Consider the following 57,671-nt stretch of genomic DNA (forward strand, 5'->3'; position numbering starts at 1 on the left):
TAAGGAAATGACCAGCGCATTGGCAAGTGAGGCCGTGGAACCGACCGACAGGTCAAATCCGCCGACGGCAAGCGACACGGTAAGTCCGACTGCAATGATCGTGACGATGGAAATGGAACGCAAAATATTAATAATATTGCTCGTATTTAAAAAGTTGTCGTTAAGGATGCCAAACACCGCGATCAGCACGACTACCGTAATGATCGTGCCGTATTTGTATAAAAAATCAAACGCGCTGCGCGCCGGCTTTTCCTGCAGTGCTCTTGCTGTGTTCATATTAACCCGCCTCCTGTACAGTACAACAATATCTCCTCTTCATTACTTTCTCGTGTCTCCAGCTCCTTCATGATGCTGCCGTCATACATGACGTAGACCCTGTCGGTAATTCCGATGATCTCTGACAACTCGCTGGATGCATATAGTACACATTTGCCTCGGCCAGCCAGGTCCTCTACCAGTTCAAAAATATCCCGCTTTGCTCCGACGTCGACTCCCTTGGTCGGTTCGTCAAAAATGTACACATCCGCGTCCACCAGCAGCCACTTGCCTATGGCAATCTTTTGCTGATTACCGCCGGACAGGCTGCTTACCTTCGTTCGTTCATTAGGTGTTTTGATACCTAAGTTATCTATAATCATGGCAGAAGTACTCTTTTCTTTCGCTGGACTGAGCCACGAACCCCATCTGCAAAATTGAGACAACACCACTGCTGTCAAATTGACGGAAACCGATTCATCCACGAACACACCCTCACGACGCCGCTCCTCTGGGACGAGTACAATGCCCTGCCGAACAGCATCGTAAGGTGATGAAATACGCAATTTCCTGCCATGAAGTCTTAGCTCCCCTGAAGAGGTCTTGGAAGCTCCGAATATCGCGCGGCATAGCTCCGTCTTTCCGGCTCCGACCAAACCTGCGAGACCCACAATTTCGCCTTGGCGAATATGTAAACTCACATCATGAACCTTGCCCCGGTCATGAATACCGTGTGCCTCGAACCATAGCTCTCCAATGGTACGCTTCTTATGAGGAAACTGCTGCTCCATTCTGGCGTCCAACATATGCTCCACGACCTCAGACTGATCCAGATTGGCTATTCTGTCACTCACAATCCGCTTGCCGTCACGCAAAATGGTTATTTCATCACAAATCTCATACAGCTCTGGAAGCCGGTGAGATATGAAAATAACGCCGACTCCTTCCGATTTCAATTTCCTCACAAGCGAGAATAGACGATTTGTTTCATTATGGCTAAGAGGAGCCGTCGGCTCGTCCAGCACAAGAATACGGCACTGCTTCGTAATGGAACGTGCAATGAGCACCATCTGTTTCTCTGCCAGGGTCAGTTCTTGAACCAGCTTGTGTGTAGAGATCCGGATGTTCATCCGGTCCAAAATGGCTTTTGCCTCCTGATGCAGCCCTTTCCAGTTAATTACATGACGCTTGCCCATATCGTGAACCATACGGTCGAGCATAATGTTCTCTGCTACGGTCAGATTATGAATAAGGGCCGTATCTACCTCTTGATACACGACCTGAACGCCGAGTTCCTTGGCGTCTTTGGGAGAAGATATCTTGGCCTTTTGCCCTTCAATCCAGATCTCGCCATCGTAGTGATCATAAGCTCCGGCAAGAATTTTCATCAGGGTGGATTTGCCTGCTCCATTGGCTCCAATAAGCGCGTGTGCCGTTCCTGCCTTCAGCTTAAAATCAACCTCCGTTAAAGCTTTCACACCCGGAAAAGTGATCGTAATCTGTTTCATCTGCAGCAATGGTGCAGAGAGATCTGCTATTACTGAGGGGTCTACCTTCACTGAAGTGTCAGCTGTAATTGAACTTGACAATGTGGATCACCTTCCTTCTAGAAAAAAATAGGGCGCCCTTATCAATGGACGATAAGAGCGCCTGCGGCATATTATTTACCGTTCGCCTGCTTCAAGGCTTTCATCCAATCCTCTTCAAAGTCGTCACTTGCGCCCCAGCCCGGAATAATATTGCTGAGATTGACCATGTTCACCGCTTCGCTCGATTTCTCAAGACTTGCGCGGTCAATGAGTGTCGCTTCTAGATTGTGCGTGGCAGGCGTTTTCTCACCCGCAATTTTCTTCGCCAACAGCCGTACATTGACCGCTCCGATCATCTTCGGATCTACTGCAGCGGTAGCCACCCAAGGGCTATCTGTCTTTTGCATAATTTCCAGATCCGAATTCGATACGTCGATACCGTAAATTTCAATCTCGGTACGTCCTGCTTCAATCAATGCTCTTGCAGCCCCGATAGCAAAGGCGTCCCAGCTGGCGTAGATTGCATCAATTTCACCTTTCGGATGTTTCGTGAGCATAGCAGCCACCGCATTTTGGGTATCGACCGAGGTGTCAGCACTGGCTACGCCGAAACGCTCTACCTCCTTAATGCCTGGGTTGTTCTTAAGCGTTTCCTGATACACCTTGTTACGACGCACCATCGGCGGGAATCCGTCTACCCACAAATAAACGATGTTCGCTTCGGCTCCCTGCTCCTTAATCATCTTGTCTAGCGCAAACTTGGCAAGCGCCTCATCATCCTGCGATGTCAGGGTTACACCCTTGATGTCCGCAAGCTCCGGTACAGAGTCAAAAGCGACAACAGGAATGCCTTTCTCGCTCAGCTTCTTGACGTCTTCTACAGTGGCTGGATCATCACCATGCGACAGAAGAATTCCGTCATATCCGTTATCAGCTGCCTGAGCGATTGCATCGTGGAATTTTGCCGAGTCATTATTTGCAGAGAACGTATCTACTTTAAAGCCCATGGCTTCACCCTCTTGCTTGGCTCCTGCTAGGAATTGCGCGGTATGATCATCGCCTCCGATTTTACGGATTGCCATCAATTTAATTCCCTCTTTATCAGCTATACCTGCTGGCAGGTTCTCTACTTTAGCTACTGGCTTTGGTGCACTTCCGCTTTCTTTACCGGACTGGGCGCAGCCTGCTGTCAAAATAACAATAGATAACAGTAGGCTGGTCAGCTTGTACCACGACTTACTCCCCTTCATTTCTCTCTCCCCCTAGTTATGTAATATCACAAATTTATTACAAGTAATCCTATCGGATTTAAAAGAGGGAGTCAATACATTTTTCATATACCGAGATATAGCGGTGATGGACGAATTGTTGCATGAAATACAATAATAGGGATCGGGAATCATCTATTTACCTCTTTTCAGTAGGGATTGGTGTAGAATCTACAACAATATCAGCAGGTTCAGAAATTCTACTCGCCCAATCGGTCAGGCCCCCGAATATTGGACACTTTGTAAAGGAACTTGTAGTGAACGCACTATACCGCGATTTTAAACGCGTTCACTTCATTTTTCTTAAGTTTTTCAGCGAATTCGACAGGCGAGTACCCATACAAGCTCATATGGATTCTTCGATTATTGTAGAAGTCCATGAATCGGTCCAGCACCATAAATGCTTCTTGAAAGTCCGTAAAAATATGGCGCTTAAAACACTCCCGTTCTAAGATGCTGTGAAACGACTCAATGAACGCGTTCTTGTTTGGGCTGCGATTCGGTGTACGTTCATGAATAATAAATTCTTTGTGTGTCTCGAAGAACTTTCCAAATTTGTGACTCTTAAACTGAGGGCCATTATCCGTTCGGATTACTAACTCTTTCTCTTGAGAGAAGATATTTCGTTTGATTAATGCTTTATAAAGCGTATCAACAAGACTTTTTGTAAGGCACTCCTTGCCGCGATACTGCCCCACTACGTTGCGGTCGTATACATCGATAATACTTGCCGTATAGAAGTAACGCTGTAGGCCAGCAATATAGCCGTATTTAACGTCCATCTGCCACAACTGGTTCGGACCGGTTACTTCCATATTGTTAGCTAGACGGCGTGGATAGGCCGCTTTCTGCTCTTTAGGTTTGCCTAGAATATCGAGTTCTTTACAAAGTCGGTATACCTTTTTCTTGTTGATCTTAATAGCGTGCCGTCTACGTAACACAAGAGTGATTTTTCGATATCCGTAAGCAGATTCTTCACCTTCAAGAAGTTTTAAGATTATCTGTTTAATTCGTCCATCACTTACTTTTTTGCCGTTAAACGTGACGGAATAACCTGGCTTTGGGCGCCCAGATTTATTTGATTGTTTTGAATTGGTAGTGGTCTTACGTTGATAATAGTAAGTAGACCGAGGCACATTACACAGCTTCAGGATCTTGCTTACCGGATAACCTTTTAGGATCCATTGCCGGGCCACTTCCATTGGATGTGTGGATGAGTTTTTTTTACAAGGTCTCGGAGGATGGCTATCTCCAGTTCTTTTTCCCCAATTAACTTGGTGGCTTGTTCATACTTTTCTTTCCAATCACCTGTAGTTTGAGGTTGAACTTCAAGTCTGTCCATGTTCTTCTTTCTACTCATCGTCATCTCCACCTCATCTCGATATTGTTTAACCCATTTATATAATGAGTAAGGGGAGAGGCCATGTTTTCGTGCTGTTAGTGCTACATTCCCCCGTTCAAGTGCTTCTTCGACGACCTGTATCCGCAGCTCGTCGAACTTACTATGTTGTACTCTCATAGTGACTGCCTCCAGATAAATTAATTGTATATTATTTATTCTGAAAGTGTCCAAGTTGATTAGGGGGCTTTATAGCAATGTTGTATAACATACAAAATTACTATAAAGCCCCCCCAATATTCGGGGCCTGCCGACTTCTTAATGAAAAAGAGCCCCGACAGGATTCATCCTTGTCGGAGCTCTTATGAACTTAAGTTTCATTTCCCGCAGACTTCAACGTTCCTAGGAATATACAACCTGATATTCCTTCGTTCTGAAGGGCCAGGTATAAATACTTCCGTGTACATTTTTCACACCAATGTTTTACTTTAAGCCTAGACCCATCGTTTCCATCCAGGCTCGGGCAATCAGCGAGTGACCAGCCGGAGACGGATGCACACCGTCCGGCGCCCAATAAGCCGGTTCACGACGCGCAGCAGCTGCAGCAAACAGTCCGTCCAGTGGAACGAGTAGCGCATCAAATTCAGCTGCAAGCTCCCTTACCGCCGTAATCTTCGGATCGAGATCTTCGCGCCACGCCTTGCGGTCTTCAGGATATGGCAGCACGAATGGCTCCAGAAGGATCAGCTTGGCATTAAGCGTTTCCTTCGTCTGCTTCAGCAACTCACGATAGCCTTGCTGAAAATCTTCCAGACTCGTAGGATCTTGGGAATCGTAACGACGCCAGCAATCATTAATGCCGATGTATACAGATACCCATGTCGGCTTCAGATCGAGACAATCCTCCTGCCATCTTGCTTGCAGATCTTTAACCCGGTTACCGCTAATCCCCCGGTTCAAAAAGGTAATATTCAGCTCCGGATGGCTCATGCCTACCAGACCTGCCGTCATCAACGGATAGCCCTTACCCAGATCAGCCGGATTATTCCGGTCTCTACCGGCATCGGTAATGCTATCGCCTTGAAAAAGTATAATATCATCCTTCTGCAATCGATTCATTTCTCTTCCTCCTAAGTAGGTCCGGCTTACTCGCCGTATTATTGGATATAGTTTTATTGGCTACTTTCATACCATACTCCTTCTTCATCGGTAAGAAGGTCGATCTCCGCACAAAAAAAAAAGGAGTCCTCTCCCCAAGTATCGAATGGACCTGGTAGAAAACTTCCTTTGTTTATTTATATTATGCTGAAGTGCTGATCGGCTGTGCGACCCAGTGCCCTTTAGACACCTCAACCAGCTCGGAATGCTCCAGATTATATTGATCCGCCCCGGTACGTTCCTCCATCAAGACCCGCTTTTTCTTCGACTCTACTTTCGGATCCGGAATCGGAATAGCTGACAATAATGATTTGGTATAGTCATGCTGTGGGTTGGAATACAGCTCTTCACTTTCCGCCAGTTCAACGATCTTCCCCATGTACATCACGGCTACACGATCACTGATATGCTTGACCATCGAAAGGTCATGGGCAATGAACAGATACGTGAGTCCAAGCTGCTGCTGCAGCTCTTCGAGCAGCTTCACAATCTGTGATTGGATGGACACGTCTAGCGCAGACAGCGGTTCGTCACATACGATGAACTTCGGCTCCACTGCTAGCGCGCGAGCAATGCCGATCCGCTGCCGCTGCCCGCCGGAGAATTCATGCGGGTACCGGTTGGCAAAAGCCGGATTCAAGCCGACCATGTCGAGCAGCTCCTCGACCCGCTTTCTGCGCTCCTGCTTGCTTCCCGACAGCTTATGAACGTCCAGTGCTTCGCCGATAATATCGACGATCTTAAGCCGCGGGTTCAGCGATGCATACGGGTCCTGGAAGATCATCTGCATGTAACGGCGCATCGTCTTCATCTCCGAGCCGGTCAAGCGGTTCACTGCCATGCCCTGGTACAGCACCTCGCCGCCTGTCGGCTGATGCAGCCGGAGAATAGCCCGTCCGGTCGTCGATTTACCGCTACCGGATTCCCCTACGAGACCAAGCGTTTCACCGGCTTGAATATGAAAGCTGATATCGTTCACTGCCTTCAGTACATTGCCTTTCCCCATATCGAAGTGCTGCTTGAGCCCGCGTACTTCGAGCAGAGGACGCTCGCGGTCCTTGTCAGTCAGAATGAGAGGTGTCGGCTTCGGTTTTTTCTTCTCGTGCAGCCGTGGAAGGGCATTAAGCAGCTTGAGTGTGTAGGGGTGCTGAGGGTTATCGAAGATTTCCTCTGTCGTTCCGGTCTCCACGATAACCCCATCCTTCATCACGGCAACGCGATCACACATTCCGGCGACAACGCCAAGGTCATGGGTGATCAGGATGATCGACGTGCCGAAACGTTCCTGCATATCTTTCATCAAGTTCAAAATTTGCGCCTGAATCGTAACGTCGAGCGCAGTTGTCGGCTCGTCCGCTATGAGCAGCGACGGACGGCAGGCCAGTGCAATAGCAATCATGACACGCTGACGCATACCTCCGGAAAATTCGTGCGGATATTGATTGTATCGCGTCTCGCTGTTCGATATGCCGACCAGCTTCAGCATGTCCAGAGCTTGTTTTTTCGCTTCTTTCTGTGACAGCTTTTGGTGCTTGATCAGGCTTTCGGCAATCTGTTCGCCGATTTTGATCGTTGGATTCAGGGATGTCATCGGATCTTGAAAGATCATCCCCATATCACGGCCCCGAATGCTCTCCATTTCCTTCTCGGTTTTGTCCGCAAGGTTATCGCCTAGGAAGAGGATCTCCCCTTCCTTCATAAATGAAGGAGGCGAAGGCAGCAAACGCATGATTGAACGTGCCGTAACACTCTTGCCGCTTCCGGATTCGCCGACAATGCCGAGTGTTTCTCCTTTATTCAGTTCAAAACTGACACCCCGTACGGCGTGAAATTCCGAATCACGGGATTGAAAGGATACGCTCAAGTTTTTCACCTGTAGTATCGGTTCCATATAAATTCGCCTGCCTTATTTGTGTCTATCATGAGATGAACTCACTTAATCTATTGACTTTTAAATAGCGCTAAAATAAAATATACTATATCACTCGGAATAATGCAATTTCAATGAAGGAGGCACGACACCTTATGGGGGTGACGGAAGCAGCAGGCCATCGCCAGCTTATCAGTAACATCAGCATCACGTACCGTAAAATCCTTCTTAATCCTTCATATAAATATTTACTTCTATTATTGGGAGCACCGGTCAATCTGGTGGTCTTCCTTATTTATATGTTTCAGAGCAAGAAGGACGCATACACTTCGTTAAGGTCCAAGGTTCAGACCGAGCTGATCTCCACCGGTTTCCGGGACAAGCTGAGGACAGAGCAGTTGGAACAGCTTAAACGGAAACATGAGTTTTTCGGACAGAAGGTCAGTGAGGAAAAATTTAACCGAGAGCTTGAAACCTTAACGGAATCACGGTTCCAGGAAACTGTGGAGGAACGTACACGCAAGCAGTTGGAACTCACCGGGAAGAAACGCCTGACTTTTGCGGACACTTTTGAATCACTCATTGCTAATCCCGTCTTTTTCGCAGTGTCATGGATCCCGGGACTGCTCATGTACATACTTCTTTTTTTGTACAGCAGACCATATCTGAAGTTTATTTTTGAAAGACTTATCATGAGCGTGTTTGTCATTTTTGGTGTAGCCGTTCTCGTCTTTACGATCTTGCACCTGTCTCCGTTCAATCCGGCAGCGAACATACTGGGGGAAACAGCGACCAAAGAACAGATTGCGGCATTCAACCATCTTCACGGACTGGATCAGCCTTACTGGACCCAGTTGTGGAATAACATTAAGGGAATATTCACTTTTAATCTTGGTAAATCCTTCTCGGGCAGTGAAGAAATTACGAACAGCATCGCAAGAAAGTTTCCGGTGACGCTGACGCTGACTGTAATTTCACTACTGTTCGCCATGATCATTGCCATTCCAGTCGGAATTATCTCGGCAACGCGGAAAAATTCGTTCTTCGATTATACGTTTATGTTCATCGCGCTGCTGGGCTTGTCCATACCGAACTTTTGGCAGGGATTGATTTTCATCCTTAATTTCTCGATCAAGCTGCAATGGCTGCCAGCCACCTATAATCCGCAGAACTGGCTCTCGATGATCATGCCGGTCATTGTGCTGGGAACGGGGCTCACCGCAGCAGTTGCAAGAATGACGCGTTCCTCCACACTGGAGGTTATTAATGAAGATTATATTTTGACCGCCAAAGCCAAAGGGCTGGGAAAGCGGCAGGTGCTTCGAAAGCACGCTGTGCGCAATGCCCTCATCCCGATCATTACCGTCATCGGACTACAGTTCGGAGGTATGCTCGGCGGTTCGGCAGTTACGGAAAAAGTGTTTAACATTAGCGGTATCGGCAGCTACATCGTGGATAAGCAGTTCATTCCCGATATTCCGGCCATTATGGGCGGGGTCGTGTACACGGCCATCACCATTTCACTGGTCAACGTCATTATTGACATTATGTATGCCTTTTTCGATCCGCGTATCCGTTCCAAGATGAAACAATACTAGTGCGAGTCAAGTAGAAACCAGTCCGTCGTCCTTCTCAAAGGACGATAGCGTTTCTGCGAGAAATATAAGCCAAGTATAAATGAAATCTTATACTTTCTTATATTTTTAAAAAGTCAGATTTTCAGCACTTTGAAGCATCCTCTACTAAAGCAGGTGTACTCATGATCAAGAAGCTTTTCAACCATCGCCAAACCCAGTACCAGCTGAAGTCCTCACAGGAGTACAGCCAATCCGGGTTCACGTGGGTCGTCTCTTTAACCTTAACGATAATCCTGCTGCTGAACAGCTACAGTTTCGGGAGCGGAAGTTTAAGACCGTATGTATTTGCCGCTTTTGCCGTTTACGCTTTGTTTACGCTACTGCAGGTGATCATCACGGCCCTGATCCGGAGGGATCTGCTTCGTGACGGAGAGATCAGGCGCTCAACCCGCGCACTCGGCTATATCCAGCTGCTGAGTATTTTTACAGGCAATGTGTTTGTAACAACCTTTGGTTTTAATCTCATAAAAAAACAAAAAAGTCCCGAATATTCAATCGCCGTTTATATGCTGTTGACGCAAATATTCGTAATCGCCTTATCGGCCTTGAATATGTTCAAGCCTTACGTAGCTGAAACATTTCTACCAGGAATGGCAGCGCTGGTGCTGGTGACAATATTCCATCTGGTCGCCCTGCTGCTCGTTGCAAAATACGTAAACAACCACTACGCGCACCCACGGCTGAAGTGGTTTGCACTGCCGCTCATCCTGACGGCGGTGACGGGCAATATCTTTGCCCTCGTGCTCGGCTTCAACTTGTTGTCCAAGATCCGCAAAAATAGCAATCCGGCATCCACTCGCTGGGCGGACGTCTGGGTGCGAATCACTGGCAATACTACGGCTATGCTGGGACTGTTCTTTATCATCTTCCTGTTTACCGTATCTGTATGCAGCCTGTTTACGTTTGAATACAGCTTCGCGGTAGACAATAACTATTCGGCAATTCTGCAGCAGCCAAGTCTGGCATACCCGCTTGGAACCGATGATTTCGGCCGCTGCCTATATTCAAGAATCGTGTTCGGCGCCCGTATCTCACTCATCGTCGGGTTTATGTCCACAGTTATTCCGCTCGTAATCGGAGGCATTCTCGGCGCGATATCCGGATATTATGGACGCCATACGGACAATATTATCATGCGTCTACTTGATATTTTGTACGCAATTCCCGGTATTCTCCTTGCGATCGCGATTATCGCCGCTTTCGGAGCCAATACGGTCAACCTAATCATCGCACTCAGCGTTGGAGCTATTCCGACCTATGCAAGAACGATGAGAGCAAACGTGCTGCTCGTGTCCACCTACGAATACGTGGATGCGGCTCGTGCATTCGGCTCAAGCAATCTATCGATTATTTTTAAGCATATCGTTCCGAATTCCCTTGCTCCGATGATCGTTAAATCGACCTTGACCATTGGGGGAGCGGTTATCTCTACAAGCAGCTTAAGCTACCTCGGACTTGGGGTTGAGCCTCATATCCCAGAATGGGGAAACATTCTCAAGATCGGCAGTACGTATCTCGAAACCAACTCGTATCTGGCTATATACCCGGGGCTCGCCATTATCGCTCTAGTATTGTCCTTTAACTTCTTGGGTGACGGATTGCGGGACGCGCTGGATCCCAAGCTCGATTAATTATAGTTTATTACTTTTTTCAACATATATATATATAAGATCAGGAGGAAATCATCATGAAAAAAAGAACACTTTTACTGCTGCTGCTTACGTTAGTACTGGTAATCAGCGGCTGCACCGTAAAAACCAAAGACGAATCATCGCAGCAGCCATCTGAGCCGGCAGGCGAGAAACCGGCAAACCCGTCGGCAGAAACGATTGAACTGCTCGCTATGAGCTCACAAGAATCGGATGTGAACATCATCCGTGACCAACTCACCAAAAACGGCTTCAATGTAAAGCTCAATCTTCAGCCCGACTACGGTAGCTATAAAGCTCAGCAGGATGCTGGTAACTATGATGTTATCCTCTCTAGTTGGACAACCGTAACCGGTAACCCTGACTATGCTGTACGTTCCCTGTTTAAGACCGGCGGTGACTACAGTATCATGTCCGATGAAGAAGTTGACAAACTGGTTGACCAAGCAGCAACGCAAACATCAGAAGATGCCAAAGAAACCTATAAACAGCTGGAACAGCGTCTCGTCACTGATAAAGCCTACATTGCACCGCTGTACATCTCACTGAAGAGCCAAGCGTTAAACAAGGACATTCTCGACGAGAACTCCGTGCGCCTGTCCAAATCCCGTTCCCTTCCATGGGAAGCCGTTGATTTCAAAGACCAATCCAAGCGTGACAAAGAGCCGCTGGTTCTGGCCCAATCGACTTCAACACTGACATCACTTGACCCAATCAAAGGTAACGACGGATCGATCAACATTATTAACACGAACATGAACGCTCGCCTGATCAATCTGACCGATGACGACAAAATTACGTCCGAAGGTTCGCTGTCATACAATCACAGCATTGCCGAGGGCAACTCCGAATACTATTTCATCCTAAGAGATGACATCAACTTCGCCAAAGTGGATAACAAGCTGGCCGTAGATTCCGGCGAACGTGTCGGTGCTGACGACGTGGTGTTCGCCCTGAACCGTGCCAAGGATAAAGACTCCGTTCCGGATCACCGGACATATACGTTACATGAACACATTAAGGATGTAGAGGTTGTTAAAGACTTGAGCGCCCTGGATTCCGTCAAAGTATCCGGAAGTGACGAAACTGTAAGACAATCCCTGGAAAAAGGGCTGGAAACCAAAATTTCATCCCTCGTTACCGACAAAAATCAAGCAAGCACCAAGGACGGCAAATATCAGGTCATCAAGTTGACGACTACTGAGCCGTTCCCGCAAGTACTGAACTACCTGGCTCACCAATCGGCCGGTATCGTATCCAAGAAACAGGTTGAGAGCATCAACACGTATGACGTAGCCAAATTTGATGTGAACAAGGACATTCCGTACGGAGACCAGAACACGGTAACCGAAGGTGACAAGTACAACAACACCCTGTTTGCCAGCGGTCCTTACATTCTGTCTTCCAAAAATGATTACGAAGCTGTGTTCTACAAAAACCCTGGTTATATGAAAGGCACTGAGCATGAGCCTAAGATCAATCAGGTAAAAGTACGCTTCATCAAAGATGCCGACAGCACGTTGTCCGCATTGCGCAGTAACGAGATTCACCTGTACTATGGCGTTCCGGAAACGAAGTATGATGTTGTCAAAGGCGACAGCAAGCTGAAGCTCCAATCCATCGAGAGCAACGCCGTTTCTTACCTGCTCTTCAATACCAAGAACCGCGATATTGCGAAGAGTGAAGATCTGAGAAAAGCCGTACTGTACTCCATCAACCAGGATGAAATCCTGGCGTACTACAACAATAACAAGATCAAGGCCTTCTCCACCGTCAGCCCGATGATCAAAACCGGTAATGAGCTGAAAGCCGATCCGGCGAAGGTGAAAGAATTCCTGGCAAACTATCAAAACGCTTCAAAATAATAAATTACAGCAAGTAGAAACGACGCCGACGTCCCTTACAAGGACGACGGCGTTTCTGCGAGAAATATAAGAGACCTCTTACAGTCCATGGACTGCGAGAGGTCTCTTTGATATATGTACATATATGGTATAGCAAAGTACATTTACGAACAATTAAGCTTCAATGATAATTTTGTTTAGCTGCAGATTGACCGGATTATTGATCGTATCTCCTACAGGGCAGGTGCGTTCGATGAATTCCACAAACTCTTGAACCTGTTCTCTCGCTGCGTCAGTCTTAATATGAATGTTATATCTTATATCTGAATACCCGCGGCGGACATCGGATTTATTCATAAATCCGTCGGTATCCAGATCTCCTTCTACCTCTACCCAAAAGTCCTTCAAATCAATATTAAATTTACGGGCGTATACACTTGCTACGATCGACTGACAGGCACCGAGTGCACACAGTACCAGTTCCACCGGATTCATTCCTTCATCCGTACCGCCTAATGATTTCGGCTCATCAATCGTAATCTCAAAATTTCTTGATTTCGCTTTAACAACCATTCCCTGTTGCAGATGTGCAGTTGCTTTAAAAGTCTCTACAGGCATGACGATCCCTCTTCTCCATAAATTTAGATAATTATACCACATTTAACCGGTAGGAATAATAGTTTTTTCACTTTAATATTTAAAGGATCCTACCTCTAGGATAGACCATGTAGACATTCATTAATGTGAATATAACCACAAACTATTTAAGGGAAGATTTAATCTCACGCAGTGAACTAGGCTTCTCTTCAAGTACGCTAAAAAGAGGGTGTTTCTCAGCTTAAATCCTAGCTGCTCGAAACACACCTCCTTCTATGCATTATGCTCTTGTATATACCGACTGACCGCCTTTGATTGTCTGGCGCACGGTCAATTCTTTTCCCCGCATATCAAACAACACAAGATCCGCTGCCGCACCCGCAGCCAACTCACCGGCATGGGGACTGTCGACAAACCGTGCAGGCCGAATGGATGCCATATCCCAAGCATTCTTAAGATCCGTCAGCCCGCTGCTAACCAGCTTGCCGATACCCCATGTCAGCATTTGGGCCGATCCTGCCAGCAATTCCGGCTGCTCGGCAACGCACAGTCTCCCTTCCTCCGTCAGCTGCACTCTTCCCCCGATATGCATGTCGTAGGTTCCCGGCGGCATACCGCTTAATGACACCGCATCACTAACCAGCATCAACCGGTCCCCTTTGGCCCGGAGTGCAACCTTAATGAAGCTATCCGGCAGATGAAAGCCGTCCGCAATGATACAGGCGTACAGCGAATCCTCGGCCAGCTGTTCCCATATGTAATTCGGATGGCGCGGCAGCATTAAATGCGCTCCATTGCCAAGATGCGTAGATAACCGGGCGCCAGCCTTTACGGCTTCCTGAATCTGCTCCGGGGAGGCAGAGGTATGCCCAATAGATACAATTACTCCGTTATCTACACAGCGCTCAATAAACGTGGGCGCACTCTCCCATTCCGGTGAAATTGTCAGTATGGAGATCCTTCCGCCAGCCACCTCCTGCCAGCGCTGGAAAAGGTTCCAATCCGGGGCCTTTACGTACTGCCTGTCATGAGCACCGCGCGGTCCATCTTCTGGCGTAATGAACGGCCCTTCCAGGTGAATGCCGATAACACTGTGCTCCACGTTCGTATTTTGATCACAGGCTTTGGCTATCATTCGTGCAGCGTCTTCGATCTCCTGATCTCCGTTCGTAATGATTGTCGGACAGTACGCTGTCACCCCGGTTTGCCATAGCTGTTCCGTCACGGAAGAAACCATATCGACGGACAGCGGATGTGTATTGAAATCTCTTCCACCGTATCCGTTGATCTGAAGATCAACCAGTCCAGGTCCTATAAACGGCAAGTCCGAATGGTCTGCCGAATCGTCTGGGCTGACATTCACGATCTGTGTTCCCTGTATCTTTACTTGGACGGGTCTTCCTGTCCCATAATGAATGCCGCTAACAGTCCATGAATCTTCAAGTTTCATGATTCTGGCTCCCCGTAAGCTGCCGTATCCGTATACAGCGTGCAGTCCTCATGTTGACGCAGGATGGTGGACGGGCAAGCTGTCGACATTTCATCCTTCAATGTCCGCTGGACAGCATCTTTCTTCGTATTTCCGGGTACCATACAGAACAATCTTTTACCCCTCATCAGTGCAGGAATCGTTAGTGTTAACGCATGTGTGGGAACGAGATCCATCGACTCGAAGCAGCCGTCGTTTACCTGCTGCTGCCGGCATACTTCGTCCAGCTCCACCGTTTTCATGAGATCGGGATCGTTGAAATCGGCAACGGGTGGATCATTAAAGGCGATATGTCCATTCTCCCCGATCCCCATGCAGACAATATCAATCGGTTCCTCCGCGATAATCTCGCTATAACGTCGGCACTCCTCTTCCGGAGAATTCGAACTCTGGATCAGATATACTTCTGCAGGATGGACAAGGTCGAATAACCTCAGCTTCAGGAAAAGCCCGAACCTTTGCGGCGCATCTGAATCAAGTCCGATATATTCATCCATATGAAAAGCTGTCACGCGAGACCAGTCAATGTCCGGCACCTTCACAAGCGTCTCCAAAAACTCATTCTGTGAAGGAGCTGCTGCAAATATCATACGCACCTGTTCCTGCTTACCTAACAGTTCTCTCATATGTGCCGCGCAATCCAGTCCAGCCGCTCTTCCGAGCATGGAACGGTTCTCATACACCTTCACCTTTAGCCGATCAACGATCCTTTCCACCACAGTCGGCAAACTCATCTTTAACTCCTCCAATTGTTATATTTTATTCTTTCACTCGCTTCGTTAACAGCTCCACCAACAGCAGCATGTTCCGCAAAATATGATATGGATCCTTCACCGGCAGCGCGACGATTTTATCCAGAGGTTCATTATGCCGGTTCCGAATCTGAATCCACTCTCCCACATCCGGATCTGGATTCGGAAATACCTTAAACGTAAATTCGTGGATTTGTTCGTGCCAAATACGAAACGCCTCATCCCCGCTCATCTCATAAGCCAATAGCGTCGTATACAGCGACTCAGAATGCGGCCACCACAGCTTGGTGTCCCAGGAGCCGAGGATAAGACGTTCGTTCTCATCCCCGGTGAGAGTTCCCTTGGGCTGACCGCCTTTATAATCGACAAAGCGGAGCAAACCGCCATACTCGGTATCCCATCCGAGCTCCAGAGCATGTTTGGTGATGTCACACGCCTGTTTAATGACATCCTTTCGTCTGTGCCTCTCGGCCGTTTTCATGATAAACCACATGCATTCAATGGTATGACCCGGGTTTACATAGCGGCACAATAAGGTCTCTTTCTTGCCGTTAACACCCTGTTCATCCACCATTTCGAACAATGTGCCGTCCTCAGCTGCAAACCGGCCCACAATGGTCTCCATGAACCGGACGGAATCATCATCCACATCTTGAGCCCGGGCATGCCGGAATTGTCCAAGTACCTCTGCCAGCTCCTGCGAAACGTTCAGCATGATCATCGAGTAAGCATGCAGTTCAAGCCCTTCCGGAGCCGGATACGGCTCACTGCGGACATTGGCGCTGCCCAGGCGTCTCATAATAGAGTCGTACAGCTCAAGCGCTTGTAACAGCACATGGAGTTCTCCGCTGACCCGGGCATATTCGGTAAATCCCAGTACGACAAAACAATCGGCATAAAAGCTCGTATCATACTCGGCGCCCGGAATACTTTCTTTCCGTTCCCCCGTCTCGGTCAATAGAAAAGCAATACTGCCGCTTTCTAAAAATGCATGCTCCTGAATAAACTCCACGGCAGCCCGAGCCTGCTCCAATAGCGGCTCCGCCTCACCTTCCATCATTCCCTGCCTGCGCAGCCATACCAGACGGGACCAAATCCATATAAACCTTCCTTGAGACCATGTATATTTATCGCTGGATAATCTCTCGGTTCCCCGGTTATTAAAACAAGTAAACACGCCTCCATGCTCCCCATCGACGGCTCTCATCCAAAAGGGAAGCAGTATCTCATCCACATGACGACGGTAAACATTAAGCAGATCTGCAGTCATGAGTCACACTCCTTTCCGCTCTGATTCTCCATTGTCAGCTTGCATCGATGGCTGTTCCTGCAGGCGGCTTGCCTCGTACAGCATCTTCATCGTTATTCAGCGCATTTAGCAGCTCATCCACTTCCGGACGTACTTTTTTGTTCGGGTTCAGCCAGCCCATTCCCGCATAAATAACGAGCGATGTTAAGACAGGCGAAGCGACCACCGCAGCCGTGCTCAGATCCGGAATTACAAACTTAACCAGAATAAACACGATGATCCCTGCGCACCAGGACGTAATTGCAGCTGCCGAACCGCTCCGGCGGAACCAGGACAGCAAACCGAGCAGCATCGGAATGGAGATCGGCCCGACTAAGCCTCCAAACCATATAATGAGCAGGTCCAATACACCGCCGAATGATTTTGCGTTCATGGCGATCACAACGGTAATCAATATAAAGATGAGTACGGTTAGTCTTACGGCGAACAGAGAAGTTTTATTTTTGTTAAACCGTTTTGGGAACATGGCAGGTAAAATATCTCGCGTGACCACCGCCGTTATAGCATTAGCATCAGACGAAGTCATTGCAAGTGTCTGAGTGAACATCGCAATAAGCACCATCCCAACCAGTCCGCTTGGCAGCAGTTCCGTTGCCATAATCGAATACGATTTCGTCGGATCTTCCAAACCTGGAAACAAGATCGGAGCTGCCCACATCGGGTAAAAAATAAACAGCGGCCAGACAAGATACAGAACAGACGATAAAAGAGCAGCTTTTTGGGCGTCCTTTCCCCGCGGGGAGGCAATGAACCGTTGAGCTAGATTCCACGTCCCTCCGTTGTAACTGAACGTATATATGAGCAGGTAAGCCAGGACAAATCCTAACGTGTACGGCTCCCGCAGCGGCATAGAATTTTCGGCTGGCAAGCGGTCCCACATCGTTAGCAGCTCACCGAATCCTCCCAATTGCGTTGCTACGGCAACAATCATGGCAGCGGCCGCAATCAGCTGGACAATAAACTGTCCGAAATCATTCAGCGCATCTGCCCATAACCCTCCGATAGCCGTGTAGAACAGACCTATTGCCCCGGAAATGATAATACCGGTCACGAGATCCAGCCCTGTGAACACATTTAGAATCACGGCGATCGCAGCCCATTTTGCCCCTACGTCAAACACTTTTAGCAGCACCCCGCTCCAGGCCATCAGCTGTTGTGTAGGCACATTATACCGAATAGACAAATACTCCATCGGCGATTCGATGTTCAGCCGCAGCCTGAGTCTTGCCCAGCGCGGAGCGAACAAAATGGATCCCGCAAACACACCGATCGCAATCGGAACGGCCCACCAGACATACATCGTAAACCCATAGTTATAAGCTACGGCCGCGTAAGCGACGAATACCGCAGCACTATAGCCGGACATATGGTGAGAAACCCCCGATAACCACCAAGGCAGCTTGCCCCCCGCCGCAAAAAAATCGTTACTGTTCTTTACTTGCTTCAAAGACCAGTAAGTCGCACCTATGACAAGTACAATATACACACCGATGACAATCAGATCTGCTAATTTCACGATAAACTAACCTCCTCAATGAATGGCTTTGGCTAGCAACATGTATAGCTATAACTGTATTTAATCCAAGCTATCGATTTAATCAGTAAGCGTTTACAAATTTATATGCGAAAAAAGCCTCTGTCGGTGCATATCATTTCATACTTGTTATGATTTCGCCCCTCTCCTCATCGATTCGAATATTAATCCTTATATAGGACTAAATATTTTCTATAAAATACTATAAGGTCTTTGGAATGTCAATCCTTCACTGTTACAATAGTTGTAGTACTCTCCAACCAAAATTAATCAGAAGAGGTTATGAAATGACGAAAGGAACCGCAGTCTTACGGCAGCAAAATGAGAAACGTGTCTTGGCCTTTCTGAGGAAAGAACGCATCAGCTCACGCCTGGACATCGCCCGTCATCTTAAAATCAGTAAAAATACAGTATCTCTTATCGTAGAAAAATACATCAAACAGCACATCATTCAGGAAATCGGCATAAATGAGACATCCACTGCCGGACGGCCCAAAATCAAAATTAAGATCATCCCGAACTCTCTCAAATCGGTCGGAATTCTGATTCAGCACAATCAAGGTTTTCTCGTAGTAACCGATTATTACTCCCGGGTTATAGATTCGGAAATCTTCACCCTGAACACCTCCGAACCCGGTCGCTGTCTGGACGAGATCGGGCGCAGAACCGCTGCGCTACTCAGCAAACATCCGGAGACACTCGGTGTCGGAGTGGGCATGCCGGGTATCGTGAACCCGGACAAAGGGTTTGTGCATTACTCTTCGCATTTAGGCTGGAGTGATGTTGATGTGAGCAAGCTGCTCTCCCTCCATATTTCCCTGCCTTTACAGGTGATGAACAACGTTAAGGCAAGCGCTCTTGCCACACTGCAGCAGTTAGAAACAGAAACGGCTGATTCCACCTTTTATATACGTATTGACGAGGGGGTTGGCGGAGCCTTTCTGATCCGGGACAAGCTCCATTTCGGCGGATCATGGACGGCTGGTGAAGTAGGCCATTTAATGATTGATCCCACAGGTCCCCTCTGCCAATGTGGACGAAACGGATGCCTTGAAGCATTGATTCGTACCAAGGCGGTACGCCATCGCCTGCAGCAGTTGGAAGCAGAGCAATATACGGGAGCACACGCAATCTCTAATACGGAATCAGAGGCACATGTCTCCCCTTGGGGTAACACTGTAACTGACCGGAACACGGAAGACAAATCCGTTCTGATCGATGCTCCCTTGAATGCCTGGGAAGGGTTAACTCCGGAGGACCGCGTGTATACGGAAGTCGGCCAATACTTAAGCACGGCACTCACACACATTATCCATCTTTGCAATCCTAAACAGATCGTAATCGACAGCCCTTATGGTGATAGCGAGCACTTCAAGCAGATTACAATGAGGTTGACTCAAGGTAACACGCTGCGCTTTCCTTATGAACATACCGATATTCTATTTGTCCAGAACCGGGAAAATCCGGCGGTCGGCGCCGCACTATCCATCATCCAGAATTTTGAAAACTACGAGTAGACCGGAATGATAAAGAGCCATGAAGGGATTAATCCTTCCATGGCTCTTTTGTGAATCTACCTGTATTCTTGTTCGTTCTTTTCAACCGCAGCTCTATCAAACTCCTCCGGCAATTGGCCTGTGGTGCTGTGATCAATCGCTGTCATGCAAGCACCATACTGAGCTTTGAGAGCCTCTAGCAGTGAAACTGAAGCATCGACCGCTCTCCTGAAAATACTATCGTTGTTCTATTGCATTAAGGAGTAACGAGCAATGGCTCCCATTGCAGCCCTTCCCCAGCAATCTTCCTCCGAAGTTCGGATATTTCTTTCAACGTTTTCTCACGTTGAGATTCCAATGCCTGAATCGTCTGGTCATGCAGTTCATTCACTTTTTTCTTCGTGCTGTTGGCCATATCCGTAATGTCTTTTTTCCGCGCTGTATTGTATTTGGCAAGCGCCGTCGTCAATTCTTTAAACAATTTATCATATTGTTTTTTGGCTTGAGTCTTGCTTAATTTCCCTTTACTATATTTCCACATCGTGCTGTCAAAAGAAGAATCGCTCGAGAGTTTGCGAAGATGCCACATGTTGCTGTCAAAAGAGGTATCGCTCACGTTATTTTTCATTTTCCAGGCAGCGCTATCAAAATGTGCAGGGTTGATTGTTTTTCTGTAATTCCACATATAGCTATCAAAATGTGTGTCGTTTAGCGCTTTATCCAGCTTCCATAGCGTGCTGTTATAATGCGTTCGGTTAGCTGCTGTGGAGTACTTCCACATCGGGCTGTTATAAGTCCCCGGATTGATATAATTTCTATACCTTTTCAAATCATCAGCCATTTCACGGTTGTTTCCATATAGCTGATCAAACTGCTCATAGTCAGCTTCCAGCTTCTCAATCCAAACCTTCTGGTCTGAAAGGACTTTGCTCTCCAGTGCATCCAATACGGCATTACTGGAATCATTAAATTGTTTGAAATCCTTGTCGATCCGCTCTTGATATGCTTTATAAGCATCTACTGTCTTTTTGTTATAAGTTTCGTACTGGCTCCTTACCTGATTGATCCATTTTTTATCCGCAGCATCAACAGCGGAAGCAGGGAGTATGGCCGCGGAAGCAATCAAAAGCGCACACACCATAAGCATGAACTTATATAAGAACATTTTTTTCATTGAGCTATAACCTCCTGATCATGTTTTGCATAAGGAAACCAAGGAATATTTTACCTAATGGTAGTCTGTCTTCCAATAGTAAAAGGCCGAATTCATACTTTTGCACTAACAAAATAACTCCTAAGCTTCAATAATGTCATTTCCTGGGGAATAATCACGAACGTCTAGGACTACGTTTCCATTGGTTATCTAAATGATCAAAAGGTCTGCTGACCTAGGCCCCCGCTGTCTGTAATGAGACGCTATGCTTACAAAACATTCCTACAGTCGCTCTTCTCTGAAAATTCCTGAGTGAATTCATAACGAAGAAATTCGGGGACATATACACCGTAGACCACAAAAAAAGCAAGCTACCCAAGAATGAATCTCGGATGACCTGCTCTTGTTTTTTCTGAAAGATAATATGCACAAATCGTAGATCACCGTGCTGCTAAGGACTCCGAATGGATGCAATCCGCCATCGAAAATACCTTCACTGTTCCCGGGGACGCCGGAATGAATGCTGTCTCGCTAGAATGACGGGAGCTAAAGGAAATCTTCTTCGGCTTCCCAGGGATCAGGTCGAAGAAGTTATCGCTGAAAATGCCTTCTTGTTCTGAAGACAGCCATACCTGGCGTGCAAACACATTGCTCTCCACAATAACAACCGTACCGCCGTTACCCTGAACCTCTCTGACCGTGATGTCAGGGGTTTGCAGCAGAAGATGCTTGTCGGTTACAAAATAATGATCTTTGCTGTCCGCAACGTCCCCTTCCAGCTCTAACTCTACGCGGAGGACGACCGAGGAAGGATTGTGTCCGCTCAGGAGTTCATCAACCTGAGTCTGATACACTATTAAAGCCGCCTGCGCATTGACTTGCACGGGAAGAGATAATGCGTGCAGTTCTTTCCCTTCGAAACTGATCAGCTCAAGCCGCAGGATACCCTCAATAGGTGCAGACACATCGGAAATCAAATGAACTGAAACGATGCCCTCCTCCTGCTTCTGTTCTACGGCAAGACAGACATCACGGAAGCTGCGCTTAGCAACATACTGCAATGCCTTCCACCGGCCCAAATAATCCATGCCCGCCCAGGAAGCGACCGGCCAGCAGTCGTTCATCTGCCAATATAGCGTACCCATACAGTACGGCTTATTACGACGATGCGCTTCAATGGCTGTCTTCATCGCTTCCGCCTGCTGCATTTGGCTCATATACAGAAACGAAGTGAAATCCTTCGGCTCATGCATGTACTGGTCCATATAACTTTTGATCAAGTGGTTCCCCGCTCCGTTCTTCTGGTGTGCCAGCATAACCTTGGATTCCAGCTCCATATCGCTCTCACCAGCATACGTTCTTACCGTCTTGGGTTCTGGGAACGACTGAAAACCGTATTCACTCATGAAGCGTCCCACATATACGTTATAGTTATCAAACGGCTCGTTGTTGTGCCACACTCCCCAATAGTGGATATCGCCACTCGTGGTTTCGGGATTAGCATGCTGGTTCTTGTCCCTGCTGAGTGACACGAGCGGAGAAGACGGCCAATACTCAGCACCTGGTGCACATCTGCCGACGGCCTCTGGCAATATCTCGTGGAATATGGCTTCGTAATCTCTCCATAACTTCTCGCGAATGTCATTGCTGTACTGCTGCTTCCATCCCCAGCCCGCTTTCTCATCATAATGCGCCCATGCAGAGTCAATCTCATTATTTCCACACCAGAGCACAATGCTCGGGTGGTTGCGCAGACGCGTCACATTCTCCTCTGCTTCCAGCCGAACGCTATTCAGGAACGCTTCATCCCCGGGATACATACTGCAGGCAAACATAAAGTCCTGCCACACCATTAACCCATTTTCATCACACAGCTCATAGAAAATGTCCTCTTCGTAAATGCCTCCGCCCCAAACGCGAAGCATGTTCATATTGGATTCGGCAGCAGACGCAATCTCATGACGGTAACGTTCTGCCGTTACTTCAGTTAGGAAGCTGTCATTCGGAATATGATTCGCACCTTTGGCAAATACAGGTGTCCCGTTCAATTCGATGTAGAACGATGTGCCAGCTTGATCTGCCTCCTGAACGAGACGGACGCTGCGAAGTCCGGTCCGTACTGAAGCGTGTGACACCGTCCGCTGCTCTGCTTGGAGTTCCGCACGGAATTCATACAAATTCGGCTCTCCAAGACCCCGGCACCACCATAGCTTAGGCTCCTTGATTTCCATAGCAAGCTCTATCGTGTTACTGCCGCCGGTTAGCTGTGTCTTTCTTTCCCACTTCTGTCCTGCTGTTGTGACAATAAGAGTTCCATCAAAATCATCATTTACCTCAACCGTTACAACCGCCTTCATTCGGGCAACCGAAGCCGTCACCTGTTCCTGATGAATAAACACATCACGAATCACTGCCTCTGACCACGCCTCGATCCGGCACTCCCGCCAGATTCCGCTCGTCACAAACCGCGGGCCCCAGTCCCAACCGTAATGATATGGTGCTTTACGAGCGAAGATGCTAACCTTCTTCTCGCCCAGCCCTCCTACTTCAGATTGGTCATTATCTGCCGGGAGTGCATATCCGAGCTTCTCTAGCTTTGGCAGATCCTCCTGAATCGGGGAACGGAAGACGATACGGATATGATTGCTTCCTGGCACGAGCCGTTCCTTGACATCAATCTTCCAGGAGCGAAACATATTGTCCGCAGCCAGAACAGCCTTTCCGTTCACATACACATCCGCATAAGTGTCCAACCCGTCAAATACTAGCTCCAGACGGGACTCTGCCATCAGTTCATCGGAAACCTCAAAACTTGTTTCATATTCCCAATCCTGTTTATCAATCCACTGCAGGTCATGCTCATTCGTTCCATAGAATGGATCTTGAATTTTATCATTTCGAAGCAGATCGGTATGTACGCATCCCGGAACTCGGGCAGGCAACCATTCCTGTTCATCAGAAGCTTTAAACGTCCAGTTATCCAACAATTGTAGTTTCATATGAGCCTCCTCCATTCGCCCAAAATATAGCACCATATCTTTCTATCGTCAATAAAATTATCATAACGTTATTATAATTTTAATAACATTATCATATTACTTTTTAGTTTATAAAAATATTATCATATTACTCTTCCATAATCTGATTCTGTCCATACGCTAGAATAAGGAACAGGACAGGTCCAAAAGGCCCTGCCCTGTTAACTATACGTCCCTATTATGAAACAAAATGTTAGCAAAAAGGTTGTTCTTACGGGGATAGCCTGCTAATTCCACTTCATTAGGAAGTGAGAGCGCAGGAATCTCGTGGCTTTAGCTATGAGAGGTTCAATCCTCAGTAACCTTCACTGTAACACCAACTTCAAACATCCGGTTCCACGGCATGTACACATCTATAATTTTAACTCTTGTATTCTCTGTATCCACATGTTCATGAATGAACTGCTCCAGCTTTTCTCTAACCAGTGACGCGATCTGGCCGCGTCTTCCGTCAATCTCAAAATAAGAATATCCCATTTCTTGAACCTGACCTTGTGACAGTAATTTACGGACGGAAGCACAGTAACCGCAATCCTCCACATAGCGGAGGGCCAGAAAATCCAAGTGCCCTTCGGTTCTGCCGTAACGGGTAAAGAGCATCATCTGGGCAATGACAGTTCCAAGCGTGTTGGAGCTTGTGTTCCATCCGGCATACCCCGCAAGATCGAACAACATTCCCTTCTGGCGGAGCAGCTTTAATAACTGCAAATCCCCTCCATTAGCATAGGCCACATCCCCAACCGCTACAGGCTTGCGGAACCGCTTCATAATAAAGCTGCCGTATTCCACCAACTCCACAGCGTTACGCAGTACTTGATAGGAGGCCTCCGGTGAAGGCTGGTTGTTCGATTCGGTCATCTCAGCTCCAGGAGCATTTACGAGCAGAATCATATCTGCTTCTTGGGCACTCGCCGCCACTTGTCCACCAGCCGCTAAAATCTGATATTTCACACTTTCGAACAACGGCCTGTCTTCATATAGCGGCGTCACGAAAGGGGCCCCTACACCTGAAAAACGTGGATACACAAAAGGCATGTCGCCGTTCATTTCATTGATCATTCGGGCTATGAGCGTGCATCCCGCTTCATCCGCACCCGGATACATCAAGGAAGACAGTTCCACATTCCTCAGCGTCATTTCGTCTCTTAGGAGTTGCTGATCCTTGGCGGTCCAGCCATAAGTCGCCGAATCATCCTGCGGGATAATAAGGAAGTCGATAATACCTTCCTCAACATACCGAAGTACTGCCTGATTGGCAGCACGATTAAGAGCCCTACGCCCAAGATAGTCGGTTTCTACCTCTTCCGGCAGCACCTTCTCGATCCGCCGCAGCTCCTCAAGCTCATCTTCGGATGCCAAGCCAAGCTCATGGCGATGAGTAATATAGCCTTTCTGGAACAGCTCACGTCCATACAGCCCGTAATACTCTGGTTCTTCATCCGAGCTGGAATATTGAGGACAACGCATGATGAGATGCAGAGCAAACAGCTTAAGTTTAGGGTTCTGCCTCTTCAGTCCACGTAAACGATCTATACGTTTGCCTATTTCCTCTTCGTTCAGATCATGAAGTCGGGAAGGAACAATGCCACCGTACAGCAGCGTATCCAATGCAACGATAGCGCCGTCTGCATTCTTGCATTCCTCCTCCAACCAGACGCCGAGCCGGTCTGTATCACCTGGCTGCTTCTTCTGTCCCATAATCTCCAAATCCGGCCTAACCAAATTCACTCCGGTTCCGTTAATCAGTAAAGCAGGATACTCATAATTACATGGTCGTTCATCCAACGGCAGGTATACAATCTTTACGTTTTCCACAATTTAGCGCTCCTTTTTCCCAACAGGATAATCCGGTAAACCACAACCTCCCTCATCTTTCTACCTCAGCCTGACAAGAGGGAATAGCTTTCATGCAGGATTTCTCCAGCAGCGATTTACTTTAAACAGCACCTGGGATAACCCTCGCTTTTATAAAACGCTTTCAATTCTGATGATCATGGGATCAGTTTATCATAGAAAAACTAGCTAAGGGGAATATTTTTCCTTTTTATTTATATATTACGAACAATTTATTCTAAAATTCAGTATACAAAAAAATCGGCCGCAGCCGATTCTATGTATTGGTGAATCATTAGGTATTCGCCCTTGAAGAGCTTTAGTATAGATCAAACATATTCACTTCATAGCCCAGAGTTTTCAGGTAGTTAAACATCTGTGCCCGGTGGTGCTGTGTATGGGTAACAATCTCGATCAGCCATTTAGCTTGTACAGATCCGTGCTCCAGATAAAATGGCTTTGTTTTCTTATGCAAAAACTCCTTCTCCGAAAGTTTCTCCATGTAGTGTTTTACATCCACTGTGCCGGAGTTCATCCAGCCGATGAGCGTTTCTTTATCTGTTCCAGCAGCAATTTCCACTTCGAGTGCGCGGATTTCTGACTCGCTTTTTTCTTGAAGAATAAGCAGGTCTACAGCCGGTACCGACACAAGATGATGAACGAGTTCCTGAAGGTTTCTCATATTGTCGGCGGGTCTGTAATCCCAATGCTCGGGTGATATTTTGCGGATGAGATTGCAGGAGGTTCTAACGATATGCTCCAGCTCTTCAATCAATAAATGCTTTACTTCATTAGTCGTGTTCATGTGATTCACTCCATTTCCATAATATTCATCTTCATTTCGCCGTCTATGTTCTGGGCTTAGTACTTATTGTAGATTATAATAGTGACAACTATTGTCACTATTACGAAAAAAATTTAAAAACCTTAAAATAAATCGATGGAGTTATAGCTATGTCTAAATCCAAAAGACTCATAGAGTTAATGATGACCGTCAACCGGATGCGGAAGTTTACCGCGAAAGAGCTTGCCGACCAGTTCGAAGTGTCTCAGAGAACGATCCTAAGAGATCTGCAGGAGCTAAGTGAGCTAGGAGTGCCCCTCTATTCTGAAGTCGGGCCACATGGCGGATACCAGGTTCTCAATGAACGAATCCTACCTCCGATTGCGTTCAGCGAGGAAGAGGCAGTTGCCATGTTTTTTGCCAGTCATGCCCTGCGTCACTATCTATTTATGCCCTTTGAAGCTGAGTCTTCTTCAGCGCTGAACAAATTTTACTTTTATATGCCTGGAGATGTGCGTGACCGGATTGACCAGATCAAAAACCGTATGGACATTTTCACACCGACCCGGCAGCAAAAAGCAGAATATTTGTCGATCTTGTTAGATGGAGCTGTGCAGCAAAAGGTTATCACGATTCAGTATGAATCCAAAGGTGGTTATTCGCACCGAAATATCCAGCCGGTCGGCATCTATGCCAGCAATGGGTTTTGGTACTGTCCTGCTTACTGCTTTTTGCGTAAGGATTTCCGTCTGTTCCGCTGCGACCGAATTCAATCGGCGGAGTATGACACCAGCGGGATTTTACCTATGGATCACCGCCATATCCACCTTGGCAATTGGGATTCGTTAACGAGACAGACCCCTTCCTATATAAATATTGCCGTAGAGCTCAGTCGGGAAGGTGTTCAGCGATGTGAGAACGAGTTGCGGCCAGTGCCGACCATACACATCTACCAGGACGGTACAGGCCGGATAGAGCAAAATATCCCAGAAAGCGAAATTTTATATTTCGCCAAGTTCTTCATCGGACTGGGCAGAGAGGCGACTGTCAAAGAGCCTCCCGAACTGATCCGCTGCATGAAAGACATCTTGTCTGACATTATGGCAAAATATGAATGAGACAGATCGAATTCAACTGTTACACTAAAGACCCTTAGCCTGAGCATCACTACGAATGCGGATTATTCTTCCGTTGGAGACTTCTATTTCTTTAGTTCAATCTACTCTATTGTCGCTGATCTCTTATATAACCAAAAAAAGCGCCTGATTCTCTTCAAAAGAACCAGGCGCTTTCTCATTAACTATTCTCTTTTTTTCTTCCAATCAGGATAGAGAAATCGCAGCTGATTTCGCTTAGATCATGATTCAGAACTTGCCGAACCTGTTCTTCCGCTGCACCCCAGGATAACGGCGTCATGTAAATCAAATGCTCCAACTGTACCGGATCGAGGCTGACCTTATACTGGAGCCGTTCCTGATGCAGCAGCTCAAAGCCTCGGTTGAACAGTTCCACGGTCTGCTCATTGGAATATTCCCGGCGCTCACTTTCCCTGTACAGCAAGGTACGCAATTCCTTCAGGTATTCGCTGTCCGGTATAACCTTGATCAGTATCCCGTCATCCGTAAGCAATCTTTCAAATTCCGCATAATTGGAAGGCGATAATATATTCAAAATAACGTTAAACGACTTGTCAGCAAACGGGCATTTTGCCAAATCAGCAACACACCATATATTTAACCCGTCATCCCGCGCGGCTATTTGGACGCCCTCTTTCGAAATATCGATTCCAATCCCCAGAACTTCTTCTTTTACAAGAGAGCTTGTCTTCTTCCTTAATGCGGTCAGGTGAGATCCTTCTCCGCATCCTGCATCAAGAAGAACTATTTCCTTGTCCTGGACCGACTCCTGTCGCCGACTTATGATTTCACTCAACCGGACCAGCAGCGGCTCAAAAAAAGACGCCTCATTTATCATTTTTCGCGCATCAAACATCCGTCTGTCATATTTTGTCTTGGACGGGTTTGTCAGCATATTGACATAGCCCTGCTTGGCGAGATCAAACCGGTGAAGGTTTACACAGAGCAGGCTTTTCCCGTCGTCTACTCTCAGAGCACCTTGACATACCGGGCATCTGAACAACGCTTCATTCTGCTCCATAAGCCGGGCACTTGCTAACAACTTCCCGCTTCTGGTCATGTATAACACTCCATTCATTATCTGTAGGTCCAAATTCATCTGAAAGCTGGAAAATATCGCGGATCATCCGCTCCGGTTATCATAACACACTCCTCGTTCCATTTACGACAAATGCAGCAAGTGGCTAAGACAGGCCAGCGGTTTCTGCCCAGCGATTAACGATGTACTATCCGAGTAACCCTCTCCCCGGTCAGCCAACTAGGCTTGCGATCCCTCCCTCCCTGCGTCCTATTACGAAATAGTTCTTTACTTCCCCATCACTCCAGTGATGTTTAGTCCTTTAGTATGTTGGTTCCAGAATATTCCTAGTTAGAATTAACCATCTTTATATATCCGGTCCTGTATGTCTTGACCGCTCGAAATATCGACTTATACAATGTAATTTGTAGAAATTTAGCATATTAGATGGAGGACTGTAGATGTTGAAGCTAAGACTATTTGCCCCCCTGCTTTTGGTTATGTCATTATTTTTAGGATCAAGCCAAGTATTTGCGGGTGTAACTTTTCGCGATACTGACAACCACTGGGCGAAGGCGACTATTGAGTGGGGAGTCGAGAAAGGAATAGTGAATGGGTATGCGAATGGTACGTTTATGCCCAACCAAAATGTGACCGAAGCGGAGTTCATCCGTATGCTCGTGGTCGGCATCGCGGGCAAGGATTTAGAGGAGACTTACTTGACCGAATTCTGGTCGGATAAATATTATAACTTCCTTCATTTTAAAAATTATCCGGTCCGCGGTTTTGCAGACAAGAAGATTCGGAGTACCTATATTACACGCGCCCAAGTCGCAGAACTTGTGTCCAGTGCGGATGGAGTCAACTATTCAGGAGATCAGGCCATTCAATACGTGCTCGGCAAAAAGTATGCACTAGGACGGATTAAGGGCGAGAACACGATCCGGGGATATATGGGCCATGAGACCATCACCCGGGCAGAAGTGCTCCAGCTCATTAAAAATCTAACGAATCACGGTATGTCCAACCTGTACGACCGCCCAACCGAAAGCAGCCCTACGGCCAGCCTCCCAAAACTTCCGACAGAATGGGATGTATACCGGGATAACATGTACATAGTAATCCGTCAGAACGTGTTCACAAAATATAGCGGATATCGCATTTACGACGACGGCGACAGCCGTGTAGTCATGACCCGAACGAAGCAACAAGGTCAGGTCGATAATGCAGTTACTGTGCAGTTCGAACCTCAAATCTTGTCGTTCAGCAGCATATCTCTGTCCGACAGCAACGACAGCACACAGCGTAATATGCTTTCGGACGTACTGGATTTGTACGGCTTCAAGATCGATAAAAGCTATCTTCTGACCAAGATCGATTCAGCGGTCAAAAACAAAAAGGAAATTCAGCTGAAGGTTAGTGGAAAGACAATCGTCATTGATCCTCTTATCTCCAGCCCGGAAGGACAAATCAAGGTTTACTATAAATGGTGGGATGTTGCCCGCGCATAACCTTAGTGCTTACATTTCATGATGAGATAGCCATATAAACTCCTTGATCTCTGTTTCAGCACTACGATTGCGGATCATCCTTCCGATCCCTGTTATCCCCAGATTTTTCCAGAACGGATAGTATAGTATGGTTAAATCCGGGGATAAAGGGGACCACTTCGTTTCTCCAGCATGATTCCGCCTTCTCCGTTGAAGCTAGGTACTTCTTTAGTTCGATCCTCAATCACTCTTGCCCCCGAATTTCCTGAATTATTCCTACCAGCTCCTCATTAGAGCGGCTACGTCTCCGATTGCCTTGCGTCCTGCCGGGCTAATTCCGCCAAGCTGGAAAAAACCGTGATTTACCCCCAGATATCTCTGGCACTGGGCATTCACCCCCGCTTTCAACAGGCGGCGGTAAAGCTCCTCCCCTTCATCGACCAGTGGGTCAAACTCCGCCGTTAATATATATGTATCCGGGAGCCCGGCCAAGTCATCCCTATATAAGGGACTGGCTTCGGGATGTTCGGGAGTTGTATTTCCCTCAAAATACGCTTCAAATCCGCTGAGCAACATATCCCGTGTAACAATGTAGTCGTCGCCATATTGGTCATAGCTTTTACTGGAGCCATTCGCATCCAACATCGGATAGATCAAGATCAAACGCTGAATCCATGACAGTCCCTCCGATTTCAACCGCAGAGAAGCCACAAGGGCGATATGCCCTCCCGCGCTGTCTCCGGCTAGGGTCAGCTTGTCCGGGTTCCCGCCCCAAGCGGACGCCTGCTCCTTAACGATCCGTATCGCTTTCACGGCATCGTCATGGGCGGCAGGATAACGATGCTCCGGTGCGAGCCGATAATGTACGGCTACAACCAGGCAGCGACCCTGGTTAGCCAACTGCCGCATCTGACGGTCATGCGTTTCGAGATCGCCGCTCACAAAGCAGCCACCGTGGAAATAAATCATCACGGGAAGATTACTCTCATCCTGCGGCCTGTAAATCCGCAGCTGCACCTCGTCAAAGTTAAAGTCTTCGATCCTCCAGACAGGCTCCGCCTCTCCGGCAAGATCAATTGTCGCCAAATAACCCTGGCGGCGTTCCTCAAAGGTTTGAAGCCTGGCCGACGGGCGGCCGGCGCGAATAAATTGTTCTACCGATTCCCTTATTCCGGGTTCTAAACGATCGAGTTCAGTCATCTATGTATGTTCCTCCCTTTCTTTTGCAATGATTAATTCTATCTCTATCATACACGAACCTATGTTTCCGTCACACCCAAAAAAAACGAGCAATAAACTTATCTGACATAAAGAAAGCAGCCCTTCATTATAATCAGGGCTGCTTCTTCAACATCAAGCTCCAATACTGCCGCTTATTCTCTTGAACAATACCGGACGAATCCACCAAATATAATACAATCCGCATGCCAGAAGGGCTCCAGCCGTCGCCAAAAAAGGAAGCTGATAGTTTTGTACGGACAAAATCAAGCCGGAGACAAAAGTAGCTAACGACGATCCTAAACTTCGGAAAACCGATCTCATACCTGCGTATAAGTTTCGCTCTTCATCTTTAAATGCAGACATCAGCAGACTATCCAGAAGGTTAGACAGCATCGTCGCACCTCCGCCGCGCAGCAAGAACATAACCCCAAACAGCCATACCGGCATGATCATGTATAGAGATACACACAGCAAGATATTTACCACAAAAACGGAAATGATGGCTATGTTGTATCCGAATCGTTCCATAATATATGGAGTCAGTAACGAACAGATAAACAATACGATACCGTTGATTGCCAGTAGAAGTGATACCTGATCATCCATCCAGTCCAGACGGAACTTTACAATGACATTCAGAAAAGAGCCTGTCAGAGCGATAGAGCCTCCAAGCAAAGCCGTAAACACAGCAAACAGCCACAAGGTTCCGGACGATATTTTAGCCATTAATATGGAAAATCCTCCAGAGGGCGATTTTTCTATCGCTTCCTCCTGTGATCTCTTCCTTTCCGTTGGCAGCCAAAACGCTCTTATGACTCCATGCAGTACAAGCACCAAAGCGGTCAGCAAGAGAGTAACTTCATATCCCCTGCTCCCCTCAAAACCTTTCGCAATGTAACCGGCAGCTAAGGTACCTAAGCCCGTAAAGGCAGTAAAGACAGCAAACATTAGAGAATATGCGCGTGCCTCTTCTTTCCGGGACTTGCAATAATGGAAGAGCAACTGGATCTCTGTTGTCTCGACAAGCGTTAGACCGGCGGACACCAGAATTTGAGCAGCATAAAACCAAATCAATTCCTCACTGACCGCAAACAGAACATTTCCTGCCGCGATAAAGAATACTCCGGCTACAAGCAGCTTCTTTCTCCCTATCCTATTTGCTAGCATTGACACGGGTATGGCAAGAACCCCCATAATCAGAATCCCCGTGGACACCAACGCTCCGATCTCATCTTCCCTAAGACCTCTAAAAAGCAAGTGTAAATTTAGAACAAGTGTGTATAGACCAATACCTACACCGTAAAATGCTTCGCTAATGAGAAAACGGCGTACACCCGTAGACAGCTGAAGCAGGTCTTTGATGTAAAAGGACATGTCATTCCCCTTTTCCTGAAATCCGGTGCAACCTTATACGAATAACAATCTTATTCATATATTTTCGCTTCCGAACGCATTCGGTAGCTTAGTGCCCCCGGATCCGTGTCCTCCGCCGCATAGGCCTGTAAAAGAATACGGAACTGGAAAGGTTCCGGCTTGACGGTATACTCGGGGGATTGTGCAGGACCGCAGCTGTTGCTTCCAAGCCCGTTCTGGCGGTAATCCAAATTGAGTGTAATAAAATTGCTCGGAACAAGATCACTTATGTGCATGGCTGATTCCAGATTAATATCGGTGTACCTGCTTGCGCTAAAATTGAGAACAGGCACACCCGTGGCAAGAAGGCCCGTCCCAGCACCATCTGCAATAGAGATCCACCGGACATCCGTACGGTTACCGTTCTCCTGCGGATAAATATAAGGCGTAAACAAACCGTCTACCGTACTCCGGTATTCACCAAAGCGCCCTGCTTCCTTGCTGTCCGGGTAACTTTCACCCGGTCCTCTGCCGTACCACCGGACATTCTTCATATCTCCCGCGACCTTCAATTGAAGCCCGATTTTCGGGAGCATGGCGGGTGGTGTTCCTATCGGTTCTCCCTTCACGTCCATTATGATCAAACCACTGGAAGTAATCGTATATGATGTTTCACAGCGGAAACCCCAATCATAAACCGGTGGCGCGATGCGGGAATTCCACTGGATTTGAACACAATTATTATCAAGTCTCTTCCACTCAAAATGGTCAATCCGCTCCGTCAACCGGTCCAGATGCGCTTTACGCCAATCCGGTAGCACATACATATCGTTATCAATCGGCGGACGCCAAAAATTCAACCGCGGCCCACCAAGCGTGATATTCTTACCGTTCAAACGCAGGGACTCAAAACCGGGATGAAGTGAATCCAGGGAAAGCTGGAAACGATCGGTCTCGACAATAAGTCTTCGCTTCTCCTCAGTTAAGCGGAGCTCTTGTTGCCGTATCGGGTCCAATTTGAACTGAGAAACCGCTGGGGCTCGCAGCGTAAATTGAGACCAAGCTACCTCGTGCCCTCGCGCAGCCCAGCGGCAATCCGCAGCTATCGTAAAGGAAATTTCAAGCCACATTTCCGCATGCGGATCGACACCGGCCTCGATCTCGTCCGCGTTCAACGGAATTAAGATCTCTTCACCCTTTCCGGGTTCAATACGGGGAATCGGCATTACTCCACTATGAACAAGTCGGCCTTCCGCCAGAATCCGATAATGGGCCTGAAGATGACCCAGCGTAATAAAATCATATCGGTTCATAACGAGAAGGCGTCTGTTATCGAGCATTTCGACACGGATCGGTTCAATGACCTTCTTGTATTCCAGAAGTCCAGGGGAGGGTGTACGGTCGGGACGCACTAAACCGTCGATTACGAAATTGCCGTTATTCGGCACATCCCCGTAATCCCCACCATAAGCATAATCCTCCTTGCCGTCCGCTGTCTTTCTGCTTAGCCCGTGATCGATCCACTCCCATACGAAGCCACCCTGCAGACGTCGATGCGCTTCGAAGGTATCGAAATAAGGTCGCAGTCCGCCCGGGCCGTTGCCCATCGCATGGGCAAACTCGCACAAAATATGTGGCTTGGGATGATCCGTCATTTTACCGAAAGCATCCATCTTCTCGACAGATGAGTACATGGTGCTTACCACGTCACATACCTCGGCTTCCCGGTCTTCCTCATAATGAATCAGCCTCGTTTGATCGTTCTCCCTGCACCACTGAGCCATCGCACGGAAATTGCACCCAAACCCGGATTCATTGCCAAGTGACCAGAACAGAACGGACGGGTGATTTTTGTCCCGCTCCACCATTCGGCGGACCCGGTCGACGTAGGCCTCCTTCCAATCCGGATCGTCGCTTAAGCGTGAAATATTGCCAAGCAGCTCGAATCCATGTGTCTCCAGATCCGTTTCCTCCATAACATACAATCCATATTCATCACACAGATCGTAGAACCGAGGATCATTCGGATAATGAGCCGTCCGCACAGCGTTAATATTGTGCTGCTTCATTAAAAGGATGTCTTCTTGCATCGTGGACAATGTAACGGTTCTTCCCGTATCTGGATGATGATCGTGGCGGTTTACTCCCTTGAGTAAAATGGCCTTTCCATTCACCAGGAACTGGCCGTCCCTCACTTCTATGCAGCGGAATCCGACGCGCTGTGCGATGGTCTCCAAGAGTTGGCCCTGTGAATCCATCAAAGTGATGACCAGATGGTATAAGGTCGGGGATTCGGCACTCCACAAGGCCGGTTCCTCCACTGCCAGTTCAAACTCCTCCATAGAGGAATGAGCAATGATCCTTTCAGCAGCTGCAACCTGTTCACCAGTACGGTTGAGCAGCTGCAACTTTACGTTTCCTGCGGATTCAGTTCCCTCCAGATCCATCCGGACGTTCAGATTGGCGTTTCGGTACTCGGCATCCAGCTCTGTGATAACGCGAAAATCAGCAATGCGGAGGGCAGCAGGTTCAGCAATCAGATAAACGTCCCTGAAAATGCCGCTTAACCACCACATATCCTGATCCTCCAAATAGCTTCCGTCGGACCACTGGTATACCCGGACCGCCATCTTGTTGATTCCAGGTTTAAGATAAGGCGTTAGATCGAATTCAGAGGTTAGCCGGCTCCCCTGACTGTAGCCGATAAATGAACCGTTCAGCCATACATGAAACGCACTGTCCACGCCGTCGAATTTGACGCAGATCTTTCTACCGTCCCAATAATCCGGAAGCTGGAATTCACGCACATAACTGCCTGTCGGATTCTCAGTTGGCACATGCGGCGGATCCACCGGAAACGGGTAATACAAGTCCGTGTAGTGCGGACTTCCATAGCCCTGCAGCTGCCAGTGTCCTGGAACAGGAATATTCTCCCACTCAGACACGTCGAAATCCTCTTGATAAAAAGCTTCCGGAGCAGCTTCAGGCTCCTCCGCATAATGAAATTTCCACATCCCATTCAGCGATTTATACCAATCTGATCTGCCTCTGTCATAACTTAAAGCTCCTGCCGTGTCTGCGAACGGGATAAAATAAGCACGGCTCTTAGAACGATTTCGCTCCAGAACGCCGAGTTGTTCCCAGTCCCGGCCTAAACGATTGTCCTTCATTTATGTCTCCATCCTTTCCAAGTGATCTATATTTATCTATCCTTTTATCCCTGTAGTTGCGATTCCGCCGACGATATAGCGCTGAGCAAAGAAAAATACAGCAAGCGGTGGAATGGAGATCAAGCATGTAACGGCCATAATGGATTGCATATCGACGCCATGCATCCCCTTGAACTGAGACAATCCAAGCGTGAGCGTGTATTTCGTCTGATCATTCAGGAAAATGAGTGGACCCAGATAATCATTCCAGCAGCTCATCATTTGGAACACGGCAACAAGAATCAGGGAAGGCCCCATCAGCGGCACGATAATCCGCAATAACACCGTCATTTTTCCGGCACCGTCAATCGTCGCCGCTTCATCGAGATCCCTCGGCAAGGTCATGATGAACTGGCGCAGCAAGAAAATAAAATAAGCGGAGCCGAACCAAGACGGAACGATAAGCGGCTTCAATGTGTTGATCCAGCCCAGGTAGTTGAACTCCATGTATTGTGGAATCATGGTCACTTCCCATGGAATCATCATGGTAGCCAATACGATGAGAAACAGAGTATCCCGTCCCTTAAACTCGAATCTGGCGAACCCGTAAGCCACCAGTGTGCAAGATATCAGCTGTCCAAGCGTAGCCAGCACCGTAACAATCAACGTATTTTTTAAAAACATATTGAAGGGCTGAATGTTCCATGCCTCCGCAAAGTTGCTAAACTGCCATACTTCCGGAAACCATTTTGGAGGAAACAGATAGAGCTCCTGCTGTGACTTCAGCGCTGTTGTTACCGCCCAGAACAGGGGGGCAATGAACAACAAGGAGCAGCATATGAGCATGGCGTACGTGAGCACTTTTTTCATATGGATTGCTCCTTTCTACTGGCGTTAGCCTTTTTGGCTGGCTTTGGCTGGCTCTTTTTCATCTCGCCCTCATAGAACACCCAGGCCTCCGACGATTTAAACACGAGGAACGTCAATGTCAGGATAATCAGGAACATGAACCATGCGTTCGCTGCAGAGTAACCCATTTTAAAGTATTTGAAGGCATTCTCGTACATGTACATTGCGTAAAAATACGTAGCTTTCATCGGTCCTCCGCCCGTGAGCAGGAGAGCGAGAGTTAGCTGCTGGAAGGCAGCAATAATGGAAGTAATCAAGTTAAAAAGAATCGTTGGCGTTATCATCGGTATCGTCACACTAAAAAATTGTCTGATCTTTCCCGCTCCATCTATGGATGCCGACTCATACAAATCCTTGGGGATTCCTTTAAGCCCCGCCAGAAAAATAAGCATCATGGCGCCCTGACCCCAAAGGCTTGCAATGACCATCGCTACCAAAGACCACTTCGTATCGTTCAGCCAGTCAGGTCCTTCGACACCGAACACTGATAAAAAGTAGTTCAGTATTCCATAATCCCCGCTGTACACCCAGGACCAGATCATGGCAAGAGCTACACCAGAAATAACTGACGGCAGGTAGAATGCTGTGCGAAAGATCGCGCTCCCTTTAACTTTCTGGTTCAGCAGCATGGCAAGTCCCAAGGCCACAATGATATTAAGCGGTACGAACAAAGCCGCGAATTTTAAAGTGACCATCAGTGATGTCCAGAACAACGGATCATTAGAGAACATTTCCTTATAATTGTCTATGCCGATAAAGGTCACTTTACCGACAATCGGCCAATCAAAAAACGAAATCACAAGGGAAAATAACAGTGGTCCTAAGGTGAATACAACAAATCCGAATATCCATGGAAAAATAAAGAGGTAGGGCGTAGCCCCACCCCATCTTTGTTTTCCCAATCGTTTCGGGGCGGCTGTCTGCTTTTGTGAGTGGGGCACATGGGTCTCGGCCATCTCCGAACCTTCTTTCTACATGTTATTTCAAATAACGTTCGCTATCCTTAACCGCCTGGTTCAGCACTTCCTGTGCGCTGCTTCCAAACATAACGGACTCCACAGCCGCCGACAGCTGCCGGTTCACTTCATTCCACTTCAGATTCAGCAGGAAAGCCGGCGTATTATCCGAACGCTCCAACATCGTATAATACGGTTTGTACAGCGGGTCCTGATCCTTCTTCAGCTCATTGACCACACTTACCCGGACAGGGAGGTCAGCCACCCGCATTTTAATTGCTTCATCCGACACGTAAAATTTGATGAACTCCCATGCAAGGTCTTTATGTTTGGAATCTTTTGCAATCGACAGCGCGGATTCCGCGAGGATTCCTTTAACAGGCTTGCCGGGGAATGCCGGCATCTCCACGGTACCTACATCAATACCGGCCTCTCTGAAGCCTTCCAGTGGCCAAATTCCGCTTTCCCATATCGCGATCTTCCCGGCTTTGAAAATATCCTCTCCGCTTTGCTGTCCCTTGCCGCCGGTAAGCACGGCAGAGCCGTTCTTGATCATGTCTCCCAGCATCTGAATCGCATCCGCAGTTTCTTTGCTGTTCATAAAGCCTTCAATCGTCTTTCCGTCCTCCGAAACAAAGGAACCTCCGTTACTCCATACCAGTCCTTGAAGATCATACGTATCGTTTTCAGCCCGAACACCAAAGCCGTACTGCTTTTTGGATTTATCCGTCAGCTTCTGAGCGATCTCCTGAAATTCATCCCATGTCCATCCATCTTTCGGATAAGCAATGCCCGCTTCATCGAACAGCTTCTTGTTATAGTAGACCACCCGGGTTGTGAAGCCAGCTGGAATACCGTACAGCTTATCCTCGATCTTCCCGTAGTTGAACAATCCCTGATAAAAATCATCAATATTCAAGTCCTTATCATCGCTTGCATAGCTGTCGAGTGGCTCCAGCGATTGGTGATACGTAGGGAAATCCCACATATACATCACATCCGGTGGATTAGCTGCACCGAAGCCTGCGGCAAGCTTTTGATCGAAACCATCCGCATAGGCTTCAACCTGCACTTTGATTCCCGGATTCTTTTCTTCAAATTTTCTGGCGATTTCCTGCTCGATTTTGAGCGTATCTCCTGAATCCCAGGTAGCAAACCGAAGTGTGGTGGTTTTTGCTGGCGAATCTCCGCCCTTTTCCTTATCCGCATCGGAACTTCCGTTACCCCCGCACGCGGCCAGCATGGTTCCCATTAGTGCCACAATGGATACCAGAGTCATCCATGACATTCTTTTTTTCATATTGTCAGCTCCCCCTAAAGTATTGAGGCCATTATTAATTGAACCGCTTTCATCATAACTCGAATGAAAGCGGTTCAAAACGTGCACCGATATGCAAAATATCGTTATTTTGTTCGAATTGTTAGAGAGGGGTGTTTATTTGTTCAGAATAACTCCTTTTTTTGTTCGGTACGGTATTGGCTTGGCGTCTGACCCGTGCATCGTTTGAACCATTTGCTGAAATATTTACTGTCTCCAAGACTCGTTCGTTCTGCTATTTCCTGCATTGTCAATGTCGTTTCACGCAGCAGACAATAGGCGAGCCGGAGCTTTCGTTTATATTGAAAAGCGACGAAGCTGTCCCCTACCGTTTTTTTGAACAGAATTGAAAAATGGCTGCGGCTTAATCCTACCTTGTGTGCCAGTTCCCCAGCCGACCAGTCCGTTGCCGGGAACTCATGCAGTAAATGAATAGCGTGCCAGATTGGCTCAGGCCAATTTTCGCCCGTCAGTCCGTATATCCGCTCCATCTCGGCTTCCTTATGCAGCAACAGAAATGCTTCCTTCAAATCTTCACAATCCCGGAGAATTCCCTGCACACTCCATTTCAGCTGCCCGCATCCACTCTTGATCTCAACCAGCAGGCTGTCTGCGTCTTCCTTAAGCGATTCAGGAACGGCCCAGTAACATCTGTCTGCACCATACGATATAAGCTTGCCCTCACACATGCTCTGGTCATATATCTCCTGAACCTGAAGAATATCATCCCAATTCCTACCGCACCCCGCAGTCTTGACCAGATAAAGGTATAAGGACTGTCCATCAAACTTCCAGCTACTGCGGCGTAGCTTCTGGATTTCCTCCAAAAACTTATCATTGTGACCATTAAGCCATGCAAAAAGATGCGTCGATAATCGTTCCTCATCTTCAAGACTGGAAACCGGGGCGTCGGCCATTTCCCGCTGGAATTTGCTCAGCATCGCTTCAAGCTCTTCATCCTCAAAAGCTGTTTTCAGTAAATATCCCGAAGCTCCAAGCCGTATTCCCTCTTGGGCATATTCAAAGTCCCGGTGGCAACTGAGCAGAATGATTTTGGTTTCCTCCGCTTCTTCCTTCACTTTACGGGATAGCTCAATTCCATCCATTTCAGGCATGACAATATCCGTAATGACAACCTCGGGACGGTGTTCCAAAAAAGCTTCCCAGGCGACCTGTCCGTTAGCAGCATCGGCCACGACTTCCATCCCGAATCGCTCCCAATCTACTGTCGTGCGTAGTCCTTTGCGTACAATGCTCTCGTCATCTGCAATCAGTACCTTAATTTTTTTTGTACTATTCATCGGAAGACTCCTCTCTCTTAGGCCACCGAATGGTGATAATAGTCCCTTCACCCTTAACCGAATGTACGAATAGTCCGTACATCGGTCCAAAATGCAGCTTGAATTTCTGGTCGGCATTCCGCACCCCAAGTCCGCCGCGACCACTACGTTTCTCGCCATGCAAGAATAACTTCGCCAGCTTTTCCTCCGTAATTCCTGCCCCATTATCCTGTAGCGTAAGCAGAAGATCTCCCTGCTTCTCGGTGATCTTCATATTAATTTCCCCTTTGCCATCTACAAAAGCATGGAAAAAAATATTTTCGAACAGCGGTTGCAGCGTCATGCGCGGTATGACATATTGACGGAGCGATTGTTCACAATCCAGCTTATAACGGAAAACGTCCCCGTACCTTATTTCCTGGATTTTTAGAAAGTGCTCAATCATGCGCAGCTCCCTCCCCACAGTAACCAGCTCCTGAGAAATGTCCAGATTACCCTCTAGCACCATGGTTAGATGGTACAGCATCTGCCGGATATCCTCAGCCCCTTCCAGCCGGGCTTTCCACTGTATGGAGTTCAGCGTATTGAACAGCAGATGTGGGTTGATCTGATAATGAAAGGCCCGAAGCTCCGCTTCCTTCTTAAGCCTCTCGCTTTGCTCCACTTCACCGATCAGCGATTGAACCCCCGTAACCATCCGGTTAAAGCTAATGTCCAAGCTGCCAAGCTCATCCTTGCCCTCAATCGGCGTTCGGGTATCGAGCTTGCCGAAGCTGACCTTTTGCATGGAATCCTTCAGTCTTCTTATCCTGGAGGTGAAACGGGAGGAGAACAAATAGGCGATTCCGAAAGCGAGCAGGCAGGAAATGATAGCGACCACCATCGTATTAGCTCGGATGACACCCGAGGACTGATAGAAAGCTTTCGCCGGAATTCTTGCTTCCATGGTCCATTGATTTACGGCAAGCGTCCGTGTCCATGTAATATCACTTTCTTTAGGATCATAGGCCGAATCTGTCTCATAAACCACGGTCCCATCAGGAGATTTAATGAGCAGATGGGCATGGGTATCTGCCTCAAACTTTTTAAACATATGTAGCAGTTCCTCGGCATTTTCCTCAATCAGAATAATACTGCCGTTCTGGGCTTTGTTTGGATGATGGATCGGTACGGCTAAACCGATGACAGGTACACCAGGTTCACCGCTCTCTATCGCATGATCTTGCTTGTAAAATCCGAGCCAATAGGTTCCGGTGTACGTCTCAGGTCTCTTTTTCCATAAAGGTATATTGTCAAGCTTGGCAACATCCAGATTGTTCTCCCCGTAATAGTAGCCCGACGTTGTAATAATGTAGATGCCGGCGGTCGAATGAGTCCGAAGAGATTTCAATAGGGATTCAAAATCGTTCTTCTCCACAATTTCACTATAAGTTGAAGGCGCCCGGTTACCGATCCCCGTGTGGGCAGGATCCAGCAAATAGGAATAAATGGTTTCCGCCGTCTGCTTCATCCGATTTAACGTTGAACTGGTTTGCTGCTCCAACTGCGCTACCGCATTATCTCCGTATTTGCCAAACTGAGAGTTAATCACACGGGCGGATTGATAATATGACAGACCGCCAAGCGAAAACAGCGGTATAAGTGTAACGATTAAAAAACTGGAAAGCAGCTTGGTTCGTATGCTGTGGTATGTGCCGGAGAAGATCCTGTCGGAAAACTTTTTAGTTCGTTGAAGATGAAGCTTCATGGTTACACTCCCCGCTGTCCTAACTTATTTATCCATCATAGCATGGTCTCTTTACTTCCTTGACCATTACCGCCTCAGGTTTGTTAACGCTTTCATTATAAACACCAAAAAGTCGGTTGTAATTAGGCGCCAACTGGAAAACAGGAAAAGCACCTCTCCTGCAAGGCGAAAAAACGCCTGCAGAAGAAGTGCATCTCCATTATGGTCAAATTGTATATTCATGTCCAAGAATCAAGAACACGCTTGAAGTCCAGGTGAAGGCTCTGTCCCGAAGCCCCGCTCCGGTCACAGCATCAAAATTTTCAGCCATGCCGCTGAGACTGAGCATACGGCAGAAACGATCCGAAACCTCTCTCGCGAGTTCCAAGTCACCGGCCGCAGCTACTCCTTCGACAAGCAGCATCGTGGATGGTGCCCAGATCGGCCCCCGCCAATAGCCATCAGGTTTATAATAACGGCTGTTTACACTCTCAGTTGCCCAGCCGTTATCTGTCAAGAACCGGTTCTCGTCCTTAAGTCCTTCTAGAAGGGCGGTTCGTATATGCTCCGGCAATCGACGCCCCAGTAAGATCGGCACGAACAGCAGCAGGCTGTCTCCTTCCGACACCTCATGAGTTCCTGAACGGCAGGCTATGAATCTGCCGTCTTTCCAAAAATGTCTGATCATGTCCTCAAGCGTATCGTCAGCTTTCTGTCTCCACGCTTTGGACTCTTCCGACAGGCCAAGCAATCCGGCGATTTCGGCCAGAATCTCCATCTGAAGAATAAGAAAGGAAGCAAGATCAGGGCTTTCTACAGGGATACCGTTATTAAACGCCGTGCTGTTGTCCCATCCCGAATCATTGCCGTGGTTATACTGTGGAATTCCGTCGCCGTCACTATCCCGATAAGTGAACCACCACCGCGTCCATTTGGATAAGGGGCCATAGACTTCGCGAAGCTGCGGCTCCTTAATAAAATCAGTCCGACTCATCATCCAAGACAAGGTCCAACCGTGAATCGGTGGTTTGTTGCAGTTCCAAAGCTCGTATTTATCATTTACAAAATCGGGAATCAAACCACTCTCATCCTGCCGATCAAAAAATATCATGAATTGATCCCAGGCCAACTCCGGGTTGTGGCGGACGAGTGCCATTGCATTAAAACAGTTGTCCCAGCTCCATATGTTGGTCATCCAGTTTTTCGACATGTACATTGCAGGACGGGTCAAGCAGCCTTCGGCTGGAACAAGGCAGGACCAGGTGATATAAGCTGCCAGTTCCCTGCCTTCCTGCCAGCGATCGGGTACGGTGAGGGTATTTTTCAGCCAGCCTGCATAATCCTGTTGGACCTTTTGGATGGCATCGTCAAAGGCTTCCCATTCGATCCTGGGCTCCTTAACCGTAATAAACTCCTCCACGGCGAACTCTACTATATTGGTCCCGGCTTCTACGGTGAACTCCGCCGCAACGCGTGAACTTTTAATTTCGTTCCATTCGACTTCCATGTTCATTAGACCTGAAAGCCGAGTAAGCATAAACCGGCAGCCATGCGTAAAACTGTTCACTTCCCAGCTGTTTTGATCTGCTTCATAAGCATAATCATAAGCTGCCGGGAAGAAAGTAAGCCGTATACCGCATCCTTCCGAACGGAACCTTACGGTTCGAGAATCTGGTATGCAAATTTCGGCGTGCATATCCGGATCAGAACATATTAACCTGATAATTTCAGGTGAAGCCTGCGGTTCAAATGAAACCGGCTCGTTCTGCCGGCCCAACAGCTCAATAAGAAATGCCTCGCCAAACTTGTCATCCCCTCCGCGGACAGAACGCAGGTAAAGCCCCTTTTCCCGGTCCTTTCCTTCAGGCAGGAGGGAAACCGCCAGAAAGGATTCTCTTCTGCTAAAAGGTACGATATTCAGATCAAAATTCATAAGCCGTCTCCTTCACTGAGGTATCGCTTTCATTGTAAGCCCTCTCATGAAGGAATAGGAACGGCATGATGTTTTATGGGAGAAGGAATATTGTTAGCAGCACTCTTGAAGGAAAGGTGGAGGTGTCATTTTGTTAGGCAGATGGTGGTAATTTATCAGATTCGTGGTCTTGTGCCGAACAAGTTCCCGTCAAACTCCGGTTCCTTTTCATATTTAATATATGTCACCGAGTGATTCTTGAAGGAATAGGCTAATGTATCTGATGTGAAATGGAGCGAATATGATGACCTACTATGAACCGCCGGTCGAAATCCGGACTCTTACCTATAGTGCTCCCGGTACCGTCATTCAGTACCCGCAGGTAACCGGGCTTGCCAACCGTCAAGCCGAGGAGAGGATTAACCGGGCAATTATCCTTCAGATTCAAGAAATGCAGCGCATCCAGCAGGGTGTACAGACGGGTACGAACCCGGAAACAACCGGACATTTTGAGATCAAAACGAATGAGAGAGGCCTTCTCAGTCTTCTGCTGAGTAATTATACTTACTCTATACCGATGGCCCATGGTTACACAGTTGCCAAAGCGCTGACCTTCTCTACCCGAACAGGTCAATCGTATAACCTGTCCGACTTGTTCCGTCCGGGGTCAAACTATTTGGCCTTCTTGACTGCTGATGTTAATCGGCAGATCAAAGAACGGAACATTCCTACCTTAGAAGGAAACGTCATTGCCGTCCAGCCCAGCCAGGATTTTTATCTGGCCGACAAATCGCTTGTTATCTTTTATCCACTCTATGCAATTACCCCTTACTATGTTGGATTTCCGATGTTCCCGATCTCGGTGTACTCCCTCCAGAGTATTGCTGCCGAGAACGGCCCGCTCATGATTTTGGCTGCCGCTGTTGTATAAATGAAAGGGGATGTCTCAGGTCAACGGGCCTTTCGAACAAAAAATAAACCAGACCCTTCGGGGTCTGGTTTATTGAGTTTCGCTTATACGATCTTTTTACACCATGATTTTGCAAATATCGTTCGTGAACTCTACCGGGTCTGAAACCGGCAAACCTTCGATTAGCAGCGCCTGATTGTACAGCAGGTTGGTGTACAGCGCCAATTTCTCCTGATCACCTTGATGGGCGTCTTTCAATGACTTGAACACCTCATGGTTCATGTTAATTTCCAGCACTTTGTCCGCTTTAACGTCCTGTCCGTTCGGCATCGCCTTCAGGATTTTTTCCATTTCAATGGTTAGATCGCCTTCAGCAGTCAGACATACCGGATGGGATTTCAGACGCTTGGATGCTCTGACACTCTTCACCTTGCCGCCCAAAATGCCGCTCATCGACTCGAACAGCTCCTTGTTCTCGCCTTCTTCAGCTTCGCTTGGTTTATCATCCGCATCCGGCTCAATTCCAAGGTCACCGCTCGATACCGACTTGAATTCTTTTTCCTTATAAGTCATCAGCATCTTGATCGCGAACTCATCAACGTCATCGGTGAAGTACAAAATTTCATACCCCTTATCAGCCACCATCTCGGTCTGCGGGAGCTTCTCAATCCGTTCAATGGATTCACCGGAAGCATAGTAAATGTATTTCTGATCCTCAGGCATTCTCGATACGTACTCGTCCAGGGTGACCAGTTTCTTCTCTTTGGAAGAGTGGAACAGCAACAGGTCCTGAAGCACATCTTTATGTTGACCATAGTCATTATACACACCGAATTTCAGCTGTCTGCCAAATGCTTGATAAAATTTCTCGTAGTTCTCTCTTTCTTCTTTCAGCAGGCTTTGCAGAGCGCTTTTGATTTTGCTCTTGATGTTCTTAGCGATCATCGTCAGCTGACGGTCATGCTGCAGCATCTCTCTCGAGATGTTCAGTGACAGGTCTTCGGAGTCCACCATACCTTTAACAAAGCTAAAGTAGTCCGGAAGCAGGTCTCCACACTTGTCCATAATCAGAACGCCGTTGGAATACAGCTCAAGCCCCTTCTCATATTCCTTCGTGTAATAATCGAATGGAGTGTTTTCCGGAATGAACATAATCGCATTGTATACGACCGCGCCGTCAGCTTTAATGTGAACATGCTTCAGCGGCTTATCAAAGCCATAGCGTTTCTCAGCATAAAAATTCTCGTAATCTTCATTTGTCAGCTCGTCTTTGTTTTTGCGCCAGATCGGAACCATACTGTTAACGGTTTGCTCTTCCTGGTACTCCTCGAATTCGTTCTCGGTGCCTTCTTTTGGCCGTTGGCCTTTGATATCCATCTTGATCGGATACCGGATAAAATCGGAATATTTTTTAATAATGGCTTTTAAGCGATACTCCTCAAGATATTCATCGTACTGGTCGTCTTCTGTGTTCTCTTTAATCTTCAGAACAATCTCCGTACCTACGGAATCCTTCTCGCAAGGCTCGATCGTATAACCCTCGGTTCCCGTAGATTCCCACTTGAACGCTTCATCGCTGCCTAATGCTTTACTTGTCACGGTCACTACATCCGCAACCATAAAGGCCGAATAGAATCCGACACCGAATTGCCCGATAATATTGTGGCCGTCCTTAGCTTCATTCTCACTCTTAAAGGCAAGGGAACCACTCTTCGCGATAACCCCCAGATTGTTCTCCAAGTCTTCTTGGGTCATCCCGATTCCTGAATCGGTAATCGTCAACGTGCGGTTCGCTTTATCCGCCGTTACCTTGATATAATAGTCCTCTTTATTAAACACCAAATTATCGTCAGTGAGTGCTTTGTAGTAGATCTTGTCGATGGCGTCGCTTGCGTTAGAAATCAGTTCTCTGAGAAAAATTTCCCTCTGCGTATAGATGGAATTAATCATCATTTCCAGCAATCGTTTAGATTCCGCTTTGAATTCCTTTTTAGCCATGGATGAATCTCCCTTCAAACGTAAATGATCTTTTTTAGCACTCCCATGTCGAGAGTGCCAACACTCCTTTTATTTAACACGTTATATTTTTTAATGTCAATATGTTGGGGGTGATTCGCTCCTCCCTTTTTTATTGCTTTTTAAATGCGAGCGGACTCACGTTCCGTTATATGGAGCAAATTCATCTATTAGAGTAAGTTAACGGACTGAAAGGCCGTTATTTGTGCCCATTCAAGAGGAATCGGGTATGTTTTGAAGAAATAACGGATTCTCTAGAACTAGAATAAAAAGTGGACACAGCGTTAAGAGACACGGGATAATATACTTAACGAAGAAAGAGGTGTCCTAGATGGGGGAACAACGGCAGCGTTACAATGAAGAATTCAAAAGACAGACGGTGAAATACATTCAGGAACAGACCAAGTCTGTAGCAGATGTTTGTGTCGAGCTCAATATTCCAAAAAGTACGGTAAATCAATGGATTGCAAAATACCGGGAATTTGACCAAGAGCCCCTTGCAGCGCCCGAAAAAGTCCGTGAGCTACAGCAACAGCTGAAAGAACAAGAAAAGGCCAACAAACTTAAAGAACGTGAGATTGAGGATCTTCAGGAGGAACTGGCGATCCTAAAAAAAGCACTGCACATCTTCAGCAAGGAACCGAACTGAAGTTCCAGTTTATCGAAGATCATCGCTCCGAGTTTCGAGTGGAGAAGATGTGCGTTGTGATGAACGTTTCCCGGAGCGGCTACTACAAATGGAGAACAGCAAGCCCTAGCAACCAAGCCTTGAGAAAGGCTGACATCAAAAAGCGTATCGAATACCATTATCATGATTCGGAGAGTCGCTACGGGAGCCCTAAGATCACGTATTTGCTTATACAAGAGGGCTATGACATACAAGAGCGCACTGTTGGGAAATACATGAAGGAAATGAATTTTCGTTCCTGTGTGGTTAAAAAGTTCAGGGTCCAGACTACGGATTCCAACCATGATCAACCCATTGCGCCCAACATCTTGAACCAGGAATTTCACGTTAGTGAGCCTAATAAAGTGTGGGTTACAGATATCACTTACATCCCATGTCGGCAAGGGCGACTTTATTTAGCTAGTGTATTGGATCTTTGTACCCGTGAAATTGTAGGATGGCGTTTAGAAAACTGTATGACCAAAGATCTTGTCCTAGGTGCTCTCGAAGATGCTTATAAAACCAAAAAACCAGGAAAAGGACTTCTCCATCACTCTGATCGTGGAACCCAGTATGCTTCCCATGAATACCGTGCCAAACTGAAATCCTACCATATGCAGGCGAGTATGAGCCGCAAAGGGAATTGTTATGACAATGCCTGCATTGAGTCGTTTCACAGCGTGTTAAAGAAAGAACTTATTTACTGTAAAAAGTTTAAAACACGGCAGCAAGCCTATGACAAATTTTTCGGTACATTGAATTCTTTTATAACCGAAAACGAATCCATGGTTCGCTGGGTTACCTTTCTCCAGTTCGATTTGCAGAACAATTTTACAAGAAAGAAGTTTCTTGAAAATCACGCTATTTTTGTGTCCACTTTCTTGACAGAGGTCCACTCAGTCCGTAACGATTGTAAAACTCGTCGATTGTAGCAAATAGCAGAATTCCAGTCCTAATGCGCTCCGCCCGGGGCTTACCGGGGAAAGCAACGCATGTGATTCGTACACGTAGCGTCTTTACAACAGACAGGGGGCGTCCCAGGCCAATCGGCTTTTTGGAACACCCCCAATAAATAACAATTATACTATAGCATTCTTCTTCCCATCATCATGATGGTCTCAAGTAATGATCTCCATTTCCCTCCGGATATCCCCTCAACGCCTGTTGATGCAGCAGTTTCATTGCGGGGAAGACGCGCTTCCTGCAGCAACCGGCATCGTTCCAATTCCTGTAGGCGATCGTACGCATACTGTTTAGCTAGATCTTCATTATTCATATACAAGGCTCACACCTCATTTCCTTTATAGCGATAGCATTCCTACATTACCAATGCCCGCCGGCTCTTCACCCATTCCCTTCACTCTAATCATGCCTGTGTTGGTTCTAAGATACGGGTGTAACACACCCTTCATTCTTTTATCCGCAACCATCACCTCGCCAAATAGGTCAAGAGACTGCAATGTATTCTTCAGCACTTCCTCTGTCACATCGTCGTCTATATTCAGTGTTCCATCAACAATGAAACTGACAGGATGCTCCATGGCCAAAAGCTGCTCCTTCGACCACGTTTCCTCACCATCAACGAACACATAAGTATGCTCATAACTTACAATTTCGGTATTTAGATCAGGGCAGCGCTCCCACACCAGATCCTCTACGTCTTCGCTGCAAATAATAAATGAGGAGGACTGAATCTCCGCAATCGCACTGCTGAAGGCTTCCCGAGACACATCGGCTTCGATAAGAATAGGGTGTTTCGTGTAAAATTTTTGATTTTTAAAACGGCGGATGGAACGGGCATTAAGTCGAAGAGACTTAGTCAAATACTGATATCCCGCAGGAATGACTTGAACCAGCCCGTTAATGGCCTGTATTTTATCGTAGAAATAAGGGGACTGCTCTTCATAAATAATCGCCTTTCCATTAATCCGGAGACAATCCGTTAGAGTTGCAAACTGTTCCATATCCAGATCCTTGTCGAACTGCAGCACTCCGTTTACAACCAAATGTATCGGTTCCCTAGCGGAAGCTAAGTAGGCGTTCGTCAGCTGGAACTTCCCCGATTCAAAGCGTGGTAAAGATTTATACGTATGAATTTCGACACTGGCTCCTCCTACTTTAAGAAGTGATGCCGTAACAGCGCCGGCCAGATGCTGCGGAGTATAGACTTCTCCGTTCACAACCAGATGCAGCTGTCCTTTCTGGAATGTCTCCAATGTTACATGCTGATCGATCATAACCACACCGTTAACAAATACATTCTCCGGTTGTTCCAAGAGCTTAAAATATTCCTCATTTAGATGCAGCGTGCCATTGTAGTAACGATGATCCTTGGGTATTTCCAGCGTTTTGCCGATATTGCCCGCATTTTTCAAAAGTGTCAGCAGGTGAGCCGTCTCTGCCCGGTATAGAACCATCCCAACGTTTCCAATCCGTTCAATGCTTTTTACGCTCTCCTCGGTTGCTTGTGTAAGATCCAACATTCCAACATTGCCAATCACTTTACTCATCTCATATCATCCTCCCATAGTTTCCTCAGCTTCTTGATTGCTGTCTGCAGTTTGTACCGGACTGTCGCTGCTGGAATTCCGAGCTGTTCCCCGATTTCCTGACTGGACATGCCAAGCCAGTAACGTTTAAACACGATATCACTCTGTGATTGCGGCAGGCGGCCGAGCCATTCTGTCATTTCTATACTGTGGCTTGGAGTAGGAAATACGGCCAGATCTAGATCTTCTTCCCACGATACAAGCCGCCTTTCCCGCCGGCTAATATCGATCATGCGATTTTTGATAACTCTGAAGAACCAGGCCTTTTGCTTGTGTACAGGCAGGTCTACCAGCTTTGATTCATTCATTGCCTTCATAAAGGCATCCTGCACTAGATCGTCAGCTTCGAACTCATGTTTCGCAAGCGATCTGGCATATCGGTATACATCAGCCTTCAGATTTTCGTAAAGATCACATACTTCCATTAGCCAACCTCTCAACTTTACGTTTTGTCGTTCCTGTTAATATAACGTTTGACGAAGACGAACTGATGGATTTATTTTCAAAAAATTTCACATGTAAAGGTTATTGAGAAGAATGTTGTGATGCTGTGCAAAAAATAGTGAGTAAAGTAAGAAATTCTTAAGGATCTATTATGAAATAAGTGAGTTTTAGGAATTAGAATAAATTTATCTTAACAGTGAGAGGAGAATTAAAGTGTTCCTAATACAATTGTTTCGGCTGTTCTTTTGGCTTCGTTAAGGGTGTAATACTGTGGTAAATACCACTTCAAGAGGTTGTTCAAAAAGTCCGCTTTTGATCACGAAGTGAATCAGGAAGTGGGCTCGGCATCGAATCTTGAATTCAGCCGGTCCTTCCGGTGCTCACGTACCCAAAACAGCTGATGCTTCCGAAGACGTTTTCTACGAAAACGTGTAGCTCCGCTCCTCAGTCCCTAGCTTCATCCAACTCAAGCGTTTTGAAAAAACGCACATCGGAAGCATAAGCTTCGGTGCTGAAAACCGACCTTTTTGAACACGCACTTCAAGTATTTTTCGATAAATCTGACACACAAAATAAATCTTATGGAGATAGAGTAAATGGAACAAAGAATTGAAAAGGCTATTGATAATACACTTGAAAGTGCTTCATCACAGCTTTATATTTTTAACGTTGGTTTGGGAATTGTGCTTGTCATCTTAGGAATTGTCTTCTTTCTCACTGGCAAGCGAACAAAGGGAACTGGGGGCAAAATAAATGCTGGTTTGATTTGTACGGTAATAGGTATCGTCTCTATTGTGAGTGGGATTGTTCAAATGTTCTAAAGCAAAAAAATCATATAACTTTATTGTCACTTTTCACAGGGGGACGGAAACGATTCTAAAACTGAAGGGCCACATGGGAATAAAAAGAGGCCGCCCAAAAGTTTATACTTTTGGGACGGCCTCTTATACGAGTTTGTATCTTAAAGTGCCGGCAGGATTGCCTATTTCGCCAGCTTCACAACCGCCTGCAATGCAGCATTAATCTCGCGTTCCACAGCATCTGCAACAACGTTCGTGTTTGGATCGTACTCTGCCGCAAGATCTGCATCGGCAAAGCCGTCCATCGCCACAATCGCGCCAGCTCGAACGCCCCGGATCGCCGCAACAACATACAATGCCGCTATTTCCATCTCAACGCCGAGTGCTCCAGCCGCTTTGTATTTCTGATGCGGGACTTTCTCAACACCGTTGAAAAATACATCCAGCGTGACCGTAATTCCCTTGCGGACCACGCCTTCACCAATCGATAGTGCGGACTCGTATAACGCCTCCGCAACTTCACTGTCAGCTACCGCCGGGAAACCATCCGGCACAAGCTGACGGGTCAACCCATCAGTCCGTACAGCAGCCGTACTGACCACAAGGCTCCCGGCAGGTATATCTGCATGGTAAGAGCCCGCGGTACCGACTCGGATCAACGTCTTCGCACCAGCACGAATAAGTTCCTCGAAGCAAACAGCTGCACCGGGCGAACCGACACCGTGGCTTGTGACCGCGAGCTTCACGCCTTGGTACGTTCCGACAAATGTCCGGTATTCACGGCTAAACGCCAGCTCACGTACGTCATCCAACTTGCCTGAAATAACCTCCGCACGCTTCGGGTCGCCGCAGACGACTGCATATTCAGGAATGTCTTCTGAGTTTACTTGCAATATTGGCATCAACATATTAATCATACTCCTTACGTGTCCATTCATCTTCGGGTATTGGTAGTGCTTCTCCACTAAACCGCTGTTCCTCAAAAGGATCGGCTTCATTGTGGAAGCCATTCTGCTCCCAGAAGCCCGGGCGGTCTTCCTTCATGAATTCAATCTTGCGCAGCCATTTGGCGCTCTTCCAAAAGTACCGGTGCGGCACGACTGTCCGTAGCGGCCATCCGTGCTTCTCCGTCAGTGGCTCGCCGTTGAAGCGGTAAGCCATAAGCACATCATCCTTCATCAAGTCCTCCAGCGGCACATTCGTATCATAATCCGGATCCGCATGGAACATGACGTATTTCGCTTCCGGCTTCACCTTCAGCAGCTTCAGGAAATCTCTGAACAAGATGCCCTCCCACCTTGTGTCGAACTTCGACCACCGGGTAACACAGTGAATATCACAATCAACCGTCACCGTCGGCAACGCCATCAGTTCCTCATAGGTGAACGTCCGATTCTCTTCAACCTCTCCAAATACCTCAAGCGTCCACTCGGACAGGTCATAATGAGGCACTTCTCCTTCATGGAGAATCGGAAACTTCTCCGTCAGTGCTTGTCCAGGCGGCAGCTTGGCGCGCTGCTCCTCTGTAAGATTCGCGGCAGGCACCGGCTTCATTTTCTTGAGCCGTTCCGCTTTTTTATGCATGGAATTCATCTCCTTCCGGCTGGTCGATCCGTACGTTTATGAATTTCTATTCTTTGAGGTTCAGGCGTGTACGTTCGTACGATTGCTATCTGGAGCTCGAACTTTGCTTTTGCGCATCCTTTAGGAAGCTCTTGTCTTTAAAGAAAAACATCACTGCAATCGTAACTACATACGGCAGCATTTGAGTGAAATGTGTCGGCAGCGCCAAACCTTGGAAACGGATGCTGACCGCCTCCATAAAACCGAACAGCAGGCTTGCCGCCGTTACGCCGAGCGGACCGGACTGTCCAAGCATGGTAGCCACCAACGCGATAAATCCGCGCCCTTCGGTCATTCCTTCCGTAAACATCGTCAACTGGCCGAGAGACAGCTGGGCGCCAGCCAGCGCACACAGCACACCGCTTGCTAATACCGCCCCATATTGATACCGGGGTACTCGAATACCGATACTGCTGGCAGCAAGCGAGTTTTCTCCGGAAGCTAGGAAGCGGAACCCATTTTTCGTGCGGTAGAAGTAGTACCACATCAAGCCAGCAATGATGAACGCCAAATACACCAGAGGTGTATGACCGGAAAGGATAGGACCAATGACAGGAATGTCCTCAATAATCGGAATGTTCCATTTGGGAAGACCGACCATCTCCTTATCATAAAAAGCCCCCTTCACATCGAAAATCGCCCGCAGGCTGAAGGTGGTCAAGCCAGCCGCCAGCGCGTTCATCGCAATCCCGACAACAATGACGTTCGCTCTCAGATTGATCGCCAAGTAAGCAAATACGAAGGAAAAGACCGAGACGACCATAATCGCAAAGAGGATCGCTAATATGACGTTTCCGAAAAAATGGTTGCCTACTACCGCTGCAAAAGCCCCCAGCAGCATAAATCCTTCCAAGCCGACATTAAACAATCCTACACGTGCGCACAAGGCTCCCCCAAGCGCTGCGAGCAAAATCGGAGTAAGAACACGGAGGGCCGTATTCAGCAGAGCAAGATCAAACAGCTGTTCCATGTGACTTATTCCCCTTTCTGCGCTTCAGGAAGCTGTATGTGAACCTCGCGGATATAAACAGGATAAGCACGGCCTGGATAATAGCGCCCACTTCGAGAGGTACCTCCGTGTTTCGTTCAACGCCCATTCCGCCCGTTTGTAGTGCGGCCAAAAATATGGCTGAAATCAGCGTACCGATTGGATGAGATCCGGCGAGCAGCGCCGCCATAATACCCGTCCATGCGTAGTCGGCCGTAGTCAGTGCGCCGTCGATATACCGGTACTGTGAGCCAAGAATTTCAACTGCGCCGCCTAACCCGGCAAGTCCGCCGCTGACAAACATCGCACCGATCATCATAGATCCTCGCTTAATGCCGCCGTACAAGGCAAACAGCGGATTGCCGCCGAGCATACGGACTTCATACCCTGCAACGGAACGCTTCAGCAACACATAGATCACCACGGCAGCGATCACCGCAAAAACAAATCCGATATGAAGCGGCATGCCTGAGAATAGCTTCGGTAGCCATACCTGGTTCTCAAGCATCGCCGACTGCGCCATGGCTGCAGAGCCCGATGTATCTTTCAGAGGGTAAGCAACGAGATAGCCTGCAAACAAATCTGCTACATAGTTCAGCAGCAGCGTGGATATGAGCAGGTTAACCGCAAATCTAGCGTCAAAATAACCAGCCATCACCGACCACAAGCCGCCCGCAATGATGCCCGCCAGTAGGGCGGCTACACAGACAAGCCAGCCCGGTCCCGGCATGTACAATCCGACCAGTGCGGCCGCTAACGCGCCGAATATCATCTGTCCCGGAGAGCCGAGGTTGAAAAATCCAGCCCGAAAGGCAAAGGCGGCACCCAAACCGACCAAAATAATAGGCGTAGCTCTTGAAAGAGTATTCGTCAGAAAATAGAACCCGCCAAATGCCCCTTTCCACATTTCCGCATAAGTTTCCATGATGTCCCCGCCCGCGATGACAATAGCAATCGCTCCAGCGAGAAGGCCGACAATAACAGCCACAATCGGCTGAAGAAGCGGAGAAACATATTTCATTAGTTTGTTCATTGAATACTTCCTCCTGCCATCAACAGACCCAGCTTTTCTTCCGTGGCTTCCTGCGCCGGTAGCTCGCCTGCGATCCGCCCTTCATACATGACCAGAACCCGGTCAGACAGCTTTAATATTTCCGTTAATTCGGACGACACAAGCAGGATACCCGTACCCTCATCCCGCCTTTTCAGAAGCTCGCCATGAATCGTCTCCATTGCACCAATATCGACACCACGAGTAGGCTCGGCTGCTATTAAAAATGGCGTCCCCTGCTCCAGCTCCCTCGCTACGATGAGTTTCTGCAGGTTCCCCCCCGATAAATACTGGGTGCTTGTCTCTAAGGAGCCCGTCTTGATCGAGAACTTGCTTACCCAACCGGACACCAGCGAACGGATGTCTTTCAGCTTAAGAAATCCGCCCTGCTGCAAACGGCGATGATGTCCCATCAGTCCGGTATCTAGAACAGTCGCTTCCCGATTCGCTCCCCATACATATCGGTCTTCCGGTATGTGGGCAAGACCGTGTTCACGTATTTTGCGGGTCGACATTCCTGTGACGTCAGTGCTTCCGAGCGTAATCCGTCCTTGATCCGGCTGCATGAGTCCCGATATTACCTGCAGCAGCTCCGATTGACCATTGCCGGATATGCCAGCAATGCCAACAACTTCACCTGCCTGCACCGCCAGGTTGATCCCATCCAGCACCGGCTTTCCTTTGGTTCCGCGAATGGTCACGTCAGAAACCTCAAGCACTTTATCACCGGGGTCCACCGGGTTCTTCTTCAGCTCTGCAAGCTCTCGCCCGACCATCATGCCGGACAGCTGATTCGCATCCGTCTCGCCCTTCTCCACAGTTCCCGTAACAGCTCCATCACGAAGTACGGTTATGCGGTCAGCCACGTCTAACACTTCATTCAGCTTGTGGCTGATCAGAATAAAACTTTTCCCCTGCTTCGTGAGCAGCTTGATGGCCTGCAGCAGCTCCTGCACTTCCATCGGTGTAAGTACGCCTGTCGGCTCGTCCAAAATAATAATTTCGGCACCCTGATACAACACCTTTAAAATTTCAACACGCTGCTGAATACCCGGAGCACTGCTGCCTGTAACAGCTCTTGGGTCTACTTTCATCCCGTATTGATCACAGAGCCCATCCACTATTTTTACGGCTTGCTTCCGGTCGAACCTAGCTGAGGAGCCTGGCTCGTTACCGATCACAATATTTTCGGCTATCGTAAAGGAAGGAAAGAGCATGAAGTGCTGGTGTACCATCCCGATACCGTGATGGATGGCATCTAACGGGCTGGAGAAGGTAACTTCCTTACCGTTCAACCGGATGGAACCGGACGTTGGCTGCTCCATTCCGTACAATATCCGCATAAGCGTCGTTTTCCCCGCTCCGTTCTCGCCGACAATTGCATGCACCTCTCCGGCACGGAGTGAAAAATCGATGCCCCGGTTCGCACTGAACTCACCATACTTCTTCGTTATTTTGTCCATTTGGAGTAGCATTGAAGTTCTTCCTTCCTTTCACTCATTAATGAAAGACCGACTGCCATGGACAGCCGGTCGAGGGTAGAGAACGAATTATTGTTCCAGAGCGTTCGTAACTTTGATCTTGCCAGCGATAATATCATCAGCAATCGCTTTTACCTTGTCCACAGTCTCTTGTCCAATAAAGTCATTCAGTGGGGATTTACTCTCGTGAGTGACGTAAGTAAGGCCTACACCGCCTTCTTTCAAGCCATAGTCACGAACATCAAAGGAATAGTTGCCTTCAGTGAAGTCTTTAACCGTTTCGTACACAACGGTGTCCGTGCTCTTCAATTGAGACAGGACTACGTGTTCAGGATCCACACCGGTGTTATCTGTATCTTGTCCCGAAGTGTAGAAGCCTTTTTCTTTCGCAGCTTCAAATACTCCAAGGTCGCCAACAGCAGACAATCCAGCAACAAAGTCAGCGCCTTTCGAGTTTTGCAGAAGCGCGAACTCTTTCGCTTTCGCCGGATCAGTAAAGCTTCCGACATAGTTCACGAATATTTCGACATCCGGTCGAACGGATTTTGCGCCTTCTTCAAAACCGGTAATATATTTGTGCATAATCGGAATGTCATTCGCAACGACATTACCGATCTTGCCTGTTTTTGTCGACAACCCTGCTGCTGCACCGAGCAGGTAAGCTGCTTCATGTTCGCGGAATACAACACTGCGGACGTTAGGCAGGTCAACAACCGTATCGATAATGGCAAACGGCACGTCCGGATTTTCCGGTGCAACCTTTTTCAGTGCATCCTCCATCTGGAAGGTCGCCGTAATAATCAAATCATATTTTTCCGCAACAGCTGTACGAAGGTTTTGTTCAATCGAGGCCGGGTCGGTCGATTCGATTGTCTTCACCTCAACGCCGAATTCCGTTGCAGCTTTCTTCAAGCCTTCATCCATTAATGCGAAGAACGGGTTTACACCGATTTTCTCAGGAAGAACAAGAGCAATGCGTTTCTTATCTTTAGAATCGCCCTTATCGCTGGCTGATGCATCGCTCCCGGAAGAGCTATCCTTGCTGCCGCAACCTGCCAATAATCCGACGAACAACACCATTGTTAATAGAATTGACCATGACTTTTTCATTCCTGCCCTTATCCTCCTCAGTTGTGCTTA

Annotated in this window: 45 protein-coding genes and 1 pseudogene (1 of these 46 running past the window's edge); 10 read left to right on the plus strand and 36 right to left on the minus strand. The window is 47.6% G+C overall.

What is annotated here, in order from left to right; translation table 11 throughout:
• From B9N86_RS23390 to B9N86_RS23420, 7 genes and pseudogenes are all read right to left on the minus strand, one after another.
• A pseudogene (locus tag B9N86_RS23390) lies at positions 1 to 276 on the minus strand (ABC transporter permease) (its annotated part extends 15 nt beyond the left edge of the window); the annotation flags it as partial.
• Positions 273 to 1,763 carry a sugar ABC transporter ATP-binding protein gene (locus B9N86_RS23395; RefSeq protein ID WP_208920672.1) on the minus strand — a complete coding sequence of 497 codons (1,491 nt, stop codon included), beginning with the start codon at positions 1,761 to 1,763 and terminating at the stop codon, positions 273 to 275. The gene B9N86_RS23395 and the pseudogene B9N86_RS23390, both read right to left, overlap by 4 nt.
• Before the next feature lie 152 nt (positions 1,764 to 1,915).
• Complete coding sequence (locus B9N86_RS23400; protein WP_208915515.1) at positions 1,916 to 3,034, minus strand: sugar ABC transporter substrate-binding protein; 1,119 nt, start codon at positions 3,032 to 3,034, stop codon at positions 1,916 to 1,918.
• Between the two features lie 284 nt (positions 3,035 to 3,318).
• On the minus strand, positions 3,319 to 4,248 hold the full coding sequence (locus tag B9N86_RS23405) for an IS3 family transposase (RefSeq protein ID WP_208915516.1): 930 nt from the start codon (positions 4,246 to 4,248) through the stop codon (positions 3,319 to 3,321).
• A complete protein-coding gene (locus B9N86_RS23410) occupies positions 4,227 to 4,571 on the minus strand; it encodes a transposase (RefSeq protein WP_208915517.1) in 345 nt (114 codons plus the stop codon). Before B9N86_RS23410 ends, B9N86_RS23405 begins: the two co-directional genes overlap by 22 nt.
• A gap of 303 nt (positions 4,572 to 4,874) precedes the next feature.
• Positions 4,875 to 5,510: an SGNH/GDSL hydrolase family protein gene (locus tag B9N86_RS23415; RefSeq protein WP_208915518.1), complete on the minus strand. Its 636-nt coding sequence runs from the start codon at positions 5,508 to 5,510 to the stop codon at positions 4,875 to 4,877.
• A gap of 181 nt (positions 5,511 to 5,691) precedes the next feature.
• A complete protein-coding gene (locus tag B9N86_RS23420) occupies positions 5,692 to 7,440 on the minus strand; it encodes an ABC transporter ATP-binding protein (protein WP_208915519.1) in 1,749 nt (582 codons plus the stop codon).
• Positions 7,441 to 7,574: 134 nt separating this feature from the next.
• Here B9N86_RS23420 and B9N86_RS23425 point away from each other — a divergent pair, with 134 nt between their 5' ends.
• The 3 genes from B9N86_RS23425 to B9N86_RS23435 all read left to right on the plus strand — a co-directional run bounded on the left by B9N86_RS23425 (position 7,575) and on the right by B9N86_RS23435 (position 12,570).
• Positions 7,575 to 9,017 carry an ABC transporter permease gene (locus tag B9N86_RS23425; RefSeq protein WP_208915520.1) on the plus strand — a complete coding sequence of 481 codons (1,443 nt, stop codon included), beginning with the start codon at positions 7,575 to 7,577 and terminating at the stop codon, positions 9,015 to 9,017.
• Positions 9,018 to 9,178: 161 nt separating this feature from the next.
• Positions 9,179 to 10,687, plus strand: coding sequence for an ABC transporter permease (locus B9N86_RS23430; protein ID WP_208915521.1), 1,509 nt, complete (start codon positions 9,179 to 9,181; stop codon positions 10,685 to 10,687).
• 56 nt (positions 10,688 to 10,743) lie between these two features.
• Positions 10,744 to 12,570: an ABC transporter substrate-binding protein gene (locus tag B9N86_RS23435; RefSeq protein ID WP_208915522.1), complete on the plus strand. Its 1,827-nt coding sequence runs from the start codon at positions 10,744 to 10,746 to the stop codon at positions 12,568 to 12,570.
• Positions 12,571 to 12,723: 153 nt separating this feature from the next.
• Here B9N86_RS23435 and B9N86_RS23440 read toward each other — a convergent pair whose 3' ends face one another.
• The 5 genes from B9N86_RS23440 to B9N86_RS23460 all read right to left on the minus strand — a co-directional run bounded on the left by B9N86_RS23440 (position 12,724) and on the right by B9N86_RS23460 (position 18,212).
• Positions 12,724 to 13,167 carry an OsmC family protein gene (locus B9N86_RS23440; protein ID WP_208915523.1) on the minus strand — a complete coding sequence of 148 codons (444 nt, stop codon included), beginning with the start codon at positions 13,165 to 13,167 and terminating at the stop codon, positions 12,724 to 12,726.
• 259 nt (positions 13,168 to 13,426) lie between these two features.
• Positions 13,427 to 14,596, minus strand: coding sequence for an N-acetylglucosamine-6-phosphate deacetylase (locus B9N86_RS23445; protein ID WP_208915524.1), 1,170 nt, complete (start codon positions 14,594 to 14,596; stop codon positions 13,427 to 13,429).
• A complete protein-coding gene (locus B9N86_RS23450) occupies positions 14,593 to 15,369 on the minus strand; it encodes a glucosamine-6-phosphate deaminase (protein ID WP_208915525.1) in 777 nt (258 codons plus the stop codon). Before B9N86_RS23450 ends, B9N86_RS23445 begins: the two co-directional genes overlap by 4 nt.
• Before the next feature lie 25 nt (positions 15,370 to 15,394).
• A complete protein-coding gene (locus tag B9N86_RS23455) occupies positions 15,395 to 16,657 on the minus strand; it encodes an AGE family epimerase/isomerase (RefSeq protein WP_208915526.1) in 1,263 nt (420 codons plus the stop codon).
• 34 nt (positions 16,658 to 16,691) lie between these two features.
• Positions 16,692 to 18,212 carry a sodium:solute symporter family protein gene (locus B9N86_RS23460; RefSeq protein ID WP_208915527.1) on the minus strand — a complete coding sequence of 507 codons (1,521 nt, stop codon included), beginning with the start codon at positions 18,210 to 18,212 and terminating at the stop codon, positions 16,692 to 16,694.
• A 305-nt stretch (positions 18,213 to 18,517) separates the two neighbouring features.
• On the opposite strand from B9N86_RS23460, the gene B9N86_RS23465 reads away from it, so the two are divergent.
• Positions 18,518 to 19,747 (plus strand): ROK family protein, encoded by a 1,230-nt coding sequence (locus tag B9N86_RS23465; protein ID WP_208915528.1) that lies wholly within the window; start codon positions 18,518 to 18,520, stop codon positions 19,745 to 19,747.
• Between the two features lie 235 nt (positions 19,748 to 19,982).
• On the opposite strand, the gene B9N86_RS23470 is transcribed toward B9N86_RS23465, so the two are convergent.
• The 4 genes from B9N86_RS23470 to B9N86_RS23485 form a co-directional block, all read right to left on the minus strand.
• Positions 19,983 to 20,900 (minus strand): hypothetical protein, encoded by a 918-nt coding sequence (locus tag B9N86_RS23470; RefSeq protein ID WP_244562821.1) that lies wholly within the window; start codon positions 20,898 to 20,900, stop codon positions 19,983 to 19,985.
• A gap of 419 nt (positions 20,901 to 21,319) precedes the next feature.
• Entirely contained in the window at positions 21,320 to 23,878 is a 2,559-nt protein-coding gene (locus B9N86_RS23475; protein ID WP_208915529.1) for a beta-mannosidase, read from the minus strand.
• A 327-nt stretch (positions 23,879 to 24,205) separates the two neighbouring features.
• Complete coding sequence (locus B9N86_RS23480; protein ID WP_208920677.1) at positions 24,206 to 25,735, minus strand: DUF4127 family protein; 1,530 nt, start codon at positions 25,733 to 25,735, stop codon at positions 24,206 to 24,208.
• Between the two features lie 334 nt (positions 25,736 to 26,069).
• Positions 26,070 to 26,555, minus strand: a complete 486-nt coding sequence (locus B9N86_RS23485; RefSeq protein WP_208915530.1) for a DinB family protein — start codon at positions 26,553 to 26,555, stop codon at positions 26,070 to 26,072.
• Between the two features lie 149 nt (positions 26,556 to 26,704).
• Here B9N86_RS23485 and B9N86_RS23490 point away from each other — a divergent pair, with 149 nt between their 5' ends.
• Positions 26,705 to 27,652 carry a helix-turn-helix transcriptional regulator gene (locus B9N86_RS23490; RefSeq protein WP_208915531.1) on the plus strand — a complete coding sequence of 316 codons (948 nt, stop codon included), beginning with the start codon at positions 26,705 to 26,707 and terminating at the stop codon, positions 27,650 to 27,652.
• A gap of 178 nt (positions 27,653 to 27,830) precedes the next feature.
• On the opposite strand, the gene B9N86_RS23495 is transcribed toward B9N86_RS23490, so the two are convergent.
• Entirely contained in the window at positions 27,831 to 28,730 is a 900-nt protein-coding gene (locus B9N86_RS23495) for a putative RNA methyltransferase (protein WP_208915532.1), read from the minus strand.
• Positions 28,731 to 29,149: 419 nt separating this feature from the next.
• On the opposite strand from B9N86_RS23495, the gene B9N86_RS23500 reads away from it, so the two are divergent.
• A complete protein-coding gene (locus B9N86_RS23500; RefSeq protein ID WP_208915533.1) occupies positions 29,150 to 30,199 on the plus strand; it encodes an S-layer homology domain-containing protein in 1,050 nt (349 codons plus the stop codon).
• 255 nt (positions 30,200 to 30,454) lie between these two features.
• On the opposite strand, the gene B9N86_RS23505 is transcribed toward B9N86_RS23500, so the two are convergent.
• The 9 genes from B9N86_RS23505 to B9N86_RS23545 form a co-directional block, all read right to left on the minus strand.
• Positions 30,455 to 31,378, minus strand: coding sequence for an alpha/beta hydrolase (locus B9N86_RS23505; protein WP_208915534.1), 924 nt, complete (start codon positions 31,376 to 31,378; stop codon positions 30,455 to 30,457).
• A 153-nt stretch (positions 31,379 to 31,531) separates the two neighbouring features.
• A complete protein-coding gene (locus B9N86_RS23510) occupies positions 31,532 to 32,773 on the minus strand; it encodes an MFS transporter (protein WP_208915535.1) in 1,242 nt (413 codons plus the stop codon).
• A gap of 50 nt (positions 32,774 to 32,823) precedes the next feature.
• Positions 32,824 to 35,922 carry a beta-galactosidase subunit alpha gene (gene ebgA, locus B9N86_RS23515; RefSeq protein WP_208915536.1) on the minus strand — a complete coding sequence of 1,033 codons (3,099 nt, stop codon included), beginning with the start codon at positions 35,920 to 35,922 and terminating at the stop codon, positions 32,824 to 32,826.
• Between the two features lie 36 nt (positions 35,923 to 35,958).
• Positions 35,959 to 36,771 carry a carbohydrate ABC transporter permease gene (locus B9N86_RS23520; protein ID WP_208915537.1) on the minus strand — a complete coding sequence of 271 codons (813 nt, stop codon included), beginning with the start codon at positions 36,769 to 36,771 and terminating at the stop codon, positions 35,959 to 35,961.
• Positions 36,768 to 37,766, minus strand: a complete 999-nt coding sequence (locus B9N86_RS23525; RefSeq protein ID WP_208915538.1) for a carbohydrate ABC transporter permease — start codon at positions 37,764 to 37,766, stop codon at positions 36,768 to 36,770. The genes B9N86_RS23520 and B9N86_RS23525 overlap by 4 nt, the downstream gene beginning before the upstream one ends.
• 22 nt (positions 37,767 to 37,788) lie before the next feature.
• Complete coding sequence (locus tag B9N86_RS23530) at positions 37,789 to 39,066, minus strand: ABC transporter substrate-binding protein (RefSeq protein WP_208915539.1); 1,278 nt, start codon at positions 39,064 to 39,066, stop codon at positions 37,789 to 37,791.
• A 143-nt stretch (positions 39,067 to 39,209) separates the two neighbouring features.
• Positions 39,210 to 40,385: a response regulator transcription factor gene (locus tag B9N86_RS23535; protein WP_208915540.1), complete on the minus strand. Its 1,176-nt coding sequence runs from the start codon at positions 40,383 to 40,385 to the stop codon at positions 39,210 to 39,212.
• The gene (locus tag B9N86_RS23540; RefSeq protein WP_208915541.1) at positions 40,378 to 42,111 is read right to left on the minus strand and encodes a cache domain-containing sensor histidine kinase; all 1,734 of its coding nucleotides are present in this window, start codon (positions 42,109 to 42,111) and stop codon (positions 40,378 to 40,380) included. Before B9N86_RS23540 ends, B9N86_RS23535 begins: the two co-directional genes overlap by 8 nt.
• 205 nt (positions 42,112 to 42,316) lie before the next feature.
• On the minus strand, positions 42,317 to 44,023 hold the full coding sequence (locus B9N86_RS23545; protein WP_208915542.1) for an amylo-alpha-1,6-glucosidase: 1,707 nt from the start codon (positions 44,021 to 44,023) through the stop codon (positions 42,317 to 42,319).
• 283 nt (positions 44,024 to 44,306) lie between these two features.
• Here B9N86_RS23545 and B9N86_RS23550 point away from each other — a divergent pair, with 283 nt between their 5' ends.
• Positions 44,307 to 44,933 carry a DUF3298 and DUF4163 domain-containing protein gene (locus tag B9N86_RS23550; protein WP_208920679.1) on the plus strand — a complete coding sequence of 209 codons (627 nt, stop codon included), beginning with the start codon at positions 44,307 to 44,309 and terminating at the stop codon, positions 44,931 to 44,933.
• 96 nt (positions 44,934 to 45,029) lie between these two features.
• On the opposite strand, the gene htpG is transcribed toward B9N86_RS23550, so the two are convergent.
• Positions 45,030 to 46,910 (minus strand): molecular chaperone HtpG, encoded by a 1,881-nt coding sequence (htpG, locus tag B9N86_RS23555; RefSeq protein ID WP_208915543.1) that lies wholly within the window; start codon positions 46,908 to 46,910, stop codon positions 45,030 to 45,032.
• Between the two features lie 349 nt (positions 46,911 to 47,259).
• Between htpG and B9N86_RS23560 the strand changes: the two genes are divergently transcribed.
• Positions 47,260 to 47,577, plus strand: a complete 318-nt coding sequence (locus B9N86_RS23560; RefSeq protein ID WP_208915544.1) for a transposase — start codon at positions 47,260 to 47,262, stop codon at positions 47,575 to 47,577.
• An 11-nt stretch (positions 47,578 to 47,588) separates the two neighbouring features.
• Positions 47,589 to 48,527 carry an IS3 family transposase gene (locus B9N86_RS23565; protein ID WP_244563164.1) on the plus strand — a complete coding sequence of 313 codons (939 nt, stop codon included), beginning with the start codon at positions 47,589 to 47,591 and terminating at the stop codon, positions 48,525 to 48,527.
• Positions 48,528 to 48,679: 152 nt separating this feature from the next.
• Here the strand turns inward: B9N86_RS23565 and B9N86_RS23575 are convergent, their stop codons facing one another.
• Genes B9N86_RS23575 through B9N86_RS23585 form a run of 3 tightly spaced genes read right to left on the minus strand, consistent with a single transcriptional unit; the run spans position 48,680 to position 50,569 of the window.
• Entirely contained in the window at positions 48,680 to 48,871 is a 192-nt protein-coding gene (locus tag B9N86_RS23575) for a hypothetical protein (protein ID WP_244562823.1), read from the minus strand.
• Positions 48,872 to 48,896: 25 nt separating this feature from the next.
• Positions 48,897 to 50,105, minus strand: coding sequence for a hypothetical protein (locus B9N86_RS23580; RefSeq protein WP_208915546.1), 1,209 nt, complete (start codon positions 50,103 to 50,105; stop codon positions 48,897 to 48,899).
• On the minus strand, positions 50,102 to 50,569 hold the full coding sequence (locus B9N86_RS23585; protein ID WP_208915547.1) for an RNA polymerase sigma factor: 468 nt from the start codon (positions 50,567 to 50,569) through the stop codon (positions 50,102 to 50,104). The genes B9N86_RS23580 and B9N86_RS23585 overlap by 4 nt, the downstream gene beginning before the upstream one ends.
• 615 nt (positions 50,570 to 51,184) lie before the next feature.
• On the opposite strand from B9N86_RS23585, the gene B9N86_RS23590 reads away from it, so the two are divergent.
• The gene (locus tag B9N86_RS23590) at positions 51,185 to 51,409 is read left to right on the plus strand and encodes a hypothetical protein (protein ID WP_208915548.1); all 225 of its coding nucleotides are present in this window, start codon (positions 51,185 to 51,187) and stop codon (positions 51,407 to 51,409) included.
• A gap of 161 nt (positions 51,410 to 51,570) precedes the next feature.
• Here B9N86_RS23590 and B9N86_RS23595 read toward each other — a convergent pair whose 3' ends face one another.
• From B9N86_RS23595 to B9N86_RS23620, 6 genes are all read right to left on the minus strand, one after another.
• Positions 51,571 to 52,296, minus strand: coding sequence for a nucleoside phosphorylase (locus B9N86_RS23595; protein ID WP_208915549.1), 726 nt, complete (start codon positions 52,294 to 52,296; stop codon positions 51,571 to 51,573).
• Between the two features lies 1 nt (position 52,297).
• Entirely contained in the window at positions 52,298 to 52,972 is a 675-nt protein-coding gene (locus B9N86_RS23600; RefSeq protein WP_208915550.1) for a sulfite oxidase-like oxidoreductase, read from the minus strand.
• An 85-nt stretch (positions 52,973 to 53,057) separates the two neighbouring features.
• Positions 53,058 to 53,981 (minus strand): ABC transporter permease, encoded by a 924-nt coding sequence (locus tag B9N86_RS23605; protein ID WP_208915551.1) that lies wholly within the window; start codon positions 53,979 to 53,981, stop codon positions 53,058 to 53,060.
• Positions 53,965 to 55,032, minus strand: coding sequence for an ABC transporter permease (locus B9N86_RS23610; protein ID WP_208915552.1), 1,068 nt, complete (start codon positions 55,030 to 55,032; stop codon positions 53,965 to 53,967). The genes B9N86_RS23605 and B9N86_RS23610 overlap by 17 nt, the downstream gene beginning before the upstream one ends.
• A complete protein-coding gene (locus B9N86_RS23615; protein ID WP_208915553.1) occupies positions 55,029 to 56,525 on the minus strand; it encodes an ABC transporter ATP-binding protein in 1,497 nt (498 codons plus the stop codon). Before B9N86_RS23615 ends, B9N86_RS23610 begins: the two co-directional genes overlap by 4 nt.
• A gap of 75 nt (positions 56,526 to 56,600) precedes the next feature.
• Positions 56,601 to 57,641: a BMP family protein gene (locus tag B9N86_RS23620; protein ID WP_208915554.1), complete on the minus strand. Its 1,041-nt coding sequence runs from the start codon at positions 57,639 to 57,641 to the stop codon at positions 56,601 to 56,603.
• Positions 57,642 to 57,671 lie beyond the last annotated feature (30 nt).

The organism is Paenibacillus uliginis N3/975 (assembly GCF_900177425.1).
Lineage (GTDB): Bacteria > Bacillota > Bacilli > Paenibacillales > Paenibacillaceae > Paenibacillus_AQ > Paenibacillus_AQ uliginis.

Bases quoted from the DNA above. Each gene is read 5' to 3' on its own strand.
- B9N86_RS23395 (WP_208920672.1), bottom strand. From the start codon at position 1,763: ATGAAACAGATTACGATCACTTTTCCGGGTGTGAAAGCTTTAACGGAG.
- B9N86_RS23400 (WP_208915515.1), bottom strand. From the start codon at position 3,034: ATGAAGGGGAGTAAGTCGTGGTACAAGCTGACCAGCCTACTGTTATCT.
- B9N86_RS23410 (WP_208915517.1), bottom strand. From the start codon at position 4,571: ATGAGAGTACAACATAGTAAGTTCGACGAGCTGCGGATACAGGTCGTC.
- B9N86_RS23415 (WP_208915518.1), bottom strand. From the start codon at position 5,510: ATGAATCGATTGCAGAAGGATGATATTATACTTTTTCAAGGCGATAGC.
- B9N86_RS23420 (WP_208915519.1), bottom strand. From the start codon at position 7,440: ATGGAACCGATACTACAGGTGAAAAACTTGAGCGTATCCTTTCAATCC.
- B9N86_RS23425 (WP_208915520.1), top strand. From the start codon at position 7,575: ATGGGGGTGACGGAAGCAGCAGGCCATCGCCAGCTTATCAGTAACATC.
- B9N86_RS23430 (WP_208915521.1), top strand. From the start codon at position 9,179: ATGATCAAGAAGCTTTTCAACCATCGCCAAACCCAGTACCAGCTGAAG.
- B9N86_RS23435 (WP_208915522.1), top strand. From the start codon at position 10,744: ATGAAAAAAAGAACACTTTTACTGCTGCTGCTTACGTTAGTACTGGTA.
- B9N86_RS23440 (WP_208915523.1), bottom strand. From the start codon at position 13,167: ATGCCTGTAGAGACTTTTAAAGCAACTGCACATCTGCAACAGGGAATG.
- B9N86_RS23445 (WP_208915524.1), bottom strand. From the start codon at position 14,596: ATGAAACTTGAAGATTCATGGACTGTTAGCGGCATTCATTATGGGACA.
- B9N86_RS23450 (WP_208915525.1), bottom strand. From the start codon at position 15,369: ATGAGTTTGCCGACTGTGGTGGAAAGGATCGTTGATCGGCTAAAGGTG.
- B9N86_RS23455 (WP_208915526.1), bottom strand. From the start codon at position 16,657: ATGACTGCAGATCTGCTTAATGTTTACCGTCGTCATGTGGATGAGATA.
- B9N86_RS23465 (WP_208915528.1), top strand. From the start codon at position 18,518: ATGACGAAAGGAACCGCAGTCTTACGGCAGCAAAATGAGAAACGTGTC.
- B9N86_RS23470 (WP_244562821.1), bottom strand. From the start codon at position 20,900: ATGAAAAAAATGTTCTTATATAAGTTCATGCTTATGGTGTGTGCGCTT.
- B9N86_RS23475 (WP_208915529.1), bottom strand. From the start codon at position 23,878: ATGAAACTACAATTGTTGGATAACTGGACGTTTAAAGCTTCTGATGAA.
- B9N86_RS23485 (WP_208915530.1), bottom strand. From the start codon at position 26,555: ATGAACACGACTAATGAAGTAAAGCATTTATTGATTGAAGAGCTGGAG.
- B9N86_RS23490 (WP_208915531.1), top strand. From the start codon at position 26,705: ATGTCTAAATCCAAAAGACTCATAGAGTTAATGATGACCGTCAACCGG.
- B9N86_RS23495 (WP_208915532.1), bottom strand. From the start codon at position 28,730: ATGACCAGAAGCGGGAAGTTGTTAGCAAGTGCCCGGCTTATGGAGCAG.
- B9N86_RS23500 (WP_208915533.1), top strand. From the start codon at position 29,150: ATGTTGAAGCTAAGACTATTTGCCCCCCTGCTTTTGGTTATGTCATTA.
- B9N86_RS23505 (WP_208915534.1), bottom strand. From the start codon at position 31,378: ATGACTGAACTCGATCGTTTAGAACCCGGAATAAGGGAATCGGTAGAA.
- B9N86_RS23510 (WP_208915535.1), bottom strand. From the start codon at position 32,773: ATGTCCTTTTACATCAAAGACCTGCTTCAGCTGTCTACGGGTGTACGC.
- ebgA (WP_208915536.1), bottom strand. From the start codon at position 35,922: ATGAAGGACAATCGTTTAGGCCGGGACTGGGAACAACTCGGCGTTCTG.
- B9N86_RS23520 (WP_208915537.1), bottom strand. From the start codon at position 36,771: ATGAAAAAAGTGCTCACGTACGCCATGCTCATATGCTGCTCCTTGTTG.
- B9N86_RS23525 (WP_208915538.1), bottom strand. From the start codon at position 37,766: ATGGCCGAGACCCATGTGCCCCACTCACAAAAGCAGACAGCCGCCCCG.
- B9N86_RS23530 (WP_208915539.1), bottom strand. From the start codon at position 39,066: ATGAAAAAAAGAATGTCATGGATGACTCTGGTATCCATTGTGGCACTA.
- B9N86_RS23535 (WP_208915540.1), bottom strand. From the start codon at position 40,385: ATGAATAGTACAAAAAAAATTAAGGTACTGATTGCAGATGACGAGAGC.
- B9N86_RS23540 (WP_208915541.1), bottom strand. From the start codon at position 42,111: ATGAAGCTTCATCTTCAACGAACTAAAAAGTTTTCCGACAGGATCTTC.
- B9N86_RS23545 (WP_208915542.1), bottom strand. From the start codon at position 44,023: ATGAATTTTGATCTGAATATCGTACCTTTTAGCAGAAGAGAATCCTTT.
- B9N86_RS23550 (WP_208920679.1), top strand. From the start codon at position 44,307: ATGACCTACTATGAACCGCCGGTCGAAATCCGGACTCTTACCTATAGT.
- htpG (WP_208915543.1), bottom strand. From the start codon at position 46,910: ATGGCTAAAAAGGAATTCAAAGCGGAATCTAAACGATTGCTGGAAATG.
- B9N86_RS23560 (WP_208915544.1), top strand. From the start codon at position 47,260: ATGGGGGAACAACGGCAGCGTTACAATGAAGAATTCAAAAGACAGACG.
- B9N86_RS23575 (WP_244562823.1), bottom strand. From the start codon at position 48,871: ATGAATAATGAAGATCTAGCTAAACAGTATGCGTACGATCGCCTACAG.
- B9N86_RS23580 (WP_208915546.1), bottom strand. From the start codon at position 50,105: ATGAGTAAAGTGATTGGCAATGTTGGAATGTTGGATCTTACACAAGCA.
- B9N86_RS23585 (WP_208915547.1), bottom strand. From the start codon at position 50,569: ATGGAAGTATGTGATCTTTACGAAAATCTGAAGGCTGATGTATACCGA.
- B9N86_RS23590 (WP_208915548.1), top strand. From the start codon at position 51,185: ATGGAACAAAGAATTGAAAAGGCTATTGATAATACACTTGAAAGTGCT.
- B9N86_RS23595 (WP_208915549.1), bottom strand. From the start codon at position 52,296: ATGTTGATGCCAATATTGCAAGTAAACTCAGAAGACATTCCTGAATAT.
- B9N86_RS23600 (WP_208915550.1), bottom strand. From the start codon at position 52,972: ATGCATAAAAAAGCGGAACGGCTCAAGAAAATGAAGCCGGTGCCTGCC.
- B9N86_RS23605 (WP_208915551.1), bottom strand. From the start codon at position 53,981: ATGGAACAGCTGTTTGATCTTGCTCTGCTGAATACGGCCCTCCGTGTT.
- B9N86_RS23610 (WP_208915552.1), bottom strand. From the start codon at position 55,032: ATGAACAAACTAATGAAATATGTTTCTCCGCTTCTTCAGCCGATTGTG.
- B9N86_RS23615 (WP_208915553.1), bottom strand. From the start codon at position 56,525: ATGCTACTCCAAATGGACAAAATAACGAAGAAGTATGGTGAGTTCAGT.
- B9N86_RS23620 (WP_208915554.1), bottom strand. From the start codon at position 57,641: ATGAAAAAGTCATGGTCAATTCTATTAACAATGGTGTTGTTCGTCGGA.